A 57,142-nucleotide genomic window follows, 5' to 3' on the forward strand; every position below is an offset into this window, starting at 1 on the left:
TATCTAAGGATGCCGTGTCTCCGCAGATGGATGACAGCGCGCCTTATATAGGGGCAAATGACGCGTGGAAGCTCGGCTATACGGGTAAAGGCGTCAAGGTTGCCATTATTGACACCGGTGTCGAATATAAACACCCTGACTTAAAGAAAAATTTCGGACAATATAAAGGATACGATTTTGTGGATAACGACTACGATCCTGAAGAAACGCCGTCCGGTGATCCGAGAGGCGCATCGACTGACCACGGAACCCATGTCGCGGGCACGGTAGCGGCAAACGGAACGATTAAAGGCGTCGCGCCGGATGCTACACTCCTTGCCTACCGTGTGCTCGGTCCGGGCGGAAGCGGAACAACGGAGAACGTCATCGCCGGCATCGAACGCGCCGTACAGGACGGAGCGGATGTCATGAACCTTTCTCTCGGCAATTCTGTGAATAACCCAGACTGGGCGACAAGCACGGCGCTTGACTGGGCGATGTCAGAAGGCGTCACGGCCGTTACATCAAACGGAAACAGCGGGCCGAACAATTGGACCGTCGGCTCTCCGGGAACGTCCAGAGAAGCCATCTCCGTCGGAGCGACCCAGCTGCCGCTGAACGAGTACGCCGTCTCCTTCGGTTCCTATTCCTCAGCGAAAGTAATGGGCTACAACAAAGAAGATGACATAAAAGCACTGAATAAAAAAGAAACAGAGCTCATAGAGGCGGGTATCGGCGAGCAAAAGGATTTTGAAGGCAAAGATCTGAAAGGAAAAGTCGCTGTCGTCAAACGGGGCAGCATCGCCTTTGTCGATAAAGCCGACAACGCCAAAAAAGCGGGCGCGATCGGTATGGTTGTGTATAACAATGCCCCGGGAGAAATTGAAGCCAACGTACCGGGCATGTCAGTGCCGACGATTAAGCTTTCATCAGAAGACGGCGAAAAACTCGTCAGCCAATTAAAAGCGGGCGGCACAAAAGCGACATTCAATTTATCCGTGGCTAAATCGCTCACTGAACAAATGGCAGACTTTTCGTCACGCGGTCCGGTTATGGACACGTGGATGATTAAACCTGACGTCTCCGCTCCCGGCGTAAACATCGTCAGCACCATTCCGACCCATGATCCGGCCGACCCGTACGGCTACGGATCGAAGCAGGGAACGAGCATGGCTTCCCCGCATGTAGCCGGCGCAGCTGCCGTTATCAAGCAGGCCAAACCGAAATGGAGCCCGGAACAAATAAAAGCCGCTCTCATGAACACCGCGGAAACCTTAACGGACGCGGACGGTGACGTATACCCGCATAATGCGCAAGGCGCCGGAAGCATCAGAATCATGAAGGCGATCAAAGCAGACTCCCTTGTCGCCCCGGGAAGTTATTCTTACGGAACGTTTATGAAAGACAAAGGCAATGAAACGAAAAAAGAAACCTTTACGATTGAAAACCAATCGTCCATCAGAAAATCATATCAGCTCGAGTACTCTTTCAACGGCACGGGCATTACCGTTTCGGGCACAGACCGGGTCGTGATCCCCGCTCATCAAACCGGAAAGGTCAATGCGAAAGTAAAGGTCAATGCCAAAAAAGTAAAGGCAGGCACCTATGAGGGAACCGTCACAGTGCGTGAAGGCGGAAAAACAGTCGCAAAAGTGCCGACGCTGCTGATTGTAAAAGAGCCGGACTATCCGCGCGTGACGTCAATCGACGTGCACGACGGCACAACGCAGGGAACCTACCAAATTGAAACCTATCTTCCGGCGGGAGCTGAAGAGCTTGCCTTCCTTGTATATGACAGTAATCTTGACTTTGTCGGCCAAGCCGGCATTTATAAAAAGCAGGATAAAGGCTATCAATATTTCGACTGGAACGGCAAAGTCAATGGTGACACCGCACTGCCGGCAGGAGAATATTATATGCTGGCCTATGCCGCGAACAAAGGGAAATCAAGCCAGGTGCTGACTGAAAAACCTTTTATCATTGAATAACCGAACAACCCTGCTGGAGCATCAGCAGGGTTTCTTTCTGATCATTCGGCAAAAGCTTCTCGAAGCAGGCGGTATGACTGAAGTTTATCTTCAAAATGATGAGTAATGGTTACAGCCATCACTTCTTCTGTTCCGTATGCTTTACTGAGAGCCAGAATCTGTTCTTTCACTTGCAGCTTCGTTCCGATGATCATTCGATTCCGATTATCGGCAATTCGTCTTTGTTCATACGGTGTATACGTATTTCCGCGGACGGTTTCGTAAGACGGTACGCCGTGAAGCGGAATCCCCTGTTCACCCGCAAGCAGTGTATAATCCATGACAGCCGCGAGTTCCTCCGCTTTCTCCTCCGTATCCGCGCACAGCACAAACACCGCCACGGCCGTTTTTGGTTCTTTTCCTAATGCAGAAGGTTTAAATCTGCGCTTATATTGTGCCGTCGTGCTTTCTCCGCCTTCTCCATTAATAAAGTGGGCAAACATATAGCCTGCTCCCGTTTCTGCGCTCAGAAGCGCGCTTTCCCCCGATGAACCGAGAAGCCAGACTTCCGGCGCCGTCTTAATAAGGGGTGATGCGGTCAGATTCGGAAAACGGTGATTGTCATCGGCTGCATCATGCAAATACATCGCCAGCTCACGAATCTGCTGCGGATATTGATCAGCATTCCGCTTCCCGCCGTCATTCAGCGCCCATGATGCGATCGGCATTCCGCCCGGCGCCCGTCCCAATCCGAGATCGATTCTGCCCGGCGTCAAACCTTCAAGCACGCGGAAATTCTCCGCCACCTTATATGCGCTGTAATGCGGAAGCATGACACCGCCCGATCCTACACGAATCTCATTCGTTTTCGCCGCAATATGGCTGATCAGCACTTCAGGGCTTGAACCCGCCAACCGCTCTGAAAAATGATGCTCTGACACCCAAAACCTCTTATATCCGAGCTTTTCCGCCTCCTGCGCCAGTCTTACTGTATTCCGCAGAGCACTTTCCGCAGAACTCCCTTCTGATACAGGAGATTGATCTAATATGCTTAATGAAATCATCACTGTCACCTCCTCAACATCGTACCACTGCTAAGCCGTTTTTTCTTTCTGTATGCTTATAAGCATCCCTGATGATAAACATTTATATACCTTGTTCCATTTTGTCGAAATATGTTACACGTGAAACATAAAAAAACCTCTCCCGGTCAGGAGAGGTTTTTTCTTAATTCTTTTGAAAACCTTTATCTTTTACATATTGATTTAAATAGGTTCTCGGTTTTTGTTTCATGAACTGCAGGATTTGATCAGACCACGTTTCAACCCGCTTGCCGTTTGTCCGTTTATCATAATAATCGGAAATGGTTTCATCATATTCCTTCATATAACTGCGGAAGTGTTCTTCATTCGTATCGTATGTGTTTTCATGATATACGGCTTGTTTCGGCAGGCGCGGCTTTTGACCGGACGGATGAGCGGGATGACCGACTACCAAACCGAACAGCGGCAGCACATGGTCAGGCGTTCCAAGCACTTCCGTCACCTGATCAAGTTCATTTCGAATGCCTCCGATATAACAAATGCCGAGTCCCATTGATTCCGCGGCAACACTTACGTTTTGTGCGGCAAGTGCGGCATCAATAACGCTGACCATAAACATTTCCGTATTCTCAAGAAGCTCGGTAATGTTTTCGCCTTTTTCCTCAGCAAGTTTTTTATGGCGGTACAAATCAGCGCAAAACACAAACAAGTGCCCGTTATTTTCGACGTAAGGCTGGTTTCCGGCCAGTGCCGCCAGCTTCCGCTTTTTCTCCTTATCGGTTACGCCGATGATGGAGTAAGCCTGCACGTAACTGGACGTTGACGCCGCCTGGGCGCTTTTCACTAATGTATCTATCTCTTCTGCTGTCAGAAGCTCGTCAGTAAATGATCGGATCGACCGATGATTAAGTATAGTTTCGATGGTATTGTTCATATAAAAGCCTCCTTCTTTATATATCATATCCGAAAGGGAATCATGTCAAAAGCGAAATGCTCTAAACAAAAAAAGACAGCCCGAAAAACGAGCCGTCTCACATTAAGAATTGAACAAGTAGCTTTTATATTTCGTCAGCTGCACACTTGCGTTATATACGATCCCGAAGCTGATTAATGTAGAAAGCACCGAGCTCCCCCCATAACTGACAAACAGCAGCGGAATACCGGTAACCGGCATAATGCCGATATTCATCCCGATATTCTGGAAGGTGTGAATCACGATAAGTGCAGTAAATCCTACGCAAAAAAACGCGCCAAATCGGTTAAACGCATGCAAGCGGTCAATCAGCACCACAAGTCTGTAAATTAAAAAGAAAAACATGACAACCGCAATGGCGCAGCCTAAAAATCCAAAACTTTCACCCAAAATCGCAAAGATAAAGTCGGTCTGTCCCTCAGGTACGTACACCTTCAGATTATGAACGCCGTTTCCGGTAATGCCGCCCGATCCGATCGCCATAACGGCCTGATCCACCTGCCAGCTTTTATCGCTCTCTGCCTGAGTCGTTGCCGCACTGGAGTCAGACATCCACGATGTAATCCGGTTAATTTGATAATCCGCAATGCCGATTGAATTCGCCACATGGGGAAATTCAATCACGAGAACTAAGAAAAGGCCAAGCACAAGCGCGGCCGAACCGCCGATGATGGTGATCAGCTTCCAGTTTACACCCGACATAAACACCATCACCATAACGATAAACAGACAGATCGCACCCGTTCCGGCATCCTGCAAAACGATCAGCCCGAGCGGAATGACCGTCCATGCCGCAATTTTCAAGAGCAGATTCACATCTTCCCGAAGTGATCTTTGATCCTTCGGGCCCGCCTTCGATATAATGGACGCGACCATCATCATAATTCCTATTTTCGTAAACTCAGAGGGCTGGAGGGTAAAGTTTCTGATTTGAAACCAGCTCTTCGCTCCGTTTTTAATCGGCGCGATGGATTCCGGCGCCACACGCAAAAGGAGCAGCGACAGCACGCCGGCAATCAATACGTACAGACTCAGTTTTTCAAGCTGCTCTAAATCAAAGTACAGCAATAATCCGATGAATCCCGCACCTATAACATAGAAGACAATCTGTTTCATCCAGGCACTGCCTCCGTACTGCCCGAACTGTCCGGCCGCATAAATCGCCGCAACACTAATTATTAAAAACACACCAAATATAAAAATCAAATCCCCCTGATAATAGGGATTTTGCTGTTTCTTATATCGACTCATTCTATCCCGCCTTACATTTTCATCGGAAGTCACTATTGTTTATTATACATGAACACCGTTCAAGAAAACATGATGAGGTTGCTTCCTTTTTATTTTTTACGGTTTGGGGACTACACGACATATGACGTGTCAGAAAAGGAAATGTTTCGGTCATGATGAAACTTTTCCGATAAAAAACCCCTTCTCGTCAGAAAAGGGGTTTCAGCTTATGTTTAACGTCATAACCAAGCTGTTCGGGTCCTCTTTATAATGTGCAAACGGATCACAATATTGAAACCCTGCTTTTTCATACAGGCGTCTGGCGGGGAGAAAAGCCTCCATAGAACCGGTTTCCAAGCTGATCCGCTGATAGCCCCGCCGCATTGCTTCTTCAAGCATATGGCGGAGGATCCGGTTGGCTGCGCCTTTTCTGACATGATGCGGAGAGGTTTTCATTGATTTGATCTCACCGTGCCGGCTGTTTAGCTCCTTTAAGGCACCGCAGCCGAGCAGGATGCCGTTTTCCCTCGCACTCCAAAACGTAACGTCAGGCTGACGCAGCCGGTCCGCATTGAGCGCATGTATACTTTCCGGAGGAGAATGCATGGACATGCTCTTCAGATGATCCTGCAAAAGCGCAATGACATCCGGCGCTGTGACATCTTCTTTCCTTACGTCCACTTCAAACCACCCTTGCTGTGCATGTTTCTTTGACCATAGCAAAGGTTCACAGCCTGCGCCATTCCATTGTCCGGAAATGTGACAGGGTATTTGGCCTTTCCGGTTTCTTGTACCTATCCAAAAATGAGGCAATAGTTGCAATACATTTCTCGAAAAAGCGGTATCAAAAATTGGAAAACATGGTATAATAATTGTAACAAAATGTTCAAAAAACGACCACAAAACAGACACATTTTATTCTCTGTATTTCATTTTGGAAACGCTCCCATAAAATGAAAGGAGACATGTAAGATGGACATGTTTTTTGCTTATTTACTGGTCGCAAGCGCAACCCCCCTCTTTATCTGGCTGGATAACAAAAAAGTCGCTCTTTCGGCCATACCGCCAATTATTCTCATGTGGGTTTTCTTCTACTTTTACGCAACCAGCAGCCTATCCCCTCTCGGCCACACACTCATGATCATCCTGTTTGCCGCCAACGTCATCGTTGCCCATATCGCCGCCTTTATCATTTACGGCCTTCCGCGCCTGCGCCGGAGAAGAAGCCAATAAAGGCACAAAAAAACCCTCTTCGCATAGACGAAGAGGGTTTCTATTTATTCCTGATGTTCGGAATGTTGCTTCGCACCGCCAGGAGGGTTTCCATCCATATGGTCACCGTGATGGTAGTGCGCCGCAAAGATCCAGATGGAACCAAGGATGATAACAATCGCTCCGAAAAATCCGAAGAGCGTGTTTCCGACTTGAATTCCGCCGTTTTCGCTTTCTGTCATGTGCATGAACATGAGAAGCTGAAGACCGGCTTGGATAAATGCGAATCCGAAAATGATCCAGAGTTTTGCTGATGGGCTTAATTCCGTATATACCGCAACCCAAAGGGCCAGCAGGGTCAGAATAATAGACAACGCAAAACCTACGATATGCTTCCACGGAAAGTGGCTGTGTTCAGCAGATTTGTTTGCCATATTATAGTCCCCCCAATCCGATGAGATAGACGCCTGTAAAGATGAAGATCCAAACAACGTCTAAGAAGTGCCAGTATAAACTTGAGATAAAGATTTTTGAAGACGTCTGCGGCGTTAATCCGCGTTTCTTCAATTGCAGTAAGATGCCGGCAATCCAGAAGATACCGATCGTTACGTGTGTTCCGTGCGTTCCCAGAAGGACGAAGAATCCAGACCAGAAAGCACTTGTACCGAGAGATGCTCCTTCATGTACATAGTGGATGAACTCGTTAAGCTCACATCCGACGAAGCCCGCACCGAGAAGAAGCGTAATGATCGTCCAAATGACGACGCCTTTTAAACTTCCGCGACGCATTTCATGAACAGCGATCCCGCAGGTGAAACTGCTGATCAGAAGCAGGAATGTCATGATCATGACAAGCTTCACTTCAAATAATTCAGCCGGTAAGACTCCTCCTGCTGTTCTTCTTTGAAGAACGAAGAAGGTTGCAAATAGTGTTGAGAACAACACAATCTCTGCCCCTAAAAAGATCCAAAACCCGAGAATATTGAGTCTGCCGGTTTCAGATTGATATTCCATAGGCGCGTTAGAATTGCCGTGTTCTGCATGTTCCATAAATCACGCCTCCTTTATTCGGAAATCTTTCTTTCCGTCTCTTTTATTTCTTCAACAGGTATATAGTAGCCATTGTCATATTCAAATGAACGAAGCACCATGCAAAGCAGAATGCCGATCAAGCCGACAATGCCCATCCAGAACCATTCAAACACAAGTCCGAAGCCTGCAATACCGAACGCCACTGACATAATAAGCGGTCTTCCGGAGTTGTGCGGCATATGGATTTTCTTGAACTTGCTTTCCGGATGAATATCCGTTTTGTCTTCTTTCAATTGCAGGTACGCATCTTGAGATTTCACTTCAGGAAGCACCGCAAAGTTGTAATGCGGCGGAATCGCAGATGAAGTCGCCCACTCAAGCGTACGTCCCACGCCCCATGAATCTCCGCTGATCTCGCGAGTAGAGTAGCGGAAGCTGTAGTAGATGTTGTAGCAAAGGATTAAGAATCCGACACCCATCATGAAGGCTCCGACAGTTGAAATAAAGTTCAATGCAGTCCATCCGTCATTCGGTCCGTAAGTGTAAATACGGCGAGGCATACCTTGCAGCCCCAAGAAGTATTGAGGGAAGAAACATACATTAAATCCGATCATAAAGATCCAGAAGAACCATTTTCCGATTCTTTCGTTCAGCTTGTGGCCGAACATTTTCGGATACCAGAAAATAAATCCTGCGAAACATGCAAATACCGTACCCGCGATCAGCACATAGTGGAAGTGAGATACGAGGAAGTACGTATTATGGTATTGATAATCCGCTGCAGCCATCGCAAGCATAACCCCTGTTACCCCGCCGATAACGAAGTTCGGGATGAACGCAAGCGCCCACAGCATCGGTGTTGTAAAACTGATTCGGCCTTTATACATCGTAAAGAGCCAGTTAAAGATTTTAACCCCGGTCGGAACCGAAATCGCCATCGTTGTAATCGAGAAGAAAGAGTTAACAGACGCACTGTTCCCCATTGTGAAGAAGTGGTGAGTCCATACAAGGAAACTCAGGACGGAAATGGCGATAATTGAGCCGACCATCGCTTTGTAACCGAATAACTGCTTTCTTGCAAACGCTGAAATAATTTCAGAGAAAATACCGAATGCCGGTAAGATAACGATATATACTTCAGGGTGTCCCCAAATCCAGAACAAGTTAGCCCAAAGCATCGGCATACCGCCGGCTTCCAGCGTGAAAAAGTGAGCGCCGAACAAACGGTCAAATGATAACAGCGCCAATGCCACTGTCAAAACAGGGAAGGCGAATACGATAATAACCATTGTAATCAGCGTCGTCCATGTGAACATCGGCATACGCATCAGCGTCATGCCTTTCGTACGCATTTTCAGGATCGTCACCATAAAGTTGATACCCGTCATCAGCGTACCGATACCGGCAATCTGAAGACCGAGCAGGTAGAAGTTCTCACCAGGCCCGGGACTCATGTCGTTGCTTGCCAGCGGCATGTAACTCGTCCAGCCTGCGTTCGGAGAACCTCCGATAACGAAAGAAATATTGAAAAGCATCGCACCTACGAAGAACGTCCAGAAACTCAGGTTGTTCAAGTAAGGGAATGCTACGTCGCGCGCACCGATCTGCAAAGGTACGACAACGTTGATCAGACCGATTAAAAACGGCATCGCCATGAAGATAATCATGATCGTACCGTGAGTCGTAAAGATCTCATTATAGTGGTTTGAGTCTAAAAAACTGTTATTAGGAAGCGCTAACTGGGCGCGCATCATCAAGCCGTCGACCCCGCCGCGGAACAGCATGATAACAGCAGAGATAATGTACATGATTCCAAGTTTCTTATGGTCTACAGACGTCAGCCATTCAGACCAGAGCCATTTCCACTTTTTGAAGTATGTGAGTACAACGATGATAGCGATAGTGGAAAGCGCAATGGAAACTTGTGCGCCCAGAATTAATGGGTCACCTGTTACAAAAAATTCATCCCATCTCAATTTCATTCGGGCTTCCTCCTTTCTTGTTCAATTTCAATCTTGTTTATCGTCGGATACTTTAAATTCGTTTTTCTTTACATCTTCCCACGGGTCTGTTTTAGAGTGCGGTGATACGGCTTTGTAGCCAAGGCGTTTGCGCGCCTCCATCGCATATTCGGCATCTTGGCCGTGGTCAACGTATTTTAAGTGTGTAGAAGAGAACGTTAATTTTCCGACATTCTCCGGAAGCATCAGTTCGTCATACTTCTCTTTCGTCAGCTTTGGAGAATCGCTTTGGGCTTTTTTCACCCAGCTGTTAAAGTCTTTTTGCGTAACAGCTTTTACGTTGAATTTCTGGTCGGCAAAGTGTTCGCCGGTGAAGTTCGCGTTGCGGCCTTCATATGTTCCCACTTTGTCAGCCTGTAAGTATTGATCCATCAGCATTCCCGCCATCGCGTATTTTTGTCCCCCAAGCTGAGGAATCCATAGCGATGCCATTGAATCGGCTGAAGAAATTTTAAATAAAACCGGACGGTCTACAGGAATGTTCAGGTAGTTAACCGTCTCAATATCCTGCTCTGGGTAGCTGAATACCCATTTCCAGTCTACCGAAGTAGCATAAACAACAAGAGGCTCTTTATCCTTTGTCGCTTCAGGCGCTTTTTCTAACGAATATATCGTCTGTACGGTAGGCACAGAAAGTGCAATAACAATTAAAATTGGGATCACTGTCCAGACTACTTCTAAGAACGTGTTGCCGTGCATTTCGGGCTTGTAATTTCCGCTGTCTTTGCCTTTGCGGTCGCGGTATTTCACTAAAATGATTGTAAATAGTACGAATACGACGCCGACAATGAACAGCATAAATCCGATTGACAAGAGAATCAGATCTTTCTGCTGGTCTGCTACAGGTCCTTTCGGATCTAAAACGGAAATGTCGCTGCATCCGCCCAGTACGAAAACAACAGCCAACATCGCTAATAAAAGTAACGGTTTAAATGCTCTGAACAAGAAGATCACCATCCTTCCTATTGATGTAGTGAATCTGAAATGTACTTTCTCAAAATCTTTTCTCTATCTACCTTGTTATGCTATCAAAATCTGCCCTTATTAGCTTTATTTTTTTCTAAAGTTCATCTTTTTTTCGACCTAATGTCACAAAATCGTCAAAAAATGCATGAACTTTTTCCACTTGCGCAAATCAAACATAAAAAGTTTTAGATCATTTAGCATATATAGAGAAAAAAGATAGTGAGAACGAATAATACCAAATAAAGGTTTACCATAATAAAAATCGCTGGTCAACAAAAAGTTTCATTTTGTTAAACATTCTACAAAAGAAATATTTTTTCCTTTGCTCACACCTTTTCACACGGTTTCCATTTTAACGCAACGCATTGTGAAAAAAAAGACCGGAACGCGCCTTGATATGTTCATTATAAAAAACGCATTCATATGTTTAATATGGACAAAACGAAGGAAACATATAGGCATAAATAATAAAAAATAGGAAGTGATATTTATGGGTTTTATCGTATCTCTGATTGTCGCTATTATTATCGGCTGGATCGGAAGTTTATTTGTAAAAGGCAGTATGCCCGGGGGAATCATCGGGTCCATGATCGCCGGTCTGATCGGCGCATGGATCGGGCACGGACTGCTCGGCACATGGGGTCCTCACCTTGCCGGCTTTGCCATCATTCCGGCAATCATCGGAGCTGCGATCGTGGTATTCTTATTCAGCCTGATCGCCAGAAGCAGAGGATAAAAAAAAGCCTCGTCCCTTATGGGATGAGGCTTTTTTCCGGTAGAGCGCCCAAATGGCGGATAAACCGCCGGAAAGCCGCTCTGCCTTCTTCTGTCTGTTTAAAGACGCCGGCATGCTCCAGTATCCGCGCAAAGGCATGGCCGATTTCCTCTTTCAGAATCTGTTCCGCGTTTTCTTTCGTTATCTTCCGCTTATGCAGCACACTGAGCGCCCAATCTTTATGCTTTGCCGCAGAAGGGCCTGCCGTTAAGACCGCTTCCGGGTCCGGTGAGCACAGCGCTTCAGCCGTGTATTTCATTTCTTGTTCAAGGCGGCCCGGCAGAATCGCAAGCCCCATTACCTCAATCAGTCCGATATTTTCTTTTTTCAGGTGATGAACTTCCTGATGGGGATGAAAAATTCCCAGCGGATGCTCATCAGAGGTGCGGTTATTTCTGAGGACGAGATCTAATTCGAATAAACCGTTTCTCCGCCGGGCAATCGGCGTAATTGTATTGTGCGGTGTTTCTCCTGAAAAGGCGAGGAGATCAGCCGCCTCATCGGAATAACCGCGCCACGCCCGCAGGATGGCATCCGCCGCGCCGGAAAGCTCAGACGCGCTCTCGCTCTGCAGGCGGATGACCGACATCGGCCACTTCACAATTCCCAGCACCGTTTTCGGATAGTCAGGCAGCCTGTACCGGCTTTCTGTCTCCGCCCGCGCCATCGGGAATTCATAATGGCCTCCCTGAAAATGGTCGTGGCTTAAAATACTGCCGCCGACAATCGGCAGATCAGCATTGGAACCGAGAAAATAATGAGGATACTGGCTGACAAACGACAGCAGCCTGTCAAACGTTTTTTTGCTGATCTTCATCGGTTCGTGCCGGTCTTTCAAAACGATGCAATGCTCCCGGTAATACACATACGGAGAAAATTGCAGAAACCACTGCTCATCGCCGAGAATGACCGGAATGACACGAAGGTTTTGACGCGCCGGGTGATCCGGTCTCCCCTCGTACCCGACATTTTCTTTACAAAGAACACATCTCGGATAATCGGATTGAGGCTGCTCTTTGGCAGCGGCAATTGCTTTCGGATCTTTTTCCGGTTTTGAAAGGTTGATCGTGATGTCCAGCTTTCCGTAAGCCGTCTCAGCCGTCCACCCGACATTCCGCTGTATTCTGTCCGAACGGATATAATACACATCCTCTAAAAATTGGTAAAACGCCTTTGTCGCCTGCTCCGGCCCGTGCACCGCCTTTGTTTCTTCAAAACGACGGACAATCTCGGACGGCTGCGGGGCAAAACAGCCCATGATCTTCGCGCTCAGCAGGTCGCGATAGGTGTCTGTATCGGCTGCCATCCGGCCCGTTTCTGCCGCCCATTCATAAATCGGGGCCAATATGTCCGGCAATGATGCCGCCGATTCATTTTCTTTCTGTTCTGAAGCCTCCGGATGGGTAATATGCAAAGTTTCGTATAAACGGTTTCTTGTATATTCAATATCAAGAAATGAAATCAGCTCTTTTTGCAATCCGTACCGGATTAAACGTTCCACGTGCCGCTCAATTGCCATCGTCATCCCCCTTTAGTTCTCTCGCTCCGGCTCCGACACCCGCCGTGTAAAAGTCAGCTTTTCTCCCTGTCTTTTCCTCATAGCGGGCCCCTGCCGTTTCAATAAAATCCGAAACCGCATCGTCCTTGACGATACTGACTGTACAGCCGCCGAAACCGGCTCCCGTCATCCTTGATCCGATCACCCCGCCGTGGCGCCAGGCCGCTTCAGCCAGTGTATCCAGCTCATGACTCGTCACCTCGCAGTCATCGCGTAAAGAGAGATGCGAATCCCTCATTAATTCACCGATATGATGAAGCTGATTGTTACTGAACATGTCGGCGGCCTCTATTGTGCGGTGATTTTCATAGACGGCGTGTTTTGCCCGGCGTCTGTTCACTTCATTCTGAATCAGCTCCGCATGGGCGTCAAAAGCGGAAGGGGTCAGTTCTCCCAGTGATTGAACGGAAAGATGCTTCTGAAGATCACAAAGCGCTTCCCCGCACTCCTTGAGCCTCGTATTATAGCCTGAGTCTGCAAGCGTTCGTTTTTTATTGGTATTTGCAATAACGATCGACAGCCCCGACAGCCCGAGTTTTGTATATTCAAAACTGAGCGTCCCGCAATTCAGCAGAATCGCATGATGTTTCTTTCCCATTCCGATGGTGAATTGATCCATCATTCCGCAGCTGACGCCGATAAAGGAATTTTCCGCCGACTGAGCGAGCTTCACCAAGTCGAGCATATCCGCCTCAAGCTCATGGCATTCCTTGAGAATGACCGCCGTAACAAGTTCAATGGAAGCCGAAGATGACAGCCCCGCGCCGTTCGGGATGTTTCCCCAGAACACAATATCGAAGCCGTGCGGAAGGGAAAAACCGCTGCCGAGACATTCCGCCATGACCCCTTTCGGATAGTTGGCCCACCCGTCCTCTTTTTGATAGCGGATATCATCGAGACTGCATTCCTTTATGCCCGCTTCCTTAAAATGATGAGAGTACATTCTGACGAGCCTGTCCTCTCTCTCCCGGACGGCTGCATATGTACCGATCGTCAGCGCGCACGGAAAGACGTGGCCCCCGTTATAATCCGTATGCTCTCCGATGAGATTCACTCTGCCGGGCGCAAAGAAAATGCGCAGGTCCTCCGATTCCCCGAATACATCAGCAAACGCTTTCTTTATTTTGTGCTTCATACGCATCCCCTTTCACCATTACACTTTCCCCCGGGGCGCGGAAAGAAACCGTTATGACACGCCCTCTTCTTTCGCTTTTCTGAAGACAATCCACTTGCTGGCCGCATAGTTGACGACTACGATAATGACGTTATCGGCGATTTTCGCCAACGTTTCGTTCATATGAAATTGACTGACCAGAAGAATCATCATGGCGAGATCGATGGCGAGAGACAATACCCGCACGCTGAAAAAGGCCGTCAATTCTTTCATCAGACTCCGCATCCCCGCGGTCTTTTGCTGAAATACATACAGTTTATTCGTGACATATGCAAATAGAACGGACAGAACCCAAGCAGCGACAGTCGCCGCCTTATAATCCATCTCAAATGCCGACGTCAGAATGTAAAAACTGACGATATTCACGATGGTCGTGAATATCCCCATAATGATATACATCATAATTTCTCTGTAACGCATGGCAGTTCCTCGCTTTCTGAAAGACTTTTCTAAACCTTTTGTCAAATCAAGAAGAACGTTACCCTGATTTTCTGCCGCTGACAAAAACATAAAGCGCGTCAAACATGCTGCGGAAAGTAACCGGCCTTCCCAGCACATTGGATTGCTTAATCATCCCGTCGATGAGCGCGCACATCATTTTAGCGGTATGCTCGGTATCTATATGGTCTTCTATTAAATTTCTCGATTTGAGCCAATTTATGTACATAGTGCTTTCTTCTATCCATAACTTATAAAGACGGATATAAGCTTCATATTCACTGACGACTTTGTAAGTAGGCATATGAACGGCAAAAGACACAACATTCCAGGCAGGCTTGCTGTTTACAAACCGCATCAACAGGCTGGCCGCGCTTGCCGCAGCTTCACAAAGCGTCAACGGCCGCGCGGTTTGCTTTTCTAATTCGTCGAGATAGCCGGTGATGATCCTTTTTTTAATCTGACGCCTGTCTAATAAATGCTTCAGAAAATCTTCCTTGCTTTCAAAATGAACGTAAAACGCGCCTTTGCTGAAACCCGCCGCTTTACTGATGTCATCAATTGAGACTGAATCGTAAGCTCTTTCAATCAGGAGATGAAGGCCTGCGTCAATAAAACTTTCAAATGTTTCTTCTCTCTTAATTTGAAATTTGTTTTTTTCATTTTTTACCCCAGCTGTTTGATCATTCACTTTATCTTACACCGAATCATTCTTTTGCGGTATTTTTTATGCAAAAAGAATATGCTAGTCGACGCTTTGAGGGTAAATGTTAATAGGTCATATGATTTATTTTTATTTGCATACTATCCAGTCAGTATTTATTTGTTTATTATTATATGTAAGAATTCTTGAAGGATTTTGGTTATTTCAGTCATTTTCTTAGGGAATAGGTAGGTGAATTCATCTTCAATTTGGGATTACCGGCCAACTATGTGTGAAATTTGTTATACATTGGCTGCTGTAGCTGGGCAAATCAATTTTTCAATTGGAGGTTCTTATGAAAACTCATGTAATGAAAGATATAGATCAAGATTGGCAATTGTTAATTCAAGAGGCTAGAATCATGGGTTTGCACATTGACGATGTGAGGCGCTTCTTAAATACTGAAAAAGCGGTGAAGAAAAAAACACCAATGAAAAACACCATCCGCCAGCGGTAAGATTTACAGGCGGATCCTTTTACTATATGACCTGCCACAGTCCGCCCGCACCCGAGTTTTCAAAGGAACATCCGCAATAAGAGGGGAATCAGAGAACAAACCGTATACCGGACAACCATTCCCGTCCGTATTCCGCAATTGAACAGCCAAACATGGTGATATGAGATCCCCCCGCTGCATATCTTGTGTATATGCCCATTTATGAGGTGATACACAGATGGATACGAATCCCTATTATGATGAAAAACAACAGAACTACTACGAAGGCCTGAATCCTTATTTATTGAACAAAATAGACGAAAACTGGCGGACAGTGCTTGATGTCGGCTGCGGCACAGGCAATTTAGGAGCGGCGATCGAAGACCGCGGAATAACGGTTTACGGCATTGAAGCGTATCCCGAAGCCGCAAAAAAGGCGGAAAGCAAATTGAGCCACGTGCTTTGCGGCGACATTGAATCCGCCATTCTTCCGTACGAATCAGAGCAATTCGACTGCATGCTGTTCGGAGACGTTCTGGAGCATCTTGTCGACCCGTGGTCAGTGCTGAAAAAGCTTCGTCCTTATGTAAAAAAAGACGGCACGGTGCTTGCATGCATACCGAATGTCGGCCACATCTCAGTCGTGCTGGAGCTTTTAGCCGGCAAATGGACTTACAGTGACGCCGGATTAATGGATCAGACCCACCTGCGTTTTTTTACCCGGGAAGAGACTCTTTCATTATTTAAAGCCGCCGGCTATGAGGTGAAACGCATTGAGGCGATCCGCGTTGATCACCCTTCTTACCACAAAGCCATCGCATCATTGCACGAAGTATGCGTACAGCTTGGCATAAGGCATGACTTTATGACAGAAGCATCGGCGTATCAATATGTGATTGAGGCCGAGAGGAGCATGTAATGGATTCACATTCATTTCTGTTTGTCGTCTGTGTGAATGACGAGTCGCTGTACTCCCGGTGCAAAAGCCATATCATGCAGCTTACCGTCCCCCCTTCATACTCCGTTGATATCATGCCGATATACGATTCAGCAAGCATGGCCTCGTCCTACAACAAAGCGCTTAAACACCCCTCCAAATATAAAATTTATCTGCATCAGGATACTTTTATCATTCATCAGCATTTCCTTCATGACATGCTTCATATCTTTCAATCTCATCAGGAGCTCGGCCTTCTCGGTGTCGCCGGCTGCAAAACCCTGCCGCCGAACGGCATTTGGTGGGAAAGCGGAGAGCGGATGGGAAAAGTGATTGAATACCGGGGGAATGCTTATCACCCCTTGGACTTTGAGCACGGTGATGAAGACGGCCTGTTTACGCCCGCTGACGCCATTGACGGCTTGTTAATGGCGGCTCAATATGACGTGGAGTGGCGGGAGGATTTGTTCCGCGGCTTTCATTTTTACGACACATCACAGTCGCTTGAATTTCAAAAACACGGCTATCAAGTCGGCGTCGCCTGCCAAAAAGACCCTTGGTGCCTTCATTTTTGCGGCGACTCCTTTGACGCCGCGGCATATGAAGCGGACAGACAAACATTTGTCAAACACTATATGGCAAAGCCCTCTCGCTGATGCAAAGAGGGCTTTTTACTAACGTTTATTCAGTTCCCGCTCAATGATTTGTTCAAAGGTTTCCTTTCCCGCCGCGCCAGGGATTCTCTCATCGCCGATGATAAACGTCGGCACTGCCGTAATGCCGGCTTCCTCATAAGCATGGCGGAGCGCTTCCCGCTGTACGTCCTTGTACGCTCTTGTCTCAAGCGCCTCTTTGAAGGCAGCGCCGTCAAGTCCGGCTTCTTCCGCAAGCTTTGTCAGCACGCCAACGTCACCGATATTTTGTTCTTCCTGAAAGAACGCCTGAAAAACGCGTGTATGGTATTCGCTTCCTTTCCCATGTTCCTTTGCGAAATGAAAGCCTTCAAATGCCAAATCCGTGTAAGGATGCGGTGACACGCGGGGGAACGTGATTTCAACGCCTAACGACTGCGCCATCGGCTCAATGGAGTTTTTCCACATCTGCCGCTTGGCGGGATCATTCACCGGATCAAGTTTCGGCGAGGGGCTCGGACGCAATTCAAACGGCATCCATTCCACCTGTACGTCCTTGTCTTTGATAGCTTCTTCAAACGCCGCTTTTCCGACATAGCAAAACGGACATACATAATCAGAATATACTTTAATCTGCAGTGTCATTGTAAGTCTCCTTTCCTTATCATTTTAAGTTGTAACTTTTATAGTTACAAGTGTTTTTTTAAAAAATACCTTCCATATGGAAGGTGTCACGATTCCAGCAGCCTTTGGGCGATATATTCTCCTTTTTTACAGCCCCCGAGACAGGCGAATAAGGAAGAGCCGATCGTTTGTGTGTATTCATTCAGCGCATCCTTTGCCGCCAAAGCCTTCAGCATCGGGACAAATTGGCGGTCCGGGTCTTTTTGAAAGCAGATAAACAGCAGGCCTGCGTCAACATAGCCCGTCTTCGGATCAATTCCGTCCGTATAGGAAAATGCCCGGCGCAGGATCTGTCTGCCGGTTGATTTTGCCACGCTGACATGCGAGTCGGCGGGAATTTGATTCAGCTTCACGGGATCGGTTTCCTTTTTTTGTCCGAAAGGCGCGCCCGAGCTTTTCACCCGCCCGAACGTGTCCTCTTGTTCCTTCAAGGATGAACGGTCCCATATATCTAAAAACATCTTAATTTTCCTAAACGCCATGTACGTGCCTCCCGTCATCCAGTCCGGCTCTCCTGATTGAACCCAAACGATCGAATTCATCAGGTTTTCATCCTTCGTGCTTTGGTTGCCGGTGCCGTCTTTGAATCCGAAGAGGTTGCGCGGTGTTTCTCCGTTTTTCCCGCCGCTTAAGAAACCTTTATTGAGAAAGCGGACTTCGCACACCCCCGATGCCTGTTTCATCAGGTTGCGCACCGCGTGAAACGCCGTTTGTTCATTATCCGCGCAGACCTGTATGACGATATCACCGCCGCCTTGCTTCTTATCGAGCTTGTCGTTAGGCATCGGCGGAATATCGGCGAGGTGCTTCGGTTTTTTATCCTTCAGTCCGAAGCGGTCTTTCCCGTCTTTCTCGAAAAACCCGGGGCCGAAGCCGAAGGTAACGGTCAAATTCGCCGGTGCCAGATCCTGCGACTCCCCGGTATCCTGCGGAGGCATATATTTATTTTTCTGTTCGCCCGACGGGACGGCGCCTGAAGTCAGCAGCTGCGTCAGGCTTGTCCAATGTTTGAAAAGGGAGATGACATCGGCTTTGTCGCTTGACATGACATCAAGCGCCGCAAAATACACATACGTCTGATGCGCCGTTGTGATTCCTGCTTGGTGCTTTCCGTAAAAAGGAACGATTTGATCACGATCCCTTTTTTCATCATTCTTCTTTGAAGCGGTGGCCGCCGGTTTGAAGAGCGGCGCGAGTCCTCCGAGGCCGCTCGCTCCGACAGCGACGGCGGCGCCCGCGACGGCGCCCCACTTCAGGACATCCCGTCTGTGGATCTGTTTTTCCTTGTTATGTTCATCGCTCATGCTGTGTCTTAACTCCTTTTAAAGCACATCGGCAATCTTCGACATGGTTTCAGAAAGGGCCGTCAGCTTCGTGCTTATCTCTCTGATTTGATCTGTACTTAATGTATCACAGGACGTATACGATTGATCGCACGTTTTGTATTTCGACATCAAAACTTCAAATTCGCTGAATTCCGCATTAAGTTTTTCCGTGACCTCGAAATGATCTCTCACTGCGCGCTTTTCACTGTTTTATAGAGGGCTTTTGAGCCTTCGGCGCCGGCGGTGATTGGTTCAGGCGTCACTTTGAGAGAAGCGATAGAGCCGTCAAACGCTTCGGTCGATATTGCAAGCTTGATTGCTCTGTTCTTGACATACGGCTTATATTCTCCAAGTCCGTCACTGCCTTTTTACGCACACAGAAAAAGGGCCGCCCTATCGGGACAGCCCTGCTTTGGAGCGCTGAATTTCCTCTGAAAACTTGCGCGCCGCCGCTTTTGGATCTTCGGCTTGGCTGATGGCGCTGATCATGCTGACGCCGTCTGCACCCGCTTCAATGACGGGCGCCGCGTTGTCAGCCGTAATGCCGCCGATTCCTACAATCGGAATGGTGATGCCCTGACGCCGCACCTCTTCAATCAATGTAACGCCCTGCACAGCTTCAGCATCTTTTTTTGTTTCGGTCGGATAGACCGGGCCCATTCCGACGTAATCGGCTCCGGCTTCTTCCGCCCGCTTCACCTCGGAGACGTTATGTGCTGACACACCGAGAATCATATCGCCGATTGCCGCTCTCGTTTCTTCGGCGTCTGCGTCATCCTGTCCGATATGCACTCCGTCCGCCTCAAGGCGCAAGGCCAATTCGACATCATCATTAATGATGAAAGGAATCCCGGCCTGCCTGCAGACATCCTGCACCTGCTTTGCGAACAGGACACGTTCATCCCCTGTTAAAGAACCGCTCCCCTTTTCCCGAAATTGAAAAAGCGTAGCGCCGCCCTCAATGGCTTTTTTCACCACGGAAACGGGATCTGCGCTTGTATTGTTTGATCCCATAATAAAATAAACCGATAACATATCCTTCATCATTTCCCGAGAAATACGCGTCATTTTTCTGTCACCCTTTCAATTGCGGCAAGCTCGGCCGCTTCTTGTTCGGAGATGCTTGCCAGCTTGTTTAAAAGCTCAATCTGGAAGCTGCCCGGCCCCTTATGGGAGGTGTCCAAAGCGGCAAGCTGAGCGGCGCTTCCGTATACAGAAACGGCTGAAACGGCCGCTTGCAGAACGTCCTGCCCCGCTGCGCAGAAGGCTCCGATTACAGACGTCAGCAGGCATCCCGCCCCCGTCACCTTCGTCAGCAGTTTATCACCGTTATGTACGGCATATGTGCCGGTGCCGTCGGAGATGACGTCGGTTTTTCCGGTAATCGCAATGACCGTCTTCATCCCGCTTGCAGCCGTCTTAGCGAGCTGAACCACATCTCCTCCGGCTTCCCCCGCATCCACGCCTTTTATCTTCCAATCAGGGGCGCCGGCAATATTGGCGATTTCCGCGGCATTTCCGCGAATGACGGACAAGCGGACCTCCTGTATGATCTTGCGGGCTGATGCCGTCCGAAACGGCGTGGCGCCGGCGCCTACCGGATCAAAAATGACCGGAACACCGTTTTCGTTGGCCGATTTTCCGGCTGCGATCATAGCTTCAACCGACGCCGAACTGAGGGTGCCTATATTCAGGACGAGCGCTCCTGCGATTTTCGCCATGTCGGCGGCCTCCTCAATTGCATAAGCCATAACGGGCGATGCGCCGAGCGCGAGCAGTCCGTTAGCGGTGAAGTTCGTGACGACATTATTGGTGATACTGTGAACGAGCGGGTTTTGATCCCGCACTTTACTCAAGTGTTGAGCTGCGGTTTGTGCGTCCATGCTTAATCATCCTTTTTTCTCTTTTTCGGATTCCATAAATACGATTTCGTATGCTCCAGCCAGGCTCTGGCGGCAAAGGACATATAGCGGTCTTTCCGCCAAATGATGGCTAAATGCCACGGAATGACCGGATGAACGAGCGGAATGGTTCTGACTTTGTCAGGATCAAGACCGCGGCAGATTCTTTCCGGCAAGAGGCCGATACCGAGATTGGCGGATACCATTTCGCTGATAAAGTCCCACTGTGACGTTTCATAAATGACGTGAGGCCTGAATCCGGCTTTCACGCATTCCGTCATAATTCGATTATGAAGGACAAAATCCTCCCTGAAAAATATGAACGGCTCTTCTTTTAATTCGTGAAGACTGCATTCTTTCTCGTCAGCGAGCCGATGTGACGGATGGACGACGAGCATAAGGGTTTCCTTGACGATTGTGAACGTATGAAAAATCTCTTCATTCGCGGGAAGCACGACGACCCCGATATCAAGCGAGCCGTCCTCCACCCCTTGCTGCACTTTAATTGAGCCGTCCTCAACAAGCTGAAACGTCACATCGGGATATGTGACGCGGAAGTCACCGAGCACTCTCGGGAAAAAGCCGGACCCGATCATCGGCGGAAGACCGATGCGGACGTGCCCTTTCTTCACTTCCATAATATCGTTCAGCTCTGACGTCAGGTTTTGGAATGACTTTGTGATTTCCTGCGCCTGCACATACATGCTCTGCCCGGCGTCAGTCAGTTCAACTTGCCGGCCATTGCGGTAAAACAGCTTAATGCCGAGCTCCGTCTCCAGGTTTTTAATCATTTTTGAGATTGTCGGCTGTGAAACATACAGCGACTGTGAAGCCTTCGTAAAGCTTTTCAAACGGGCCACTTCCAAAAAATACGTTAAGTGCCGGATATCCATTACATTTCATCCTTTCTATAGACAAAAGGAATACACATTATTCTTTATATGTATTTTACCTATAGGAAAACCTTCTGTACAATATAAATATAAGGGAGGCATCATTATGAAAAAATTGCTGCTTACCGTTATTCAAATCGCTCTGCTGTTTATATTTGCGCGTCTGATCAATTGGGTCACGGCGGCTCTTCATATAAATATTCCCGGCAGTATAATCGGGATTGTGATTCTTTTCACATTATTGCATTTCAAGATTATCAAACTTGAATGGATTGAGCTTGGCGCAGCATGGCTCCTCGGTGAGCTGCTGCTGTTTTTCATCCCGTCTGCCGTCGGAGTGATTGAATACGGAGATATTATGTCTAAATTCGGCGTAAGCATTTTACTTGTCGTCGTCATCAGCACATTTGTCGTGATGGTTTCAACAGGTACGCTTACACAGCTGATAGCAAAAAGAAAGGAGAAAAAACAAACGTGTTCATCGGAATCATAAGTTTATTCTTAACTGTCTTAGTATATTTGGGCGCGAAAAAACTCTACACTCGTTTTCCGCGGGTGTATACGTCGCCGCTTCTGATTACGCCCGCTGTTTTGGTCGTACTGCTGCTTCTTGTCAATGTCCCGTATCAGACATACAATCTCGGCGGCGGACTGCTGACCGATATGCTTCAGCCGGCAACAGTGGCGTTCGCCATCCCGCTTTATAAATATTTCCCGATTTTAAAGAAATACGCCGTGGAAATTATTTTGAACGTAGCGGTCGGTTCATGTATCGCCATTCTGTCAACGGCCTTTATCGCCAAATGGTTCCATCTCGGCAGCAGCTTAGTCGACAGTCTCGTGCCGCGATCCGTGACGACGCCGATTGCCATGAACGTTTCAGAAATGATCGGCGGGATGCCGGCCGTTACAGCGGTTTTCGTCATTTTAACGGCTTTATTGGGAACGATCATCGGGCCGATGGTCATCCGCTATTTCCGCATTGATAACGAAATTGCCCGGGGCGTGCTGCTCGGAACCAGCGCGCACGGAGCGGGAACATCTAAAGCATTTGAGCTCAGCTCCGTATCAGGAACGATCTCAAGCGTGTCCATGATTCTCGCCGCGATTATGACACTGTGCGCGGCCCCGATTTTGCTTTCGTTTTTTTAACCCTCATTAACTTCACTATATTTAAATTAAAAACACCATTTCTCTTAAGAAATGGTGTTTTTAGTAAACTCAATTTTAATAGCTATTACATTGAAACAATTACACCTCCATCCTTCACTTCAAATATTTCATCACTAATTGATTCAAGAAAGTTTTTATCGTGACTTGAAATAAGAATTAACTTGTTTCTTTTTTTATAGTCGATCAAAAAAGTCTTTATTTTATGAAGTGTTTCTTCATCCAATGCATTAGTTGGCTCATCAAGGATTAGCAAATCCGGATTTTCCATAATAGCTTGTCCAATAGCTAGACGTTGCTTCATTCCTAGTGAGAACTTCTTATACTTTCTTGAATCATTTTTATCCAAACCAACTATGTCTAATGCTTTATTAATATCTGCGTCCGTCGCTTTCTTTTTTATTGATGCAAGCACTTTTAAATTCTGTTTGCCCGTTAAGTGAGGAATAAATTCCGGATTTTCAATAACTATCCCCATGCTCTCTGGAAACGATATATCCTTATGTAAAATGCTTTGGTTCACAGTTATAACACCCTTTTCAGGAACGAGTAGCCCAGAAATCACTCTGAAAAGCATCGATTTCCCCGAACCGTTCACACCTTTAAATCCGTAAACCTTTCCTGAAAATAACTGTAGCGAAACATCATTTACTACCTTATTGGAATTAAGTGTTTTAGTGACATGGTCTAACTTTATTGTTAAAGACATATTGTTCTCCCTTTAAAAAAAGTTTTTGTGTCTAATTTGCTTAATTGCAAGCATAATTAAACAAATTGTTATTATAGTAAAGAAAAACAAATAACCACTATGATTAACTTCATGCGGAGTTATAAGAGTATTGCTAATAAAAGAGTAGTAACCAGGTAAAAAAGGTACGTCAATCCATACAGGAAGTATCAATAGACCATACACTACAAAAAAAGCTTGTATAGGTTTTACTTTCAAAATATAAATGGTTTGAAACAAACCACAAATTAACAAAGTTAAAAAAACTGTAAAAAAAGTATAAGCTGTATAATGGTCATATCTAAAATTTCCATGTTTTAAAAAAACAGCTATATGTACTAATAAAATTAACAACAGACAATAACTAGTACACATTACTATAGTAAAAAAGAGTTTGCCAAATAACCATTGTTTCCTCGAGGATACTCTAGTAAGGACAATAGAAATTGTTTTACTCCGTTGTTGATATAAATAATTACCATTAATCAACAAGTAAAATCCACAGATAAAGAAATAAGGGAACGGCATGAAAAATAATTCATTTCCCATCAACGACTCCCAAACAGAATTAATATTAATTATATTGAGACTATGGACTATCATAAATAGCAAAAAAGCAATAACAAAAATCCAAATTATCCATTGCCATTTATTCTGTCTCCAGATATTTTTCACATCATATAAATACATTTTTTATTTATCTCCTCAGTATTTGAAAAGACTTTGATAGTTTCAAGCAAATCAAGGATGTAAAAACAATTATAAATAATAGATATAATTTATCGTAAAACGTGGATGATATGGCCTGAACAAATATGATTGAAAAATAATCATACATATCATTAAATAGGATTAGTAGTACAATAACCGAACCAATTAACATTCCGTATCTTGGAAACTTCAATTCGAATATCAATATAACTAACTGAATAATTAATAAAACCATTACCCACCCTAATAACAAACATACTAGTTGCAATCCAATAGTCCCATTTGTATAAATTATAGTTTTAAGAAATGTACCAGGTGATAAAAGTAACGCTGTAAGTAAAGTGCTTAATACTGCTAATACTAAAAACAAAATAGTCCTTAATAGGATAAGCTTAATAATAAAACTAAAAAAAATAGTTCTCTTATTAAACCGTGGTATAACATAATTTGAAAAATGCAAACTATTCAAAGACAATAAAAATACACATACTGTTATAAAGCTTGTAGGTCCACCTAATATGTTCAAGAAAATTTTCATAAAACTAATATCTATTGCTGAATTAATTGTATTATTATAAAATACGGCCGAATTTAACAACAGCAAAATTATAAATGTTAATAAAATTCTTTTGTAACTTATTTTCAGTAAATAATACAGAAAGTTATTGTTGAACATATCTTTTCAACCCAATATAAGTTCCTACTAATGAAATTGCTAAAACAAAAGATGGTATCGCAAACAGATATATAATCGAAATACCTGTAATAGTTTGAATGGGACTCATTAACAATATAGGCGATAACTGTGGGTAAAATATTTCGAAAACAGGTTCTAAAACCAAAATAATCAAAAACGGTGACACATATGCAAGATATTTATTCTTTAGGAAAGTAGACAAAAACACTCCTAAAATTGCAAAAGACCCTGCATAGTAAAACAAAATTAAAATATATATTGCCATGTAAATACTAGGATGATACTCTGCAATCTGATGAAACATTCCATAATTATCAACAAATTCAGTATACGGCAACTTGTTTCCGAACATTATTAACATCAATATGAATGATAACACAAAAGGGAGAACAAATAAGAAACCGCCGCTAATAAAGGCTGTTATCACTTTGGAACTAAAATATTTTAATAATGAACAACGTGATATAACAAATTGAAAATAACCATTTTGCTTTTCTTCTAATACATTTGTACTGTACGGTAAGCAAGAAATTAAAACAAATAAGAATATTAAGATACCGCTAATAACAGAGTCGTTCGTGCCTAACCAAAAATACAACGAAAAACTCAAATGATCTTTATCAAAATAAGGAAGAGAAAACTTTTGATAGATTGATATGAAAATATCAATAACGAAAAGGAGAATCATAATTAATAAAGAAAATTTATATTTTTTCGAGCTTAAAACTTCTATGAAATTATTTTTCAATAATTGATAAAACAAAAAAAACCCTCCCAATTCAAATAACTAGAAAGAAAAAATTCTTTCTAGTTATTATCAAATTCTATCTTCTACTATCTGGACTCCAAACTCCTTTTGCTGCAATAACTACTGCATTTGGAGGGCCTTGTACCTCTCCAGCAATTCTTACACCGAGTGCTTTACCATGATTCTTCTCAATTGCAACATTTGGTATATTCTTATGTTGACCACTACTAACAACTACGTAACGACCGCCTGATACATCCTTTTTATCTTTATTAACTATCCACAAATTTATTTTTCTGTCTCTACCTATCCATGAGTTTTTTTGATATACTGAGGAATCATTGTATTTAGTTCTAGACCCTGTATAGTTATTGGCACCAAATCCTTTTGGCATCTCGAGATAATAACCTGTATCTTTTGTGTCTCCTTTTGCCAAAGCATTAGTTGTAACTAAACCTGACAAAAGAACAATCGTTCCGAAAGAATATGTAAGTACTTTTTTGAATTTCACTATTGATCCTCCTTTTTTTGATATATAAGGATTGTATACAAAAAAAATGTATTTAATCAAGTTTTTTTCTATTTTTATCAGACTTATTTCTTTTTTCTATATAAAGAGGTGTTTACTCTAGGATCATCGGACCGGGTCATCCGCTATTTCCGCATTGATAACGAAATTGCCCGGGGCGTGCTGCTCGGAACTAGCGCGCACGGAGCGGGAACATCTAAAGCATTTGAGCTCAGCTCCGTATCAGGAACGATCTCAAGCGTGTCCATGATTCTCGCCGCAATTATGACGCTGTGCGCGGCCCCGATTTTGCTTTCGTTTATGTCATAAAAGACTGCTCCTTACAGAGCGGTCTTTTTTTATTTGCCACTCAGATGGATTTGTCTGTCCTTCATAAAAAGACGAAAACACGATATGATAAGATATGAAGTGAAAAGACTGAAGAACGGATGTGTCATATGAACGGCCAGCAGCGAAGCAGCATCAGAAAAGGACTTGAAGTCGATATCGTCCTGAAAGCCGATCAGCGTTCAGGAAAGCTGACAAGAGGAATCGTGAAAGATATTTTGACGAACTCAAGCTTCCACCCGCGCGGCATTAAGGTCCGCCTTGAAGACGGACGAATCGGCCGGGTGCAGCACATTATTGAATAGAAAAAAGCCGGAGCTTCACGCCCGGCTTTTTTTCTTTAATTTCAGCAATGAAATCCTCATATGTTCTCCCTTTATATACAAAAAATCTTTATCCAACTATTGACTCTTACGCTGCGTAATACTTTAGAGTAGCCATTAAGGAGGCGGCAAACGTGATGGGTATGAAAGTAAAAGAAGTAGCTGAACTGATTGGAGTAAGCATACAGACTCTCCATCATTACGATCAAATCGGATTATTGACTCCTCAGGAAACGACCGATTCCGGTTATCGGCTTTATTCTGAAGAGAATCTTGAACAGCTGCAACAGATATTATTTTTCAAGGAGCTCGATTTTTCCTTAAAAGAGATTAAAGAAATCATTAATAGTCCTTCATTTAACCGAAGGGAGGCATTACTATTACAAAAGAAAATGTTGATTGAGAAACGAAATAGAGTAGACAAGATGATTGAAACCATAGATAGATAAATCAATCAAACATATCAAGGGAGAAATCTCCATGACAAACAAAGAGAGGTTTGAAGGTATTCACTTTAAGCATAATCTTTATGAACAAGAAGCTCGCAAACGGTGGGGCGATCAACCCGTCGATGAGGTAAATATAAGATTGAAAAACATGACTGATGGTGAGCAAAAAGATTTATCTGATAAGTGGACTGCAATGTTCAATAAATTTGCACTCCTTATTAACCAATCTCCCAAGTCCCCAGACGTACAAACAGCTATCAAAGAGTGGTTTGATTTTCTCAATGAAAATTTTGGTGAATATTCTTTTGATGCCTTTTACGGATTAGGTCAACTCTATATTGAAGATAAACGCTTCACTAAGAACATCGATCAGTATGGTGAAGGGTTGGCGAAGCTCATGAGTGATGCCATTACAATTTATATAGATCATCAAAAAAAGGGTGGTACCCATTAAAATCATTATCGAGGATACAATTGGGCAATACGAAACGTTATTTTCAATGATTGAAAATAGAGAAGATTATTATCGGTATTCAATGATGAAACCTTTTGAAGATATGTGGAAAAAGATGAATGTTCCCTTAAAGGCAAAGCAACCTAACGGATATGATGTAATCATGGCTACAAATATGCTGGGCTATCTGAGCATATTTGATACGGAAACCGGAAGAAAAGCATTAGAGAATCTAAAAGAAATTCAAGCTCTTCAAATTGCATATGGCACTTTAACTCATTGTGTAGAATTTATCCAACAAAACCGCTTAAAAATAAATGCTGATGAAATAAGGTTTGGGATGTATCTGGCCAATCCAAAAAAGCTTGAGTTACATAGAGGGTATTGTGGATTCGGAGGAATTCCGGGATTTATTCAAGTTTCAATATTCCCCAATTCTTATAACATACCGAGACTGCCTGCTGTAATCGCACATGAATTTCATCATAATATTCGTTTTTCGTATTTCAATTGGGATTATGGGAACGTAACGGTTGGTGATTACTTAATGATAGAGGGGTTGGCAGAATCGTTTGCCAAAGAACTTTACGGAGAAGCTCTGTTAGGTCCCTGGGTTACTTCTTTTGAAAAAGAAGACTTAGAATACTCAAAAGAAATTATCAAAGACTCATTAAATGTGAAAGGGTTTGCTGAGGTCAGCAGTTACATGTTTGGTGACACCTTTGCAGCCGAACAAGGTTATCAGCCTGTCGGCTTATCACCGTTTGCAGGTTATGCGGTTGGCTACCAAGCGGTGCAATCCTTCATGAAAACCAACAATGTGGGCATTAGTGAGGCCACTTTACTTGGCACAGATGAGATACTAAGTAATAGCGGGTTGTTTCTTTAAACAGTAAGATATGAAGATTATTTTATCCCGTATTAAAGCGATGGAAGAGGGTTTTCTTTTCCCCTCTTTCCACGCTATAAATGATCATCCTATTTTTTCCGCAAGAAAACAACCTTCAAATAATTCCCTTCTTTAAACGCGGGAATCGTTTTGAAATCTTCCGGAAGCGTATATTCTTCCAAAATGTCGTAACGCTCATTTGTTTCTTTAAAGGCGGTCTCTATAAAGCCTTTAAATTTCTTCATATTGAAGGCGCTGCTGTTTGTCGAAGCGATGATGATGCCGTTTTTTGCAGTGATGGCGATCGTTTCCTTCAGCAGGTTTTTATAATCTTTCGCCGCGCTGAACGTCCGTTTTTTTGTGCGGGCGAAAGAAGGCGGATCAAGGATGATGAGGTCAAACTCCAGCCCTTTTTTCGCCGCATAGCCGAAGTATTTGAAAACATCCATGACCTTAATGTCATGCGCCTCATAATCAATTCCGTTGGCGCTGAACTGTTCAATCGTTTTTGCGAGACTGCGGTTGGCGACATCGACGCTGGTCGTTTTCTCAGCTCCGCCAAGCGCCGCCGCGATGGAAAATGCCCCCGTATAAGAGAACGTATTCAGCACCCGTCTGCCGTTTGCATACTTATCCCGAATCGCTTTGCGCACATGACGCTGGTCTAAGAAAATGCCCGTCATCGCCCCATCGTTTAAATCCACCGCGTACTGTATGCCGTTTTCTTGAACAATGACCGGAAAATCTCCTCTTTCGCCTTTGACAAAATCGTCGTCTTCCACGTATTGCCCGGCCGTATCGAATCGTTTCTTTTCATAGATCGCTTTATAAGAAAGCTCCAGTCCGTCAATCGCCTCAATCATGCTGTCCTTATAAGCGTAAATGCCTTTACTGTACCATTGAATCAGCAGATAACCGTCATAAAAGTCAATCGTGACGCCGCCGATGCCGTCGCCCTCACCGTTGAAAAGCCGGAACGCCGTCGTATCGGGCGCCTTAAACAGATGGGCTCTTGCTTCAGCCGCTTTTTTCAGCTTGTCCAGAAAGAAACGTCCGTCGATCCGTTCATCTCTCGCGCGGGACAGCACCCAGCCGACTCCTTTATTCTGCAAACCGTAATAGCCTTTTCCGATAAACTCACCCTTCTCGGATGTCACATCAAAAAGATCGCCCTCTGTTAAATGAGCCGAGCTTCCGGACAGAGCGTCTTTTTCAATCAGGGGGAATCCTTTTTTCAGCTTTCCGGCAAATGTATCTTTCACTGTAAGTAGCTTCATTGTGCATTCCTCTTTCGTTTTGCTTTCTCTTATCGTACCATAAAACATGATCAACACCGCATTGTCCCGAAAAATTCAAAACAGGGGGAAAACCATGACAGCCAAAAGAATCGACCATACAGGCATTATGGTCAAAGATATTGAAACATCCATCGCCTTTTACCAAGACGTTCTCGGTATGACGTTAAAGGATCGTATCACTCATACGAACGGCATTATTGAACTTGCCTTTCTCGGCTTTCAAGAAGGGCCGGAGACGGAAATTGAGCTGATCCAGGGCTACAGCAGCGAGCTTCCCGCAGAAGGAAAAGTTCACCATGTCGCTTTATTGACTGAAGATATCGCGGTGGAGTTCACGCATGCGAAGCGTCAGGGCGCCGTATTTATCGATGAGGAAATCACGACGCTTCCGAACGGATATCGCTACTTTTACATTGAAGGACCTGACGGCGAATGGATCGAATTTTTCCAGCGTTAAAAAAAACGGGCGAAGGCGCCCGTTTTTTTTTATGTTTCTTCAGTGACGTTTTGTTCCGCCGCCCGTTCCTCTCTCCATTTTTGAAGATCCCAAATTCGGAAAAACGGATAATAGATGATAAATGTAATCAGGAGATTGATCAGCTGCATGACCGAACCGGAGATTTTCCCGCCCGTCGCCAAATAACCGGAAATCAGCGGCGGCATCGTCCACGGCACGGCGATTCCCGCCGGTTTTGCCACCATCCCCGTGCTCATCCCGATGTACGTCGCCGTAATGGTCAAGAGCGGCGCAATGATAAAGGGCACGATTAACAGCGGATTCATGACGAGCGGCATCCCGAAAATAATCGGTTCGTTAATGTTAAAAATCGCGGGCCCGATGCCGAGACGGCCGAGCTGTTTCATCTGTTTGCTTCTGGAGCGCACAAGCATGGTCAGCACAAGGGCAAGCGTCGCTCCGCTTCCGCCGACATTAATCCATATTTGAAAGAACTGTGTCGTAAAAATGCTCGGCAGCGCTTCTCCCGCCTGAAAAGCCAAACGGTTGGCATCCATCGCCCCGTACCAGATCGGCGACATGACGCCGCCGATAATGGACGCGCCGTGTATGCCGCACGACCAAAGCAGCATTTGCACGAATTCGGCGATAAGACTTCCGCCGAGACTCCCGCCCAAAATAGACAGCGGGGTGCCCAGCAGATCGCCTACGACATTGTGGAGGCTTTTAAAAGGAGTTATTTCAATAAACAGACGGGCCAGCCATACAAGCGTAATAATAATGAAACCGGGGATGAGCGCAACGAACGATTTGCTGACCGCAGGCGGCACTCCGTCAGGCATCTTAATAACGATATTTCTTTGTATGATAAACCGGTACACTTCCGTTGACAGCATTGCAATGATCATCGCGACAAACAGACCTTTGCTTCCGAGCAGCGAAATCGGAATGCCGCCTCCCACCATAATCTCTGTTGCCGAGCCGTCAGGAATAAACGGAATCTGATACGGCGTCGCCAATAAAAAGGCGGCAAGGGCAATGGCTCCCGACGACAGGGCATCCACCTCATAGCTTTCCGCAAGCCGGTAAGCAATCCCAAAGGCGGCGACAAGCGCCATAATGTCAAAGGACGCATTCACGGGATACCCGAGCTTTTCAACCCAATTTTCACCGAAAAGACCAGCCATAAAATCGGCATAACCGGGAATCGGAAGACTCGTCAGAATCAGAAAAACCGATCCGATGATGATAAGCGGCATAGTCAAAATAATGCCGTCCCGCAAAGCTCTTAAGTGCCTTTGGCCGGCGACTTTTCCGGCGACAGGCATGATTTTTTCTTCCATGACCCGATTGAACGTACTCATTTATCAAAAACCCCCTTTTTGAGTTCATTGCGCAGATGTCTTAAAGCATTTTCTCCATCATATTTTGAAAACGCTTACATTTGCATACAGAAATTTTCCTTATCCCTCAGGAAAAAAAGAATTCCGCACTGCCGATATATAAAGAAAAAGGGGGAATTGCAATGTATCACATCCTGAAACCGATAATGGCCGCGGCCTTGTGCGTCAGCCTGTTCTCCGCCGCGGCGCCCGCGCACGCCGAGACGCACGACCGGGACGTTATCGTGGTGTACAAAAATCAAAACGGCAAGGAATCCGCCATAGACAGCGGAGCGGATGTGGAACAGACCTATCAGCATCTCCCGGCAGTCGCCGTGTCAGCCGATTCACAAACGGTGAAAGACCTGAAACAGGACCCTGACATCTTATATGTAGAAGACAATGTATCCTTTCAGGCAGCAGGCGGTTCTGATATCCGCCCGTTATCAGCGGCCCAAAGCAGCAGTTACGCGCTGCCGCAATGGGATATAGAACCGACTCAGGTCAAGCAGGCGTGGAAAGAAGGCTTGACGGGAAAAAAGGTGAAAGTGGCTGTCATTGACAGCGGCATTTACCCTCATGATGACCTTTCCATTGCCGGAGGCTATTCCGCAGTCAGCTATACTTCCTCATACAAAGATGACAACGGACACGGGACGCATGTCGCCGGAATCATTGCGGCCAAACATGACGGATACGGCGTTGACGGCATCGCGCCGGATGTCCGGTTATATGCGGTTAAGGCATTAGACAGAAAGGGTGCAGGCGATCTTAAAAGCCTTCTTAAAGCGATCGACTGGTCGATCGCCAACAAAATGGACATCATCAATATGAGCCTCGGAACTAACGCAGACAGCAAAATTCTTCACGACGCCGTAGACAAAGCATACAAAAAAGGAATCGTGATCGTAGCAGCCGCAGGAAACGACGGCAACAAAAAACCCGTCAATTATCCGGGTGCCTACAGCAGCGTAACGGCAGTCTCAGCGTCAACTGAAAAAAACGGGCTCGCGGCTTTTTCCACGACCGGAAAACAAATTGAATTTGCCGCACCCGGCACCAATATTACGAGCACGTATCTAAATCAAATGTACGCCACGGCTGACGGCACATCTCAAGCCGCGCCCCACGTCACCGGCATGTTCGCGCTGCTCAGGCAGAAATATCCCGAGGAAACAAATACACAGCTCCGGCAGCAGATGCAGCAAAACATCAAAGATCTGGGCGCTCCCGGACGTGACAGCCGATTCGGGTACGGCCTAGTACAATATCCCGTAAAGCAAAAGAGTTTCGCCGAACGGGCCGTAATAAAAGCGGAAAAGACGAAAAAACAGGCAGATATCAATCAAGCAAAAACGGCAGTCAGCAAGCTGTCCAAGTCAAAGGGAAAAACCGCTCTCGAGGCGCGGATCAATAAAGTCCAGACGGCAAGAAATGTGACGGACGCAAGAGACAAGGTCCGGACTGCCGAAAAACAAAAGAAAAAAACCGCCGTCAATGCCGCACAAAGCGCCATTCGCAAATTACCGGCCGGTTCAGAGAAAAAAGGGCTGCAAAAACGGCTGAACGCTGTCAACTCAAGCCTTTTGAAAACAGCTGAGGCCAGCGTCAAGCAGGCGGAAAAAAAGACCTCTGAGGCCAGCACCGCAAAAGCCCAAAAAGCCGTCAGCGAAATCCAGCTGGGAAAAGAAAAAACCGCTCTGGAAAAACGGCTTGACCGGATAAAAGATAAACTCAACCGGCAGCAGGCTAGAGACAAAGTAAAAGCGGCTGAAAAAACCAAGACGAAAAAAGCAAAATCAGCGGCGCAAACGGCAGTCAGCCGGTTGAAGCCGTCTGCCGAAAAGACCAGTCTGCAAAAACGCGTGCGTGCGATTCGGGTGAAATAATAAAAAAAACGCTTGAGAGCCGGATAGCGGCTTCACAAGCGTTTTCATCACACCTGCCTATTGGTTCATGGCCGGGCGGTCAATCGTGTTCCATTTCGTAAAGGACATATATCGGAAATAATGATCACGATACGGGTGCGAGGTGCCTGTATTCCAAGGCTTGTCGCTGCCGCAGAAATGGACGATGGCCGGTTCGGCACGTGTTTCTCTGTAACGTATACGGTCGATCAGTTCAGGAGGCGTTTTCTCATTCATGATAATATGCGTCTGCGCGTTCCACCGCGGATGCAGTTCATGCCATTGATCATATAAGATCGCGTTAAGCGCGTCCTGATCATGGAACACGAGAAAATCCTCCGAGCTGTTTTCGTTGATAAAATCAATCACCTTTTTGGAAATATTTTGTTTTCTCCAAGGTTCGAAATCTATAATCATAATGCCGGAATTAAAATACTTGGCAGTGTCGCTGATATTCATTTTTTTCAGTCTTTCATGCTGTCCGGCGTCTTCTACCGCCGCAACTATTGCCGGGGAAATATCCAAGTCCCATAAAACCGAAATATCTTCCATCACAATTGCATCGCAATCAATGTAAATCATCCGCTTTACGGACTCATCCTTAATTAAATCAGGGATGGAAATGCGGTAATAAGCCGCTTTTGTAATGTGGCTGCTTTCGACTGCATGCTTGTATTGATCAGCGTCTACTTCTAAAAATTCAAGCGGCGTCCCGAATGACATCGCGGTCTGTTCAAGCTTGTCCTTGTTTTCGGAAGTAATTCCGCCGTCGATCACATATAATTTCGCATCCCTTGTTTTATCCATATTCATCAATAAAGAAGCGAACATCCCACCCAAATGACGAGCATAATGATCATCGGCACATGATACGATATGCATTGTTTCATTCTTTCCCACTGATATTCATCTCCCTTTTTGTTGTACAAATGTCTTTCCCTTTTTTTAAAAAGTAAACCTCGATCTTACACATTTTTTCTGCGGGAATGTGCTGTTTGCGATTTGATATCTTTTGCATTCTCTGTTAAAATTCATTTCATAGCTAATGATTCTGACAATAATAAGGAGCAAGACGCCATTGACGAATCGCAACGATGCCGGATCAGACAATAAGAAGCCGAACAGGCCTTTTTCCGATCTATCCGGCCGAAACAAAGAGGCGGCCTATATTGCCGCTGCACTCTATCGGTCCGCCCAGCAGCTCCGTGTAAAAATGGAAAAAGAGGTGCTGTCGGCACACAAATTATCATGGACGGCGTTTTCCATCCTGTATGACCTTTGTGAATGGGAAACGCTTGATACAAGAAGGATAGCCGCTCTATCCGGAATTACCGCGGCGACGGCGAGCAATGTCCTGAACACTTTGGAGAAGAAGGGCTTATGCAGCAGACAAACGAACAAAAGAGACCGCAGGCTTGTATTCATCAGTATTACCGATGAGGGCAGAAAGGTTATTGAAGACCTTTACCCCGACTTTCATCAGGGGGAAATTGAACTGACGGCCTGTCTGGATAAACAGGAACAAAAAACGCTGTCCGCCCTGCTGCAAAAAATCGCTGACAATTTCATAACATAGCAGCTATGACGGGAATCAGTAACGGATTGTCTCCCTGTTTCAGAGAGCCGGCGGATGGTGCAAGCCGGCACAAAGACAAACGTGAATTACCTCCCTGAGCTTTCTTTGTGAACTTCAGTAGCAAAGAACGGGAAACCGTTATTCGAATGAGCGGAAGACGTCGTCTTCAATCAGGGTGGTACCGCGTGCATACAGCCACGTCCCTTTTGGGATGCGGCTTTTTTGTTTGGCTAAAAAAAGGAGGATGTAAAAGATGGAATCAATCACTTTAACGAATGATCAGGAAAAAGAAGTGCAAAGGCAGCTGGATTTGTACATGACCGGCGCCGCGGACGTCATACCGCCTGAAGAATTGAGAAATAAAATCGCCAAATCAGTGACATCCGGCAAGCCGCTGAACATTAAACTCGGCCTTGATCCGTCCGCACCCGACGTCCACTTGGGCCATACCGTCGTGTTAAACAAACTGCGCCAATTTCAAGAAAACGGCCATATCATACAGCTTGTTATCGGGGACTTTACCGGAAAAATCGGTGATCCGACGGGGAAGTCGCAAGCCAGAAAACAGCTGACTGATGAAGAAGTCCAGCACAATGCCAAAACCTACTTTGAACAGTTTGGCAAGGTGCTGGATCAAGACAAAGTTGAACTTCACTGCAACTCAAAATGGCTGAATATATTGAATCTGGAAGATGTGATTGAATTAGCGGGGAAAATTACTGTCGCCCGTCTGATGGAGCGCGACGACTTTGAGGAGCGCATCGCCATGCAAAAACCGATCTCACTTCACGAATTCTTTTACCCGCTGATGCAGGGTTACGATTCTGTCGTTCTCGAAAGCGATATCGAACTCGGCGGTACGGACCAGCATTTTAACGTGCTGATGGGCCGCCATTTCCAAGAACGCTACAAAAAAGAAAAGCAGGTCGTCATCCTCATGCCGCTTTTGGAGGGTCTTGACGGCGTTGAAAAAATGTCTAAATCAAAAAACAACTACATCGGTATTGACGAGCATCCGAACGACATGTACGGCAAAACGATGTCATTGCCGGACAGCCTGATGAAAACATATATTCATTTAGCGACAGACTTAGAGCCTGCGAAGAAAAAACAGATGGAGAAGGATTTGGAATCAGGAAAGCTTCATCCGAGAGATGCCAAAATGATCTTAGCGGGTACAATCGTCAGAATGTACCACGGCAGGAAAGCGGCGGATGCGGCAGAACAGCATTTCAAACGTGTCTTCCAGCAAAACAGCCTGCCTGAAGATATGAAAACCATCATATGGGACGGAGAAAAGACCGTGCCCCTTATTGAGCTGCTCGTCACGATTGGACTCTTTTCTTCAAAAAGCGAAGCACGCCGTATGATTCAAAACGGCGGAGTCAAAGTGAACGGGGAGAAAACGGATGCCCTTCATACCGTCATTACCGCAGAAGACGGCATGACGATTCAGGTGGGCAAGCGAAAATTTGTACAGCTGCGCGTAAACGGATAAATAAACAGCCGGACTGCACATAAAAGCGGTCCGGCTGTTTGTGATGCGTCAATCGTTTAATCGACTTCTTTCTTAATCCCAAGCATCTTTTCGTCTAAATAATGGGCGATGTCCGCCGCTTCCTTCAGCTCGTCGGTCAGATGCTTTGGGACTTCGTTATTTAATTTGTAATAAATTTTATGTTCAAGGCTCGCCCAAAAATCCATGGCGATGGTGCGGATTTGAATTTCCGCCTTCACATATTCCACACGATTCGTCAAATAAACGGGAATTTCAATAATCAAATGCAGACTGCGGTAGCCGTTCGGCTTCGGATGTTTGATATAATCCTTCACCTTTACGATCTTCAGATCCTTATGCTGCTTCAAAACCTCAGCGACATTATAAATATCGGAAATAAAGGAACAGATAATCCTGACACCCGCAATATCATGAATATGTTCTTTCATTTCCTGCGTCGTCACATCGCAGCCTTTGCGCATCAGTTTATTGACGATACTCTCGAAACTTTTTACGCGTGATTTTGTATGCTCGATCGGGTTATGCCCGTGAATCAAATTATATTCCTGGCTGATGATCGAAAACTTCGTATCCAGCTCATCTAAAGCGAATTTATAAACTAATAATTCATTTTTCCAATCTTCCATGACCGTTTTCAAATCATCCATATGGGCTGTTGACAAGTCCATTTTTTTCATCTCCTTGCTTTGCTGTCCGTATATAAGACGGGTCAGTCCTCAGTCAGGTTCTTTACAAAATCATGAAGATTATTTCATAAAAAAAAGCAAATGCCGGTTATGGCATTTGCCCTTTCATTTGATCAGCGGAAATAACTGATCAGGAGTCCGATTGAAAGCAGGAATCCGAAAAATGTATTGGTTTGCGCCGTTGATTTCATCGCAATAATCATGTTCATCGGCATTTCGTTTTTCACAAAGCCTTTCACGGCCTGAACAGGCTTCGGCACGCTCAGGAAGACCAGGAACAGCCACGGGCTTGTGTAACCCATGATGACAAGACCGACGATCCAGATGTAAGCGATGGCAAAAGATGCGGCCAGTATCATGACGGCCCCTCTATGCCCCATCAAAATGGCCAGCGTTTTACGTCCGCCCTTTTTATCTTCCTCAATATCACGGATATTGTTGGACAGGTTAATCGCTCCGACCAAGATGGCGATCGGGATGGAAATCAAAATGCTCTGTTCATTAATTCTGCCTGTCTGAATGAAGAAAGAAATAAGGACAAATACAGAGCCCATGCAAATGCCGGAGAACAGTTCCCCGAACGGTGTATACGCAATCGGCAGCGGGCCGCCCGTATACAGATAGCCGATCAGCATGCCGGCAAGGCCGATAACCGCAAGCCACCAGCTGCTGCTCATGCAGATATAAACACCGAGCACGAGGGCAATCGCATAAGAGCCGAGCGCCAGCTGCAGAATTGTTTTCGGCTTCATGCCGTGGCGGACGATCGCTCCGCCGATACCGACGGAATCCTCCGTATCTAAACCGCGTTTAAAATCGTAATATTCATTGAATAAGTTCGTGGCGATCTGGATCCAAAGGCAGGAAAACAGCATGGCCAAAAACAGCAGGAAATCAACCTTTACGTAAAACATCGCCAATACGGTGCCGAGAAGTACGGGCACAAACGATGCCGTCAATGTATGAGGGCGGGTTAGCTGCCACAAAATGCGGCCCATGCTTTCTTTCTCGGGCGTCTTTTGGCTGCCCCCCATATTGTTTTGATTCATTTTCCTCTTCCTTTCTATTAAAAGGCTTTCACAGTCAGCCGATAACAGTAGTGTTGAATTGGGGTTTTCACGTTTTCTGCTACCTTATCTATCATAATAATTTCTTCCTCATTTCACAAGATGCGGCGCTTTATCGGCTATCCTGCCGGAAACGGCTTTTCGCCCTTCTCCATTGGGGTTCGGCACAAGCCTGCTTAAGAAAAAGCCGCCAAAATTTTTTTACCTCGTTTATATTTACGATAAGTTAAAAATCCCGCCTGAACAGCGCTTTTTTAGTATGATCATTTTCCAATTTATACATGCGTGTTTTCCATCCTTTTGTTTCTCATTCATTTTTAAGGAAATTTTAAGCTTAGGATATTAGACATATTTTGAAACTTTTTGTTAATCTAATCGTCATATACTGGTGTAATTATTGAATACGCGGGGAAGGAATTTTGAATATGATGCAAAAATTAAAACGTGCTTATGAAAATACATTGATCAAATGGACGTTTCATACGGGCTTTTATTTTCTGATATTAGTATTGCTCTTTTGGATGTATGGATTTCATACAGCGAATACCGGCACTTATATTTACAACGATTTCTAATCGGGGAGGATAACTATGAAACTACTTGATGCTATAAAAACATACGCAGACGCCAAGCCGCAGGCCATAGCGTTTCGTTCCTTAGATCATTCCCTCACTTACGGGGAATTATGGGATTTGTCGGAGCGGGTTGCGTCCGGCATTCAAAAACATACGGCTGACGGTTCGAAAGCGCCTGTCCTGGTTTACGGACATATGGAGCCGAATATGATCGTTTCTTTCTTGGGAAGCGTCAAAGCGGGCCGCCCTTACATCCCTGTCGATGTTTCCATTCCGGCGGAGCGGATCGTCAAAATCATTGAAAGCTCAGGCGCAGAGCTGCTTATCAGCGTATCGGGCGATGCAGTCGATACGGGAAGCAATCTGATTAAAACCGTTACGCCCGAAGAGCTTGCAGCTGACGGAGATGCAGACCTCAGCCGTGAGAACTGGGTAAAAGAGCTGGATACGTTTTACATTATTTACACGTCCGGCAGCACGGGAAATCCGAAGGGCGTGCAGATATCGGCTGATAACCTGCAAAGCTTCACTGACTGGATCTGCAGGGATTTTCCTGTGGGCGGGGGTAAGACATTCTTAAACCAAGCTCCGTTTTCTTTTGATTTATCTGTCATGGACATTTTCCCGTCGCTTCAAACGGGAGGTACGCTGCACTGCGTAACGAAAGACAAAATCAATAAACCGAAAGTACTATTTGAAGAGCTGGAGAAATCCAAACTGAACGTCTGGACATCGACGCCGTCTTTCGTCCAAATGTGTCTGATGGACCCCGGCTTTACGCAGGAGCTCCTGCCTGAGGCAGAAGTATTTATGTTTTGCGGAGAAGCGCTTCCGGCTGCCGTGGCACAGGAACTGTTAAACCGTTTTCCGAAGGCCCGCGTATTCAATACATACGGCCCGACTGAAACAACGGTTGCCGTCACCTCCGTTGAAATTACGCAGCAGATTATCGATGAAAATGAATCTCTGCCCGTCGGTTTTGCAAAACCCGATATGAATATCTTCATCATGGATGAAAACGGGAATAAGCTTCCGGACGGAGAAAAAGGGGAAATCATCATCGCCGGCCCGAGCGTGAGCAAAGGCTATCTCGGTGAACCGTCTCTGACTGAAAAAGCGTTTTTCTCAATTGACGGCCAGTGGGCATATCACACGGGTGATGCCGGTTATGTTCAGGATGGTCAGATTTTCTGCCAAGGACGCCTTGATTTCCAGATTAAGCTTCACGGCTACCGCATGGAGCTGGAGGAAATCGAAGTACATGTAAGGCAGTCTCAATATGTGCGCACGGCGGTTGTCATCCCGTATCAGCCTAACGGACCAGTCGAATATTTAATTGCCGCCATCGTGCCTGAAAAACATGATTTTGAAAAAGAATTCCAGCTGACAAGCGCCATTAAGAAAGAACTGGCCGCTTCGCTTCCGGCCTACATGATTCCGAGAAAATTCATTTATCAGGATCACATTCAAATGACTGCGAACGGAAAAATCGACCGTAAACGCATTGGCGAAGAGGTTCTTGTATGACGCCTTACAGCTCGTTTTTCTTCTTTATCTTACTTGGAATCCTTCTTTTGCCGATGATTATTTTAGGGCTGAACGGCAAGAGATTCCAAGGATACAACATGTTTATATCCATCATCGTATTGGCTTTGATTTTCGCGCATGATCTGCACGGCGTGATCGCACTATGTATCTTTACGCTGTGGCAGGTGCTTTTAATCAGGGGTTATCTCGCTTACAGACTGAAAGCCAACAGCGGCTTTGTCTTCAGTATGGCCGTGATCGCGTCCATTTTACCCCTGTTTTTATCTAAATTATGGCCGTTTTTCTTCCCGCCGGTGCCTCATCACCCGGTTCATAACCTGATCAGTTTCTTAGGAATTTCTTATTTGACATTTAAAGGCGTCCAGCTGATCATGGAAACGAGAGACGGACTGATTAAAGAAAAAATGCCGCTTCACCGCCTTTTGTACTTTATTATGTTTTTCCCGACCATTTCTTCCGGCCCGATCGACAGATACCGCAGATTTGCCAAGGACGAACAGAAAGTATGGACAAAGGGAGAATACGCTGATTTACTGTATACCGGCATTCATAAAATTTTTATCGGTTTCTTGTACAAATTCATTATCGGATATGCGATTAACACGTATTTCATTATGAATCTGTCTCATATCACCCACAGCAAACTGTGGGGTAATGTGCTGTACATGTACGGATACAGCTTGTACCTGTTTTTTGATTTTGCGGGTTACACGATGTTTGCCGTCGGTGTAAGCTATATCATGGGTATCAAATCTCCGGAAAACTTTAATAAGCCGTTTATCAGCAAAAACATTAAAGACTTCTGGAACCGCTGGCACATGTCCTTATCCTTCTGGTTCAGAGACTACGTATTTATGCGCTTTGTTTTCTGGATGACAAAGAAAAAATGGATAAAGAACCGGATGGCCGTCTCGAACATCGGGTATTTCCTGCTGTTCATGCTGATGGGCGTCTGGCACGGACTCGCCCTGCAATATATTGTATACGGCCTGTACCACGCCGTATTAATGACCGGGTATAACTTTTTTGAGAAATGGAATAAGAAATACAAGTGGCTGCCCGCCAATCGTTTTACGGCCTTTTTAGCCATCGTCATCACATTCCATTTCGTATGTTTCGGATTTTATATTTTCTCAGGAAAACCATTTCATCACTAAAGGAGATTGAAAACACATGGAATTTAAACAGGAAGTATTAGACGTATTAGCTGAAGTTTGTCAGGAGGACGCTGTGAAAGAAAATCCTGATATTGAAATCTTTGAAGAAGGACTGCTTGATTCTTTCGGAACTGTAGAGCTGCTTGTCGCCATCGAAAACCGCTTCGGCATTACAGTGCCGATCACTGAATTTGACCGTGACGAGTGGAATACGCCAAACAACATTGTAAACAAACTGACTGAGTTGAAGTAAATGAAAAAGCGTTTCTTTGGACCAATTATTTTAGCGTTCGTCCTGTTTGTCGGAGCTATCGCAGTTCCGGCTTCATGGCTTACGCGCTTCATTCCTGAAAAACGTGTCGAAGAGTCGGCGGCAGCCTTAAATCCGAATATGTTCCAGGGACTCTATCTTCAAAACAAAATGTTCGAAGACTCGAAGTATCTGCCGATTTTCGGTTCTTCCGAGCTTTCAAGACTGGATGAGTTTCATCCGTCCAACTATTTCCAAGTGAACAACCAAGGCTTTACGCCTTATCTTGTCGGAAAAGGCGGGGACCAATCCTTGATACACGCCGTGAACTTTGCGGCTCATTATCAGCAGCTGAAGGGCAAAAAGCTGGTATTCATTGTTTCTCCGCAATGGTTTATCAAAAAAGGTTCTGATGAACAGCACTTTGCGCCGAATTTTTCATCACTTCAGGCATTGGATTTAGCATTTAATAACCAGATTGATCCCGCGGTCAAAAAGAACATGATGAAGCGCATGCTCCGTTTTAAAGTCGTTCAGCATGATGCCGTCCTTTCTGAATTGTACAAGGGAATGGTCAACGGACAATCATGGAAAGTGAAAGCGGTCATGCCGGCTGCCAAAGCTTATTATTCTCTGCTTGAGAAAAAAGATCTTTATTATTCAATGGGAGAAACCAAGGGCCCTGAACGGACGATCTCTGAAAACCTGAAAGGGAAATCGTGGTCAGAGTTAAAAACAGCTGCCGCTCAATTAGGAGAACGGAGCTCCAAGTCCAATCCTTTCTATATCGATGACGCTTCTTATAAAAAGATTAAGAAGAAAGTAAAGAGAGTGAAAGGGATCAACAAAGGAAGAACGTACGCCAAATCAGTCGAATATCACGACTTTGAGGATATGCTGGACATTCTGAAAGATGCCGGCGCTGAACCGATGTTCGTGGTTATTCCGGTCAACGGAAAATGGTATGACTACACCGGCTTCCCGAAAAAAGGCCGGACTGATTACTACAAAAAAGTCACTAAGCAAATTAAAGCGAAGGGCTTTCAGGTTGCCGACTTATCCGGGCACGAATATGATCCGTACTTTATGAAAGACACCATCCATATCGCCTGGAAGGGCTGGGTGTACGTCGATAAAGCAATGGAGCAGTTTTACAAAACCGGCAAGGTGACGGTTCACTGAGCACGGTGATGACAGAATACGTAAAAACGAACACGCAGGGGGCATTCTCTCCCCTGCTTTTTATGTGATTTGATTTTTTCACAAATTTGAGGAAAACTATTGCGAATATTTGTTGAAGGTATACAATAGAATATAAATTATTTTCAAATAAGTTTGACAATAACACCAATAGGGAGACAGAACATTATGAAACAAGACATTCGTGTTGAATTGACTTCAGCCAAAAAACCGAAACCGGACCCCCATAACCTTGCGTTCGGCAGAATTTTCACCGACCATATGTTTGTTATGGATTACGACGCCGGTCAAGGATGGTATGATCCGAGAATTATCCCTTATCAGTCCATCTCAATGGATCCTGCGGCCATGGTTTATCATTACGGCCAAACCGTTTTTGAAGGGCTTAAAGCGTATGTAACGAAGGATCAGGAAGTGCTTCTGTTCAGACCGGAGAAAAATATGGAGCGCCTGAACCAGTCAAATGACCGCCTTTGCATCCCGCTCATTGATGAAGAGCTTGTTCTTGAAGGCCTGAAACAGCTCGTAGCCATCGACCAAGACTGGATTCCGAAAGCGGAAGGCACTTCCCTTTATATCCGTCCGTTTATTATTGCGACTGAGCCTTTCCTCGGTGTAGCGGCATCCCATACGTACAAGCTGTTTATCATTCTTTCCCCGGTCGGCTCTTATTACAAAGAAGGCATTAAACCGGTGAAAATCGCCGTGGAAAACGAATTCGTGCGCGCCGTCAAAGGCGGCACCGGAAACGCGAAAACCGCCGGCAACTACGCATCAAGCCTGAAAGCGCAGCAGGTTGCGGAAGAGAAGGGATTTTCCCAGGTTTTATGGCTTGACGGCATTGAGAAAAAATACATCGAAGAAGTCGGCAGCATGAACATCTTCTTCAAAATCAGCGGCGAGATCGTGACACCGGAGCTGAACGGAAGCATTCTTGAAGGAATTACGAGAAATTCCGTCATCACCCTTCTCAAACATTGGGGACTGACTGTGTCTGAGCGGAAGATTTCGATCGATGAAATCATCCAGGCGCATCGTGACGGCCGATTGGAAGAAACATTCGGAACCGGTACGGCGGCGGTCATTTCTCCGGTCGGCGAACTGATCTGGAATGATGAAAGTCTTGTCATCGGCAGCGGTGAAACCGGAGAGATCTCGAAGAAATTGTACGATACCATTACAGGCATTCAAAAAGGCGCGGAAGCCGACGTGTTCGGCTGGACGACGAAAGTCGCCTCACTAAGCGAATCAAAATAAGCAAAAAACCCGGAAGCGAATCCGGGTTTTTTTACTGCTCTTATGCTTCAATCGACTTAAAGAAATGGGGCAGATGTTCTTTGTGGGCCTCAAGCATTTCATCCAGAATGGCCTTTGCCACGGAGTCTGACGGGACAAGAGGGTTGATCGTCATCGCAAGAAGAGCCGTTTGATAATCTCCCGTGACGGCTGCTTCAGCGGCGACGCGCTCAAATGATTTGATTTGCTGGACGAGTCCGCGGACAGACACCGGCAGATCACCGACGGCGATCGGTTTCGGACCGTCTTTCGTCATGACGCAGTTCACTTCGACCGCTGAGTCATTCGGAATGCTGGCGATCGCGCCGTTGTTTATTGTATTGACGGGCTGGATATCATGTTTGTCGTTATAGATGGAGCTGATCAGGTTGCAGGCCGCGTCACTGTAGTACGCTCCGCCCCGTTTTTCCAGCTGCGGCGGTTTGATGGCGAGATTCGGATCTTTGTACAGTTCGAACAGTTCTTTCTCAACCTTCTGCACGACCTCGGCGCGTGTGCCCTCCGTCTGTGACGCTTCTATTTCATGCTCGAGCATTTCTTTCGTTTTGAAATAATAGCGGTGGTAGCCGCAAGGAATCAGATCGAGCGCCTTCAGGAATTCAGGCTCCCATTCCGCTCCGGAAATATTTTTCATCGTCATGGCGTTTTCCGGGTCTCCCATGGCTTCAATGACTTGATCCTTCACGCTGACGCCGTCTAAGAAAACATCTAATCCGAAGACCATGTGATTCAGCCCGGCAAATTGCACTTCGATCCGGCTGACATCCACATCCAATGCTTTTGCGACGCCCATTTTAATGCCGATCGGCACATTGCAGAGGCCGACGACTTTTGTCAGATTCGAGTAGCGGAGCAAGGCCTCGGTAACCATGCCGGCAGGGTTTGTGAAATTCACAAGCCATGCATTCGGACAAAGCTCTTCGATGTCTTTCGCGATTTCCAGAATAACCGGGATGGTGCGCAGCCCTTTGAATAAACCGCCCGGACCGTTTGTCTCCTGGCCGATTACGCCGTATTTTAACGGAATCCGTTCGTCTTTGGCGCGGGCCTCAAGGAGACCGACGCGGAATTGAGTCGTTACGAAATCAGCATCCTTCAAAGCTTCTCTCCGGTCAAGCGTCAGGTGAATCTCTATCGGAACGCCCGCTTTTTCGACCATGCGTTTTGCAAGCGTGCCGACGATATTGAGTTTTTTCTCGCCTTCGGGAATGTCGACAAGCCATAATTCTCTGACAGGCAGTTCCTCATAGCGCTTAATGATGCCTTCCACAAGCTCCGGTGTATAGCTTGAACCTCCGCCGATCGTTACAATTTTAATTCCTTTTGTCATATTTTTGCTCCTCCTTGCAGACTCACTTTTTCGTAAATCTCGACTAACTCAGCGGCCAAGTCTTTCACGGTCATGGCATTCATTAAATGATCTTGCGCATGCACCATTAAAAGCGTCATGTCTGTTTTTTCTCCGCCGGCTTCATTTTGGATCAATTCTGTCTGGTAATGATGGGCTTCTGTCAGTTCCCTTGCGGCTTCCTGAAGCTTTTCCTCGGCCATGGCTCTGTCCCCCCGCTTTGCGGCGGCAATGGCTTCCATTGATGCGCTTCTGCCGTTGCCGCCATGCAGGATGATCTGAAAAATGGTCTGTTCCATTTTTTCATTCATGTGTTTCACTCCCTTTCTCTACAGCACGGCTTTTTCGTCTCCCTGTACGGCTGGCGCCTGCGATTGTTCAAGTTCGTTTTCTTCTTTCAGCTTTTGCGAATCCCACATTCTGAAGAACGGATAGTACACGATAAAGGCTGTGATGATATTAATCGCCTGCATGACAGCCCCTGATATTTTTCCGCCCGTGGCAAGATAGCCGGAGAAAATCGGCGGCATCGTCCATGGGACGGCAATGCCGGCAGGTTTGGCGACGAGGCCGGTGCTCATGCCGATATAGGTAAGGACCAGTGTGACAAGCGGTGTGATAATGAACGGAATGAGAAGCATCGGGTTCATGACGATCGGCATTCCGAAAATAATCGGCTCATTAATATTAAAGACGGCCGGCCCGATGGCGAGTTTCCCAAGCTGCTTCATCTGCTTGCTTCGCGAACGGAGAAACATGGTGACCACGAGCGCCAGTGTCGCGCCGCTTCCGCCGATGTTGATCCAGATTTCAAAAAACTGCTGGGTGAAAATATTCGGAAGCGCATCGCCCGCCTGAAACGCAATCCGGTTGGCATCCATCGCTCCGAACCAGATCGGCGCCATGACGCCGCCGACTATGTTCGCCCCGTGTAATCCGCACGCCCACAAGAGCATTTGAACCGCTTCGGCTATCAGGCTTCCGCCGAGACTTCCCCCAAGAATCGAGAGCGGCGTCCCCAGTACAACGCTTACAATGTTATGAAGGTTTTCAAACGGCGTCGCTTCGACAATTAAACGCGCACCCCAGATCAGAAAGATGACGGCAAAGCCGGGAATTAAGGCGACAAACGATTTGCTGACCGCCGGAGGCACGCCGTCCGGCATTTTGAAGACGAAATTCCGCTGGATGATCAAGCGGTAAATTTCTGTCGACAGCATGGCGATGATCATCGCGACAAACAGCCCTTTGCTTCCCATGAGAGAAAGCGGAATGCCGCCGCCCACCATGATTTCCTCTTTGGCGCCGGAAGGCAGAAACGGAACTTTGTACGGCGTTGCCAAGAGAAACGCCGCCAAAGATATCGCACCGGCCGATAATGCGTCCACCCCGTATTTTTCGGCCAGGCGGTAGGCGATTCCGAAAGCGGCGACAAGACCCATGATTTCAAAGGTCGCATCAACCGGATATTGCAGTTTTTGAGACCAGGCGCTTCCGAACGTCTTTGCCATGAAATCCGCATATCCCGGAATCGGCAGGTTGCCGATGATCAGAAAAAACGAACCGATGATGATAAGCGGCATGGTGAGGATGATCCCGTCACGCAATGCTTGCAGATGCCGCTGGGAGGCAATTTTTCCGGCAATGGGCATGACTTTCTCTTCTAAAAACTGGTTCACCTTATTCACACGGCCCGCCCCTTTCTACGATGCGTTTCCGAGCTGTTCCGCTGATTTCAGAACCTCCGCTCCGTTGCAAGTGCCGTAATGGACGGTATTGATGACTTCAACCGGCACTCCTTTTGATTCACCCAATTTTTTCAGCTGCGGAAGCAAATAACGGACTTGAGGCCCAAGCAGCAATACGTCCGCTTTATCAATATGCTGGTTGACTGAATCGCCTGACACCGCCCAGATTTTATATTCTTTTCCTTGTTCCTGCGCGCTTTTTTCCATCTTGGTGACGAGTAAGCTTGTTGACATCCCTGCTGCACAAACGAGTAATATATTCATGTAAAAGACCTCCTGAAAGTTTGATATTTTGTATGTCTCGATGTTAGTACCATCATATTATGAAATCGCTTTCATAACTACTCAGGCTTTTTCCGCTGCTAACGGAAAAAAGGTGTATCCCGGTCTTTCTCTGATCGTTTGTCTCTGAATACTCGTAAAACCTCCTGATAGGTTGTGCATTTTAAGAGACGGCTTACCGCGGCCGGATCATCTAACATGCCGCCGAGCCATTTGTACATATGCTGGAGGTCGGCTTTGCTTTCTTTCTCGACGCAGAGCAGGCAGACAAATTGGACACGCTTATCCGCCCAGTCAATCGGTTTCTTCAGCGTGCATACCGCCCAAAACGTCGTGTCTGTCTGCGGAACGAGCGGGTGCGGAATCGCCGTAAGATTGCCGAAACTCGTAGGAGAAATCGCTTCCCTTTCAAAAATAGAATCGGTCAGAGAATCAGAAGCGAGGCCGGCTTCTGCAACCTGCTGTCCGAGAAAACGGATGACGTCCTCCTTCGTCTCCAGATCCTGCTGCAAAAATACCAGCTCCGGTTTCAGAAAGTTCAATTGTTCCCGCTTTTCTTCCAGCATGGCGTCGATTTTTGTAAAATCCCCGCCGCCCAACAGCGTATGAACCTTCAATACGGGAACGGGCAGGTCTTTTTTGATCGGCACTGTGCTGACCACAAAATCAATCGACTCAAAGGAAAGCTGGTCAAGGCTGCAGTAATCAGCCGTTCCGACGATTTCAAGACGCTTTGCGAACCGGGAACGGAGCTTTTCTCTTAAAAGCTGCGCGCTGCCGGCGCCGGACGCACAAACAATCAGACAGCGTTTAGGCGGCCGTTCCGTCTTTCTCCTTTCAATGGCGGCTCCGAAATGAAGCGCCAAATATCCGATCTCATTTTCATGAATATCAATGCCGGTTTGCTCCTTGATCACGATTCCCGCAATCACTCCCGCTTCAAATGCGAGCGGATAATTTTCCTTTATGGCGGAGAGCATCGGGTTTCTCAGGTTCATTCCGTACCGGTTTCGGTTAATCGCCGGCTTGATGTGGAGCGCAAGACCCGCTTTCAGCTCATTGTCGTCCGTGATTCCGAGCTTCAGCTCCCGCTCAATGGCTTCGATCATGGCCTCCGTCAAACGGCTGGTTTCCCCGTCTATCAGCCTTGTAAGCTCTTTTCCTTCCAATTGTGACTGGGTCATGCGCTTTGTCCCGAGCAGGTGAATGGCGATATAGGCGGTTTCCTGTTCGGGAAAGGTGACCGAAAGCGCAGATTCAAGCTCTTTTACGATGGCTTCCGCTGACTGATATTCTGTTTCAAGCTTAATATCATGAAGATCTTCCGGGATGAGAGATACATAGTTTTCTGTCCGGATTCGTTTGCAGGCAATGGCGATATGGATGATGAGATTGTTCAGGCCGAAGAAAGAAAGCGGGATCTTATGGTTTCGAACCTGCTTCATAATGGCTGTGCGGATCACATGAATGTCGTCTTTCGGCAGAATACCGGCCTTTTCACTCAGGAGATCAGGCTCGGGCTCGCGGTCGTCCACTAAGTATTCCGCCATACAATAACGGAGGCGGAGCTCTTCGCCGCGCAGCTTAAAGCCGTAGTTCGGCCTTGTTTCCAAAATGATGTCATAGGGGCGGAGCCGTTTTTTGACTTCTTTTAAATCAGATTGAAGTGTGGATTTACTAATGAACAGTTCTTCCGCCAAGTCATCCAGCTTGAGGTAGCCGTCGGCCAGAAGCATTCTTTTCATCAGGTAATCTATCCGTTCATCGGGAAAAATCGGCACGGTGCTGTTCTGCTGGAAATTGTCCTGAAGCCAGTTTTTAAACGGCTGCTCATTCCGGATCAGCAGCTTATAGCCGCTCCCTCTGACAGATTGAATGGATGCGCCGTGTTTTTCTACAATGGTTTGCAGTTCCTTTATGTCATTGCGGACCGTCCGCGTCGTTACCTTTACATTTGCAGCGATGACTGAGCTTGTAACCGGTGTTTCAGCAGCTAAAAGCAAGCGCAGAAGTTCACGAAGCCGCCCATGAAGCATGAGAAAAACCTCCTATCAGATCAGATGCAGACGTGAAAAATGGGCAAAAAGAATGAGGAAGGGGTAAATGTATGTAAATTCTATACTGGGGAGGATTTCAAGTCAATGCGGCAATCCGATGCCAAGACCGTAAAAAAACAGCCGGATCAGCCGGCTGTTCGGGATGCGGACATGCGGTTCCGCTTAGATGCCTTCCGTTCTTTTATGATTTTTCTGATGATCGGATAGATGACGGGCGCCCATTTGATAATCGTTTTGAAAAATTTTTTCAATGTCTGAATCCCCTTTCTTTTACCTTGTCTTTCCCCTGTTATCAGCGTTTATAAACATGGTCAGCGTGAGACATACCGGTTCCCCGTCACCCAATAGCGCCACGGATAATCCCGGGCTTCTCCGCTGTTGTCAATCCCGATTCTCGGGCCTGTTGATATATGCTCAGGCGTAAAGCCCTCCGTAATATACAGCGGCGGTTCCGTGATCATGCCGCCGTAGTCGTTCATTGAAATGCCCATCGCCTTCGTCAGTTTTCCCGGGCCGTTTGTCCGCTCTCTCGGGGGTCTACCCGGTCTCCTGCTCTCCATCAGGAACTGTCCTTCATGAGGCTCCGCCGCCCTGATTAACACGGCCTGCGGAATGCCGATGTCCGCGGCGACGACGTTCATTAATGTATGAGTGTGCATGACGTATGTATAAATGCGGCCCGCCTCATGGAACATAATTTCCGTCCGTTTCGTGCGCCGGTTGCCGAAGCTGTGCGCCGCCCGGTCATCCGCTCCCATATAAGCTTCCGTTTCCACGATAAAACCTGAAGCCGTTCCCTCATCCGTCTCCTTCACCAGGAGACAGCCGAGCAATAAAGGGGCAAGCTCCACTGACGGTCTCTGGTAAAATTCAATCGGCAAAGGCTTTCCTTCTCCCGCCATTTGCCTCCCTCCTTTCTGAATATAGCGATTTCCTCTTTCACGTTTTTCACTTCTTTTTTACAATATAAACATGAAAGAAAAAAGGGCATCATTGTTGAACACTCTATTGCGTTTTGAAAATCGGCCCGGTATAATATGATGGTTCAAATGAAAATGATTCTCATATTCAATAAATACCGGACAATGATCATAAAAGTAGGTGAATTGATTTTTGAGCGATTCTGTCACGTCCGCAAGCCGTCTGATCAGCATCTTAAAAAACGGGGTTTTCTTCCTGATCGCGGTGATCGGGCTGCTTGTTTCTATTTTTTTCGCCGTCTCATTCGGCGCGAAAGACATTACTTTACATACGGTTTGGTCGGCTGTTGCTGATTACAATCCGAACATGACGGGCCAGCAGATCATTCATGAATTGCGTCTTCCGAGGGTGCTCGGCGCGGCCGTTACAGGAGCCGCTTTTGCCGCAGCCGGCGCCCTCATGCAGGGTGTCACGAGAAATCCGCTTGCCGATTCGGGTGTCTTAGGCGTAAACGCGGGCGCCATGTTTGTTGTTGCGCTCAGCTTTGCTTTTTTCCCTCATTTGTCATACGCCCTGCTGATGGTGATGTCATTTTTGGGAGCACTGGCAAGCACCGGCTTGATTTTCTTTATCAGTGCGGCGGGAAAAGGCAGCATGACACCTTTAAAGGTGACGCTTGCCGGGGCGGTCGTGGCCGCGCTTTTACATTCACTCAGTACCGGTGTAGCGATTTATTACGATTTAAGCCAGGATTTGGCCTTCTGGTACGCCGGCGGGGTGTCAGGGATCAAGTGGGCTCATTTACAAGTCCTTGTTCCCGTGATTGCGGTCTTCATCATTCTCGCGACATTCATGGGCCGGTCCGTCACCCTTCTCTCAATGGGAAATGACGTGGCGGCGAATTTAGGGGTGAACACGGCTCTGACGCGTGCCGCGGGATTAATGATCGCCGTCGTTCTTGCCGGTGTGTCTGTTTCCGCTGCCGGCGCGATCGGCTTTGTCGGACTGGTCATTCCTCATATCGCCCGCAAGATCGTCGGCGTTACGTACAGGCTGATTATTCCGATGTCCGCGTTGCTCGGCGCGATTCTTTTGATTTTGGCCGACCTGGCCTCACGCACGGTCAGTCCCCCGAGAGAATTGGCGATAGGCATCATGGTCGCACTTGTCGGTGTCCCTTTCTTTCTTTATATTGCCCGCAAGGAAGGGAGAGACTTATAAATGAAAGTGCAGAAAGAAACAAAAAAAGCGGCGGCGGCAGGTCTCGTTCTGCTGGTCATCGCCGTTTGCATTATTCTGATCGGGCTGCATACGGGCTCATTCCGGCTTTCTCCCCTCACCGTGGGAAAAACGCTGTTCGGATACGGCACGTTTCAAAGCACGACCGTTTTATTCGATTACCGGCTCCCCCGGATTTTGGTGACGATGCTGGCCGGTATCGGCTTAGGCGTGTCGGGCGCTGTTTTGCAGGGTGTATCCCGAAATCCGCTTGCCGATCCGGGCATTCTCGGACTGCATGCCGGCGCTTCCTTCGGTTTGATGATGTATATCACATTCTTTCATTCCCTGGAGGCGCAGGCGTCGATGTTCATCCCGCTGTTTACGTTTGCGGGCGGAACACTCGCCGCCCTGCTGATCGTAGTGCTTACGTACGACAGGCTGAACGGTTTTTTAACGATCCGCATGCTGTTGGTCGGGATCGCCGTTTCCGCGGGCTTCAGCGCCGTTACATTGTTTATGTCGCTGCGCCTGAATGAAGAAACTTATACATTCGCTTCCCGCTGGCTGGTGGGAAACGTCTGGGGCAGAGATTGGATTCACGTGTGGTCGCTATTGCCCTGGATCGGCATTCTCGCACCGCTTGCATGGCTGAACGCCCGGTCTTTGAATATTTTAATGCTCGGTGACCAGGCAGCCGCGGGGCTCGGCGCACACGTGCAGAGAAAAAGGATCATGCTGATCGCCATAGCGGTCGGCTTGTCCTGCGCGAGCGTCGCGATGGCCGGCGGAATCGGCTTTATCGGCTTTGCCGCCCCTCACTTGGCAAGACGGCTCGTCGGCACCATGCATCAGCATATTATTCCGATTGCGGGATTAATCGGCCTTGTCATTCTTGTCGCGGCAGACACCATCGGCCGGTCTTTGTTTCAGCCGAACGCCATTCCGGCCGGCGTGGTTGCGGCAGCCATCGGCGCGCCGTATTTTCTCTATCTCGTCATGAAAATCAAATCATAAAACAAGGAGTATTCCCATGAAAAAAATAATTGCGCTCATCAGTTTCATGTGTATTTTCTTACTGGCTGCCTGCCAATCCGATTCATCACAGCCGGAGTCAAAAAAGAAATCCGGCGATCATAAAATCGCTTCGATGTCCATTCACCTGACAAATGATCTGCTGGCTCTCGGCGTTACACCTGCCGGTTCCGTCGTGGGCGGAGAATTAAAAGATTTTCTCCCTCATGTGAAAAATCAGCTGAAAGACACGAAAAAACTCGGACCTGCATCAGACCCGGATATGGAAGCTTTACTTGAGCTGAATCCAGACAACATTTATCTTGATAAAGAATTTGCGGGAAAAGATGTGTCAAAATACAAGAAAATCGGAAACACACACGTTTTCGACCTTGATAAAGGCACATGGCGCGATCATTTAAAAGACATCGGAAAAATCGTCAACCGTGAAAAAGAAGCGAAAACATTTATTCAGGATTACGAAGATGAAACAAAACAAGTCAGATCCATGATGAATAAGGAATTAGGGAAAAACGCCAAAGTCATGGCGATCCGCGTGAACGCAAAAGAGCTTCGCGTCTTCAGCACACGCCGCCCGATGGGACCGATTCTGTTTGACGATCTGAAGCTGAAACCGGCTGACGGCATTAAAGAAATGAACACCTCCCGCCCTTATGAAGTCATTTCTCAAGAAGTGCTGCCTGATTACAACGCAGATGCGATTTTCGTCGTCGTTAACAGAGACGACAAGTCACAGCAAGCCTATAAAGAATTGCAAAAAAGCGCTGTATGGAAAGGGCTGAAGGCCGTGAAAGCAAACCACGTCTATAAAATTGCCGATCAGCCTTGGCTTGATTATTCAGCACTGGGAAATAAATTAGCAATGGATGAAGCGAAAAAACTGTTCCAAAAATAAACATGAGCCGGTTTTGCAAAAAGTGCAAGGCCGGCTTTTTTATATTGTCGTTTACTTATATAAACAACCGCTTATATAATAGTGTGAAAAAGGAGTGAGCGCATGGAACGGCGGCATCATGCTTTAAGTTCCGGAGGGATCAGCCAGTGCCTCAAGCTTCTAAGCGACCCGACGAGGCTTTTGATGCTGAAGCTTCTGGAGGATAAGGAATATTGTGTCTGCGAGCTGACGGTTATTTTTGATATAAGTCAGCCCGGCATCAGCCAGCACTTGCGGAAATTAAAGAACGCCGGCCTTGTGCGCGAAAGACGCGCGGGCCAGTGGCGGTACTATGCCATTCATCCGTCCGGTCCGGAATACGCGCTGGTTTGCTCGATTCTGCAGCAGATAGATGAAAAGGACGAAGTTTTACAGACATTGCGGCAAAAAGAAGTCACTGTTACATGCCGGTAAGGAGGATATATTCTTGGGAGTTGCGGTTTTATCAGCGCTGATTTTTGTGCTGACACTTGTGTTTGTCATATGGCAGCCGAAACATGTATCAATCGGCTGGTCTGCCTGCGGCGGAGCGGTTCTCGCTTTGATCGCCGGAGCAGTCAGCCTGCACGATATCGCGGAAGTGACGGGGATCGTCTGGAATGCGACACTCGCCTTTATCGCCATTATTATCATTTCATTAATTCTTGACAGTATCGGTTTTTTTGAGTGGGCCGCGCTGCATATGGCCATGGCGGCCAAAGGCAGCGGGCTGCGGATGTTTCTCTATGTGTCGGTCTTAGGGGCTGTTGTCTCCGCCCTGTTTGCCAATGACGGAGCGGCGCTCATTTTGACGCCGATCGTACTGGCGATGGTGCGGGCTTTGAATTTACCTGAAAAACTGGTTTTTCCGTTTATTATCGCCGGAGGATTCATCGCCGACACCACCTCGCTCCCGCTCGTTGTAAGCAATTTGGTCAATATCGTATCCGCCGATTACTTTCATATCGGATACATTGAATATGCATCACGCATGCTGGTGCCCAACCTCTTTTCTTTGGCGGCAAGCATTTTGGTGCTGTATCTCTATTTCAGAAAAAACATTCCGAAACGGTTTGACACCAGCCTTGTGAAACATCCTGCATCCGCCATTAAGGATGAGCGCCTTTTCCGGTTATCATGGGCTGTGCTGGCCGTTTTATTGATCGGGTATTTCGTCAGCGCGCTGCTGTCGATACCCGTTTCCTTCGTTGCCGGTTCCATCGCGGTCATTTTTCTCATTCTGGCGCAGCGAAGCCCCGCCGTCCCTGCGAAACAAGTCATCAAGGACGCCCCGTGGGCCATCGTGTTTTTTTCTGTCGGCATGTATGTTGTCGTGTACGGCTTGCGGAATGCCGGACTGACGGATCTTCTTTCTCAGCTTATTCAGAAAGCGGCGGATCACGGGTTGTTTGCGGGCACACTCGGAATGGGTTTTATCGCTGCGATCCTCTCCTCCGTTATGAATAACCTGCCGACGGTGATGATTGACGCCATAGCCATCAGCGGAACGGACACTCACGGGCTGATGAGAGAAGCATTGATTTACGCGAATGTTATCGGTTCTGACCTCGGGCCGAAAATCACGCCGATCGGGTCGCTGGCGACATTGTTATGGCTCCACGTGCTGAGCCGGAAAAACGTGAAAATTTCCTGGGGAATGTATTTCAAAACAGGTCTGATATTAACCATTCCGACGTTATTCATCACCCTGATCGGACTTTATTTATGGCTGTTATGGCTCGCTTGAGATGAAAAACCTTTTAAGTTGAATCTTAAAAGGTTTTTTTGTGTCAAAAATCCGAAAAGTTAAACTTTTATATTTTAAAAGTATAGACATTTAATTTCAAAAGATTATAATATTCATGAAAACGTTTTAACTTTATGAAAGAAGGGATTCCTCATGAAAAGAATTTTATTAGCCTGCAGCTCAGGCATGTCCACCAGCCTTCTTGTCACGAAAATGCAGAATTACGCCAGCTCCATCGGTGAGGAGGCCGAGATTTGGGCAGTCGGACAGGATAAAGCAAAAGAAGCGATGAAAGACGCAGATGTCGTACTGATCGGCCCGCAGATGAGTTTTTTAAAAGGCGAGCTTCAAAAAGAGGCGGACCCGCTTCACATCACCGTTGATGTGATTGATATGATGGCATACGGCATGGGAGACGGCAAAAAAGCATACGAACAGGCCGTTGCCTTGATAGTGAACAAATAAAGGAGGCGATAAGCATGGAAACGTACACGGATGAACAGATCAGTTTTCAGCTGATTCTTCACAGCGGCAATGCCCGCAGCTGTATTATTCAATCGATACGCGCTTATAAAGACGGCCGGCCAGATGAGTCAGACACCTTTCTGACAAAGGCTGAAGAAGAACTGGGAAAAGCGCACGACATCCATTTTCAGATGATTCAAAAAGAAGCCGGCGGCGCCAAAACGGATGTCTCCCTGCTTTTTATGCATGCTGAAGACCACTTAATGTCAGCGCTCTCAATGAAAGAGCTGGTTAAAGAAATGCTCGACTTATTTCAATCAAAGAATTTATAAAAAGCCGGGGGTGAAGACGTGTTTGAGAAAATCAGCCAATTCCTTGTTCCGATCGCGGGCAAATTAAACAATAACCGCTACTTGCAAGTCTTACGGGATGCTTTTATGCTGGCGTTTCCGCTGACCATTTTCGGTTCGGTGTTCGTCGTGCTGACGAACCTGCCGTTTTTAAACAAAATCATGAGCAGCTCCGCACTGTCTGTCTTTCAATCCGGATTTGGCGGCGCTTCGACGGCGACGATGGGGATTATGTCC

61 protein-coding genes, 3 pseudogenes and 1 other annotated feature (2 of these 65 cut by a window edge) are annotated in these 57,142 nt (G+C 46.4%); of the genes and pseudogenes, 30 read left to right on the top strand and 34 right to left on the bottom strand.

Going from position 1 to position 57,142, the window contains the following annotated elements; translation table 11 throughout:
- Positions 1-1,967: the 3' portion of a S8 family serine peptidase gene (locus NYE38_RS18740; RefSeq protein WP_025649409.1), read on the top strand. Its footprint begins 445 nt before the window's first position; the window shows 1,967 of its 2,412 coding nt (coding positions 446-2,412); its start codon lies off the left edge, out of view; its stop codon occupies positions 1,965-1,967.
- Between the two features lie 41 nt (positions 1,968-2,008).
- Here the strand turns inward: NYE38_RS18740 and NYE38_RS18745 are convergent, their stop codons facing one another.
- From NYE38_RS18745 to NYE38_RS18760, 4 genes are all read right to left on the bottom strand, one after another.
- Positions 2,009-3,010 carry an LLM class flavin-dependent oxidoreductase gene (locus tag NYE38_RS18745; protein ID WP_017418656.1) on the bottom strand — a complete coding sequence of 334 codons (1,002 nt, stop codon included), beginning with the start codon at positions 3,008-3,010 and terminating at the stop codon, positions 2,009-2,011.
- 163 nt (positions 3,011-3,173) lie between these two features.
- Positions 3,174-3,923, bottom strand: a complete 750-nt coding sequence (gene nfsA / locus NYE38_RS18750) for an oxygen-insensitive NADPH nitroreductase (RefSeq protein ID WP_017418655.1) — start codon at positions 3,921-3,923, stop codon at positions 3,174-3,176.
- A gap of 102 nt (positions 3,924-4,025) precedes the next feature.
- On the bottom strand, positions 4,026-5,213 hold the full coding sequence (locus NYE38_RS18755; RefSeq protein WP_017418654.1) for an FtsW/RodA/SpoVE family cell cycle protein: 1,188 nt from the start codon (positions 5,211-5,213) through the stop codon (positions 4,026-4,028).
- Between the two features lie 201 nt (positions 5,214-5,414).
- Complete coding sequence (locus NYE38_RS18760; RefSeq protein WP_017418653.1) at positions 5,415-5,873, bottom strand: GNAT family N-acetyltransferase; 459 nt, start codon at positions 5,871-5,873, stop codon at positions 5,415-5,417.
- A 291-nt stretch (positions 5,874-6,164) separates the two neighbouring features.
- On the opposite strand from NYE38_RS18760, the gene ywcE reads away from it, so the two are divergent.
- Positions 6,165-6,425, top strand: coding sequence for a spore morphogenesis/germination protein YwcE (gene ywcE / locus NYE38_RS18765; RefSeq protein ID WP_007614574.1), 261 nt, complete (start codon positions 6,165-6,167; stop codon positions 6,423-6,425).
- 44 nt (positions 6,426-6,469) lie between these two features.
- Here the strand turns inward: ywcE and qoxD are convergent, their stop codons facing one another.
- The 4 genes from qoxD to qoxA are packed head-to-tail and all read right to left on the bottom strand — an operon-like array spanning position 6,470 to position 10,411.
- On the bottom strand, positions 6,470-6,838 hold the full coding sequence (gene qoxD / locus NYE38_RS18770) for a cytochrome aa3 quinol oxidase subunit IV (RefSeq protein ID WP_014419185.1): 369 nt from the start codon (positions 6,836-6,838) through the stop codon (positions 6,470-6,472).
- 1 nt (position 6,839) lies between these two features.
- Positions 6,840-7,454, bottom strand: a complete 615-nt coding sequence (gene qoxC, locus NYE38_RS18775) for a cytochrome aa3 quinol oxidase subunit III (protein ID WP_003150930.1) — start codon at positions 7,452-7,454, stop codon at positions 6,840-6,842.
- Positions 7,455-7,468: 14 nt separating this feature from the next.
- The gene (qoxB, locus tag NYE38_RS18780) at positions 7,469-9,418 is read right to left on the bottom strand and encodes a cytochrome aa3 quinol oxidase subunit I (RefSeq protein ID WP_014419186.1); all 1,950 of its coding nucleotides are present in this window, start codon (positions 9,416-9,418) and stop codon (positions 7,469-7,471) included.
- Positions 9,419-9,445: 27 nt separating this feature from the next.
- Positions 9,446-10,411, bottom strand: coding sequence for a cytochrome aa3 quinol oxidase subunit II (gene qoxA / locus NYE38_RS18785; protein ID WP_014306059.1), 966 nt, complete (start codon positions 10,409-10,411; stop codon positions 9,446-9,448).
- Between the two features lie 502 nt (positions 10,412-10,913).
- Here qoxA and NYE38_RS18790 point away from each other — a divergent pair.
- Positions 10,914-11,159 carry a GlsB/YeaQ/YmgE family stress response membrane protein gene (locus tag NYE38_RS18790; protein WP_003150926.1) on the top strand — a complete coding sequence of 82 codons (246 nt, stop codon included), beginning with the start codon at positions 10,914-10,916 and terminating at the stop codon, positions 11,157-11,159.
- Positions 11,160-11,175: 16 nt separating this feature from the next.
- Here the strand turns inward: NYE38_RS18790 and galT are convergent, their stop codons facing one another.
- From galT to NYE38_RS18810, 4 genes are all read right to left on the bottom strand, one after another.
- Entirely contained in the window at positions 11,176-12,717 is a 1,542-nt protein-coding gene (gene galT / locus NYE38_RS18795) for a UDP-glucose--hexose-1-phosphate uridylyltransferase (RefSeq protein WP_065180322.1), read from the bottom strand.
- The gene (locus NYE38_RS18800; protein ID WP_025649413.1) at positions 12,707-13,891 is read right to left on the bottom strand and encodes a galactokinase; all 1,185 of its coding nucleotides are present in this window, start codon (positions 13,889-13,891) and stop codon (positions 12,707-12,709) included. The genes galT and NYE38_RS18800 overlap by 11 nt, the downstream gene beginning before the upstream one ends.
- A 51-nt stretch (positions 13,892-13,942) precedes the next feature.
- A complete protein-coding gene (locus NYE38_RS18805; protein ID WP_025649414.1) occupies positions 13,943-14,329 on the bottom strand; it encodes a GtrA family protein in 387 nt (128 codons plus the stop codon).
- Positions 14,330-14,408: 79 nt separating this feature from the next.
- Positions 14,409-15,059: a TetR/AcrR family transcriptional regulator gene (locus tag NYE38_RS18810; RefSeq protein WP_017418647.1), complete on the bottom strand. Its 651-nt coding sequence runs from the start codon at positions 15,057-15,059 to the stop codon at positions 14,409-14,411.
- Positions 15,060-15,366: 307 nt separating this feature from the next.
- Between NYE38_RS18810 and NYE38_RS18815 the strand changes: the two genes are divergently transcribed.
- The 3 genes from NYE38_RS18815 (at position 15,367) to NYE38_RS18825 (ending at position 17,100) form a co-directional block, all read left to right on the top strand.
- Positions 15,367-15,528, top strand: coding sequence for an anti-repressor SinI family protein (locus NYE38_RS18815; RefSeq protein WP_003150917.1), 162 nt, complete (start codon positions 15,367-15,369; stop codon positions 15,526-15,528).
- 217 nt (positions 15,529-15,745) lie between these two features.
- Positions 15,746-16,426 carry a class I SAM-dependent methyltransferase gene (locus NYE38_RS18820; RefSeq protein WP_014306063.1) on the top strand — a complete coding sequence of 227 codons (681 nt, stop codon included), beginning with the start codon at positions 15,746-15,748 and terminating at the stop codon, positions 16,424-16,426.
- Positions 16,426-17,100 (top strand): glycosyltransferase family protein, encoded by a 675-nt coding sequence (locus NYE38_RS18825; protein ID WP_017418646.1) that lies wholly within the window; start codon positions 16,426-16,428, stop codon positions 17,098-17,100. The genes NYE38_RS18820 and NYE38_RS18825 overlap by 1 nt, the downstream gene beginning before the upstream one ends.
- An 18-nt stretch (positions 17,101-17,118) precedes the next feature.
- On the opposite strand, the gene NYE38_RS18830 is transcribed toward NYE38_RS18825, so the two are convergent.
- From NYE38_RS18830 to NYE38_RS18855, 6 genes and pseudogenes are all read right to left on the bottom strand, one after another.
- On the bottom strand, positions 17,119-17,721 hold the full coding sequence (locus NYE38_RS18830; RefSeq protein WP_003150913.1) for a DsbA family oxidoreductase: 603 nt from the start codon (positions 17,719-17,721) through the stop codon (positions 17,119-17,121).
- A gap of 86 nt (positions 17,722-17,807) precedes the next feature.
- The gene (gene efeB / locus NYE38_RS18835) at positions 17,808-19,064 is read right to left on the bottom strand and encodes an iron uptake transporter deferrochelatase/peroxidase subunit (RefSeq protein ID WP_017418645.1); all 1,257 of its coding nucleotides are present in this window, start codon (positions 19,062-19,064) and stop codon (positions 17,808-17,810) included.
- An 18-nt stretch (positions 19,065-19,082) separates the two neighbouring features.
- A pseudogene (locus NYE38_RS18840) lies at positions 19,083-19,372 on the bottom strand (Efem/EfeO family lipoprotein); the annotation flags it as partial.
- A 106-nt stretch (positions 19,373-19,478) separates the two neighbouring features.
- On the bottom strand, positions 19,479-20,153 hold the full coding sequence (thiE, locus tag NYE38_RS18845) for a thiamine phosphate synthase (RefSeq protein WP_017418644.1): 675 nt from the start codon (positions 20,151-20,153) through the stop codon (positions 19,479-19,481).
- Positions 20,150-20,968, bottom strand: a complete 819-nt coding sequence (thiM, locus tag NYE38_RS18850) for a hydroxyethylthiazole kinase (RefSeq protein WP_017418643.1) — start codon at positions 20,966-20,968, stop codon at positions 20,150-20,152. The genes thiE and thiM overlap by 4 nt, the downstream gene beginning before the upstream one ends.
- A 2-nt stretch (positions 20,969-20,970) precedes the next feature.
- A complete protein-coding gene (locus NYE38_RS18855) occupies positions 20,971-21,879 on the bottom strand; it encodes a LysR family transcriptional regulator (RefSeq protein WP_003150908.1) in 909 nt (302 codons plus the stop codon).
- Positions 21,880-21,985: 106 nt separating this feature from the next.
- On the opposite strand from NYE38_RS18855, the gene NYE38_RS18860 reads away from it, so the two are divergent.
- Both NYE38_RS18860 and NYE38_RS18865 read left to right on the top strand, forming a co-directional pair.
- Positions 21,986-22,372, top strand: a complete 387-nt coding sequence (locus tag NYE38_RS18860) for a CidA/LrgA family holin-like protein (RefSeq protein WP_007407725.1) — start codon at positions 21,986-21,988, stop codon at positions 22,370-22,372.
- Positions 22,354-23,031, top strand: coding sequence for a CidB/LrgB family autolysis modulator (locus tag NYE38_RS18865; protein WP_017418642.1), 678 nt, complete (start codon positions 22,354-22,356; stop codon positions 23,029-23,031). Before NYE38_RS18860 ends, NYE38_RS18865 begins: the two co-directional genes overlap by 19 nt.
- 85 nt (positions 23,032-23,116) lie before the next feature.
- On the opposite strand, the gene NYE38_RS18870 is transcribed toward NYE38_RS18865, so the two are convergent.
- The 4 genes from NYE38_RS18870 to NYE38_RS18885 form a co-directional block, all read right to left on the bottom strand.
- Complete coding sequence (locus tag NYE38_RS18870; RefSeq protein ID WP_017418641.1) at positions 23,117-23,758, bottom strand: ATP-binding cassette domain-containing protein; 642 nt, start codon at positions 23,756-23,758, stop codon at positions 23,117-23,119.
- 12 nt (positions 23,759-23,770) lie between these two features.
- A complete protein-coding gene (locus NYE38_RS18875) occupies positions 23,771-24,325 on the bottom strand; it encodes an ABC transporter permease (RefSeq protein ID WP_223254685.1) in 555 nt (184 codons plus the stop codon).
- A gap of 824 nt (positions 24,326-25,149) precedes the next feature.
- Positions 25,150-25,947, bottom strand: coding sequence for an ABC transporter permease (locus NYE38_RS18880; RefSeq protein ID WP_017418638.1), 798 nt, complete (start codon positions 25,945-25,947; stop codon positions 25,150-25,152).
- 61 nt (positions 25,948-26,008) lie between these two features.
- On the bottom strand, positions 26,009-26,443 hold the full coding sequence (locus NYE38_RS18885) for a hypothetical protein (RefSeq protein ID WP_025650423.1): 435 nt from the start codon (positions 26,441-26,443) through the stop codon (positions 26,009-26,011).
- Positions 26,444-26,578: 135 nt separating this feature from the next.
- On the opposite strand from NYE38_RS18885, the pseudogene NYE38_RS18890 reads away from it, so the two are divergent.
- From NYE38_RS18890 to NYE38_RS18905, 4 genes and pseudogenes are all read left to right on the top strand, one after another.
- Positions 26,579-26,770, top strand: a pseudogene (locus NYE38_RS18890) (LrgB family protein); the annotation flags it as partial.
- Positions 26,771-26,898: 128 nt separating this feature from the next.
- Positions 26,899-27,093 (top strand): YwbE family protein, encoded by a 195-nt coding sequence (locus NYE38_RS18895; protein WP_003150901.1) that lies wholly within the window; start codon positions 26,899-26,901, stop codon positions 27,091-27,093.
- A 155-nt stretch (positions 27,094-27,248) separates the two neighbouring features.
- Positions 27,249-28,014 (top strand): annotated as a pseudogene (locus tag NYE38_RS18900) (MerR family transcriptional regulator).
- Positions 28,001-28,903 carry a DUF2268 domain-containing protein gene (locus NYE38_RS18905; protein WP_128974144.1) on the top strand — a complete coding sequence of 301 codons (903 nt, stop codon included), beginning with the start codon at positions 28,001-28,003 and terminating at the stop codon, positions 28,901-28,903. The pseudogene NYE38_RS18900 and the gene NYE38_RS18905 overlap by 14 nt, the downstream one beginning before the upstream one ends.
- Before the next feature lie 89 nt (positions 28,904-28,992).
- Here NYE38_RS18905 and NYE38_RS18910 read toward each other — a convergent pair whose 3' ends face one another.
- A complete protein-coding gene (locus NYE38_RS18910; RefSeq protein ID WP_061581635.1) occupies positions 28,993-30,180 on the bottom strand; it encodes a class I SAM-dependent rRNA methyltransferase in 1,188 nt (395 codons plus the stop codon).
- A gap of 94 nt (positions 30,181-30,274) precedes the next feature.
- On the opposite strand from NYE38_RS18910, the gene NYE38_RS18915 reads away from it, so the two are divergent.
- Entirely contained in the window at positions 30,275-30,658 is a 384-nt protein-coding gene (locus NYE38_RS18915; RefSeq protein ID WP_017418633.1) for a VOC family protein, read from the top strand.
- 29 nt (positions 30,659-30,687) lie between these two features.
- On the opposite strand, the gene celB (NYE38_RS18920) is transcribed toward NYE38_RS18915, so the two are convergent.
- On the bottom strand, positions 30,688-32,022 hold the full coding sequence (celB, locus tag NYE38_RS18920; protein ID WP_007407728.1) for a PTS cellobiose transporter subunit IIC: 1,335 nt from the start codon (positions 32,020-32,022) through the stop codon (positions 30,688-30,690).
- Positions 32,023-32,183: 161 nt separating this feature from the next.
- On the opposite strand from celB (NYE38_RS18920), the gene NYE38_RS18925 reads away from it, so the two are divergent.
- Positions 32,184-33,929: a S8 family serine peptidase gene (locus NYE38_RS18925; RefSeq protein ID WP_340801716.1), complete on the top strand. Its 1,746-nt coding sequence runs from the start codon at positions 32,184-32,186 to the stop codon at positions 33,927-33,929.
- Between the two features lie 57 nt (positions 33,930-33,986).
- Here NYE38_RS18925 and NYE38_RS18930 read toward each other — a convergent pair whose 3' ends face one another.
- Positions 33,987-34,847, bottom strand: a complete 861-nt coding sequence (locus tag NYE38_RS18930) for a glycosyltransferase family 8 protein (RefSeq protein WP_063636531.1) — start codon at positions 34,845-34,847, stop codon at positions 33,987-33,989.
- 178 nt (positions 34,848-35,025) lie between these two features.
- Between NYE38_RS18930 and NYE38_RS18935 the strand changes: the two genes are divergently transcribed.
- Entirely contained in the window at positions 35,026-35,523 is a 498-nt protein-coding gene (locus NYE38_RS18935; RefSeq protein WP_017418631.1) for a MarR family transcriptional regulator, read from the top strand.
- Positions 35,520-35,731, top strand: a binding site (T-box leader). It overlaps the preceding gene by 4 nt.
- A 45-nt stretch (positions 35,732-35,776) precedes the next feature.
- The gene (gene tyrS / locus NYE38_RS18940) at positions 35,777-37,021 is read left to right on the top strand and encodes a tyrosine--tRNA ligase (RefSeq protein WP_017418630.1); all 1,245 of its coding nucleotides are present in this window, start codon (positions 35,777-35,779) and stop codon (positions 37,019-37,021) included.
- A gap of 56 nt (positions 37,022-37,077) precedes the next feature.
- On the opposite strand, the gene NYE38_RS18945 is transcribed toward tyrS, so the two are convergent.
- Positions 37,078-37,710, bottom strand: a complete 633-nt coding sequence (locus NYE38_RS18945) for a GTP pyrophosphokinase family protein (RefSeq protein WP_007407732.1) — start codon at positions 37,708-37,710, stop codon at positions 37,078-37,080.
- A 131-nt stretch (positions 37,711-37,841) separates the two neighbouring features.
- Positions 37,842-38,777 (bottom strand): 1,4-dihydroxy-2-naphthoate polyprenyltransferase, encoded by a 936-nt coding sequence (locus tag NYE38_RS18950; protein WP_007614633.1) that lies wholly within the window; start codon positions 38,775-38,777, stop codon positions 37,842-37,844.
- A 443-nt stretch (positions 38,778-39,220) separates the two neighbouring features.
- Here NYE38_RS18950 and NYE38_RS18955 point away from each other — a divergent pair, with 443 nt between their 5' ends.
- The 6 genes from NYE38_RS18955 (at position 39,221) to NYE38_RS18980 (ending at position 44,782) form a co-directional block, all read left to right on the top strand.
- Positions 39,221-39,370: a teichoic acid D-Ala incorporation-associated protein DltX gene (locus tag NYE38_RS18955; RefSeq protein ID WP_003150882.1), complete on the top strand. Its 150-nt coding sequence runs from the start codon at positions 39,221-39,223 to the stop codon at positions 39,368-39,370.
- Between the two features lie 15 nt (positions 39,371-39,385).
- Positions 39,386-40,897 (top strand): D-alanine--poly(phosphoribitol) ligase subunit DltA, encoded by a 1,512-nt coding sequence (gene dltA, locus NYE38_RS18960; RefSeq protein ID WP_070082563.1) that lies wholly within the window; start codon positions 39,386-39,388, stop codon positions 40,895-40,897.
- Positions 40,894-42,075, top strand: a complete 1,182-nt coding sequence (gene dltB, locus NYE38_RS18965; protein ID WP_340801711.1) for a D-alanyl-lipoteichoic acid biosynthesis protein DltB — start codon at positions 40,894-40,896, stop codon at positions 42,073-42,075. Before dltA ends, dltB begins: the two co-directional genes overlap by 4 nt.
- A 16-nt stretch (positions 42,076-42,091) precedes the next feature.
- Positions 42,092-42,328, top strand: coding sequence for a D-alanine--poly(phosphoribitol) ligase subunit 2 (gene dltC, locus NYE38_RS18970; protein ID WP_003150875.1), 237 nt, complete (start codon positions 42,092-42,094; stop codon positions 42,326-42,328).
- Positions 42,329-43,507, top strand: coding sequence for a D-alanyl-lipoteichoic acid biosynthesis protein DltD (gene dltD, locus NYE38_RS18975; protein ID WP_007407736.1), 1,179 nt, complete (start codon positions 42,329-42,331; stop codon positions 43,505-43,507). It begins immediately after the preceding gene.
- A gap of 183 nt (positions 43,508-43,690) precedes the next feature.
- Entirely contained in the window at positions 43,691-44,782 is a 1,092-nt protein-coding gene (locus NYE38_RS18980) for a branched-chain amino acid aminotransferase (protein WP_025853645.1), read from the top strand.
- A gap of 40 nt (positions 44,783-44,822) precedes the next feature.
- Here NYE38_RS18980 and licH read toward each other — a convergent pair whose 3' ends face one another.
- From licH to NYE38_RS19015, 7 genes are all read right to left on the bottom strand, one after another.
- Positions 44,823-46,151, bottom strand: a complete 1,329-nt coding sequence (gene licH, locus NYE38_RS18985) for a 6-phospho-beta-glucosidase LicH (protein WP_003150870.1) — start codon at positions 46,149-46,151, stop codon at positions 44,823-44,825.
- Positions 46,148-46,480 carry a PTS lichenan transporter subunit IIA gene (licA, locus tag NYE38_RS18990; RefSeq protein ID WP_003150867.1) on the bottom strand — a complete coding sequence of 111 codons (333 nt, stop codon included), beginning with the start codon at positions 46,478-46,480 and terminating at the stop codon, positions 46,148-46,150. Before licA ends, licH begins: the two co-directional genes overlap by 4 nt.
- 18 nt (positions 46,481-46,498) lie before the next feature.
- Complete coding sequence (celB, locus tag NYE38_RS18995) at positions 46,499-47,857, bottom strand: PTS cellobiose transporter subunit IIC (RefSeq protein WP_017418626.1); 1,359 nt, start codon at positions 47,855-47,857, stop codon at positions 46,499-46,501.
- 15 nt (positions 47,858-47,872) lie between these two features.
- Complete coding sequence (gene licB, locus NYE38_RS19000; RefSeq protein ID WP_003150863.1) at positions 47,873-48,181, bottom strand: PTS lichenan transporter subunit IIB; 309 nt, start codon at positions 48,179-48,181, stop codon at positions 47,873-47,875.
- 98 nt (positions 48,182-48,279) lie between these two features.
- Positions 48,280-50,235 carry a transcriptional regulator LicR gene (gene licR / locus NYE38_RS19005; RefSeq protein WP_007407741.1) on the bottom strand — a complete coding sequence of 652 codons (1,956 nt, stop codon included), beginning with the start codon at positions 50,233-50,235 and terminating at the stop codon, positions 48,280-48,282.
- Between the two features lie 146 nt (positions 50,236-50,381).
- Positions 50,382-50,507, bottom strand: a complete 126-nt coding sequence (locus tag NYE38_RS19010; protein WP_003150859.1) for a hypothetical protein — start codon at positions 50,505-50,507, stop codon at positions 50,382-50,384.
- A 60-nt stretch (positions 50,508-50,567) separates the two neighbouring features.
- On the bottom strand, positions 50,568-51,158 hold the full coding sequence (locus tag NYE38_RS19015; protein ID WP_151140116.1) for a DNA-3-methyladenine glycosylase: 591 nt from the start codon (positions 51,156-51,158) through the stop codon (positions 50,568-50,570).
- A 241-nt stretch (positions 51,159-51,399) separates the two neighbouring features.
- Between NYE38_RS19015 and NYE38_RS19020 the strand changes: the two genes are divergently transcribed.
- The 8 genes from NYE38_RS19020 to celB (NYE38_RS19055) all read left to right on the top strand — a co-directional run.
- On the top strand, positions 51,400-52,398 hold the full coding sequence (locus NYE38_RS19020) for an iron ABC transporter permease (protein ID WP_224443738.1): 999 nt from the start codon (positions 51,400-51,402) through the stop codon (positions 52,396-52,398).
- Positions 52,399-53,412, top strand: a complete 1,014-nt coding sequence (locus NYE38_RS19025) for an iron ABC transporter permease (protein WP_025853649.1) — start codon at positions 52,399-52,401, stop codon at positions 53,410-53,412.
- A 16-nt stretch (positions 53,413-53,428) separates the two neighbouring features.
- Positions 53,429-54,325, top strand: a complete 897-nt coding sequence (locus NYE38_RS19030; protein ID WP_014306080.1) for an ABC transporter substrate-binding protein — start codon at positions 53,429-53,431, stop codon at positions 54,323-54,325.
- A 102-nt stretch (positions 54,326-54,427) separates the two neighbouring features.
- Positions 54,428-54,778 carry a metalloregulator ArsR/SmtB family transcription factor gene (locus NYE38_RS19035; protein ID WP_072176907.1) on the top strand — a complete coding sequence of 117 codons (351 nt, stop codon included), beginning with the start codon at positions 54,428-54,430 and terminating at the stop codon, positions 54,776-54,778.
- 13 nt (positions 54,779-54,791) lie between these two features.
- A complete protein-coding gene (locus tag NYE38_RS19040) occupies positions 54,792-56,090 on the top strand; it encodes an arsenic transporter (RefSeq protein WP_263612318.1) in 1,299 nt (432 codons plus the stop codon).
- A gap of 153 nt (positions 56,091-56,243) precedes the next feature.
- On the top strand, positions 56,244-56,555 hold the full coding sequence (locus tag NYE38_RS19045) for a PTS sugar transporter subunit IIB (RefSeq protein WP_123117516.1): 312 nt from the start codon (positions 56,244-56,246) through the stop codon (positions 56,553-56,555).
- A 14-nt stretch (positions 56,556-56,569) separates the two neighbouring features.
- Positions 56,570-56,887 carry a PTS lactose/cellobiose transporter subunit IIA gene (locus NYE38_RS19050; protein WP_003150849.1) on the top strand — a complete coding sequence of 106 codons (318 nt, stop codon included), beginning with the start codon at positions 56,570-56,572 and terminating at the stop codon, positions 56,885-56,887.
- Positions 56,888-56,905: 18 nt separating this feature from the next.
- Positions 56,906-57,142: the start of a PTS cellobiose transporter subunit IIC gene (gene celB / locus NYE38_RS19055; protein ID WP_257989034.1), read on the top strand. Its footprint extends 1,083 nt past the window's final position; 237 of the gene's 1,320 nt are visible here — the first part of the coding sequence; the start codon lies at positions 56,906-56,908; its stop codon lies beyond the right edge, outside the window.

The sequence above is a fragment of the Bacillus sp. EU63 genome (genome assembly GCF_038592915.1).
Lineage (GTDB): Bacteria > Bacillota > Bacilli > Bacillales > Bacillaceae > Bacillus > Bacillus velezensis.

Bases quoted from the DNA above. Each gene is read 5' to 3' on its own strand.
- NYE38_RS18745 (WP_017418656.1), bottom strand. From the start codon at position 3,010: ATGATTTCATTAAGCATATTAGATCAATCTCCTGTATCAGAAGGGAGT.
- nfsA (WP_017418655.1), bottom strand. From the start codon at position 3,923: ATGAACAATACCATCGAAACTATACTTAATCATCGGTCGATCCGATCA.
- NYE38_RS18755 (WP_017418654.1), bottom strand. From the start codon at position 5,213: ATGAGTCGATATAAGAAACAGCAAAATCCCTATTATCAGGGGGATTTG.
- ywcE (WP_007614574.1), top strand. From the start codon at position 6,165: ATGGACATGTTTTTTGCTTATTTACTGGTCGCAAGCGCAACCCCCCTC.
- qoxD (WP_014419185.1), bottom strand. From the start codon at position 6,838: ATGGCAAACAAATCTGCTGAACACAGCCACTTTCCGTGGAAGCATATC.
- qoxC (WP_003150930.1), bottom strand. From the start codon at position 7,454: ATGGAACATGCAGAACACGGCAATTCTAACGCGCCTATGGAATATCAA.
- qoxB (WP_014419186.1), bottom strand. From the start codon at position 9,418: ATGAAATTGAGATGGGATGAATTTTTTGTAACAGGTGACCCATTAATT.
- NYE38_RS18790 (WP_003150926.1), top strand. From the start codon at position 10,914: ATGGGTTTTATCGTATCTCTGATTGTCGCTATTATTATCGGCTGGATC.
- galT (WP_065180322.1), bottom strand. From the start codon at position 12,717: ATGGCAATTGAGCGGCACGTGGAACGTTTAATCCGGTACGGATTGCAA.
- NYE38_RS18800 (WP_025649413.1), bottom strand. From the start codon at position 13,891: ATGAAGCACAAAATAAAGAAAGCGTTTGCTGATGTATTCGGGGAATCG.
- NYE38_RS18805 (WP_025649414.1), bottom strand. From the start codon at position 14,329: ATGTATATCATTATGGGGATATTCACGACCATCGTGAATATCGTCAGT.
- NYE38_RS18815 (WP_003150917.1), top strand. From the start codon at position 15,367: ATGAAAACTCATGTAATGAAAGATATAGATCAAGATTGGCAATTGTTA.
- NYE38_RS18820 (WP_014306063.1), top strand. From the start codon at position 15,746: ATGGATACGAATCCCTATTATGATGAAAAACAACAGAACTACTACGAA.
- NYE38_RS18825 (WP_017418646.1), top strand. From the start codon at position 16,426: ATGGATTCACATTCATTTCTGTTTGTCGTCTGTGTGAATGACGAGTCG.
- NYE38_RS18830 (WP_003150913.1), bottom strand. From the start codon at position 17,721: ATGACACTGCAGATTAAAGTATATTCTGATTATGTATGTCCGTTTTGC.
- efeB (WP_017418645.1), bottom strand. From the start codon at position 19,064: ATGAGCGATGAACATAACAAGGAAAAACAGATCCACAGACGGGATGTC.
- thiE (WP_017418644.1), bottom strand. From the start codon at position 20,153: ATGACGCGTATTTCTCGGGAAATGATGAAGGATATGTTATCGGTTTAT.
- thiM (WP_017418643.1), bottom strand. From the start codon at position 20,968: ATGGACGCACAAACCGCAGCTCAACACTTGAGTAAAGTGCGGGATCAA.
- NYE38_RS18855 (WP_003150908.1), bottom strand. From the start codon at position 21,879: ATGGATATCCGGCACTTAACGTATTTTTTGGAAGTGGCCCGTTTGAAA.
- NYE38_RS18860 (WP_007407725.1), top strand. From the start codon at position 21,986: ATGAAAAAATTGCTGCTTACCGTTATTCAAATCGCTCTGCTGTTTATA.
- NYE38_RS18870 (WP_017418641.1), bottom strand. From the start codon at position 23,758: ATGTCTTTAACAATAAAGTTAGACCATGTCACTAAAACACTTAATTCC.
- NYE38_RS18875 (WP_223254685.1), bottom strand. From the start codon at position 24,325: ATGGGAAATGAATTATTTTTCATGCCGTTCCCTTATTTCTTTATCTGT.
- NYE38_RS18895 (WP_003150901.1), top strand. From the start codon at position 26,899: ATGAACGGCCAGCAGCGAAGCAGCATCAGAAAAGGACTTGAAGTCGAT.
- NYE38_RS18910 (WP_061581635.1), bottom strand. From the start codon at position 30,180: ATGAAGCTACTTACAGTGAAAGATACATTTGCCGGAAAGCTGAAAAAA.
- NYE38_RS18915 (WP_017418633.1), top strand. From the start codon at position 30,275: ATGACAGCCAAAAGAATCGACCATACAGGCATTATGGTCAAAGATATT.
- celB (WP_007407728.1), bottom strand. From the start codon at position 32,022: ATGAGTACGTTCAATCGGGTCATGGAAGAAAAAATCATGCCTGTCGCC.
- NYE38_RS18925 (WP_340801716.1), top strand. From the start codon at position 32,184: ATGTATCACATCCTGAAACCGATAATGGCCGCGGCCTTGTGCGTCAGC.
- tyrS (WP_017418630.1), top strand. From the start codon at position 35,777: ATGGAATCAATCACTTTAACGAATGATCAGGAAAAAGAAGTGCAAAGG.
- NYE38_RS18945 (WP_007407732.1), bottom strand. From the start codon at position 37,710: ATGGACTTGTCAACAGCCCATATGGATGATTTGAAAACGGTCATGGAA.
- NYE38_RS18950 (WP_007614633.1), bottom strand. From the start codon at position 38,777: ATGAATCAAAACAATATGGGGGGCAGCCAAAAGACGCCCGAGAAAGAA.
- NYE38_RS18955 (WP_003150882.1), top strand. From the start codon at position 39,221: ATGATGCAAAAATTAAAACGTGCTTATGAAAATACATTGATCAAATGG.
- dltA (WP_070082563.1), top strand. From the start codon at position 39,386: ATGAAACTACTTGATGCTATAAAAACATACGCAGACGCCAAGCCGCAG.
- dltB (WP_340801711.1), top strand. From the start codon at position 40,894: ATGACGCCTTACAGCTCGTTTTTCTTCTTTATCTTACTTGGAATCCTT.
- dltC (WP_003150875.1), top strand. From the start codon at position 42,092: ATGGAATTTAAACAGGAAGTATTAGACGTATTAGCTGAAGTTTGTCAG.
- dltD (WP_007407736.1), top strand. From the start codon at position 42,329: ATGAAAAAGCGTTTCTTTGGACCAATTATTTTAGCGTTCGTCCTGTTT.
- licH (WP_003150870.1), bottom strand. From the start codon at position 46,151: ATGACAAAAGGAATTAAAATTGTAACGATCGGCGGAGGTTCAAGCTAT.
- licA (WP_003150867.1), bottom strand. From the start codon at position 46,480: ATGAATGAAAAAATGGAACAGACCATTTTTCAGATCATCCTGCATGGC.
- licB (WP_003150863.1), bottom strand. From the start codon at position 48,181: ATGAATATATTACTCGTTTGTGCAGCAGGGATGTCAACAAGCTTACTC.
- licR (WP_007407741.1), bottom strand. From the start codon at position 50,235: ATGCTTCATGGGCGGCTTCGTGAACTTCTGCGCTTGCTTTTAGCTGCT.
- NYE38_RS19015 (WP_151140116.1), bottom strand. From the start codon at position 51,158: ATGGCGGGAGAAGGAAAGCCTTTGCCGATTGAATTTTACCAGAGACCG.
- NYE38_RS19025 (WP_025853649.1), top strand. From the start codon at position 52,399: ATGAAAGTGCAGAAAGAAACAAAAAAAGCGGCGGCGGCAGGTCTCGTT.
- NYE38_RS19030 (WP_014306080.1), top strand. From the start codon at position 53,429: ATGAAAAAAATAATTGCGCTCATCAGTTTCATGTGTATTTTCTTACTG.
- NYE38_RS19035 (WP_072176907.1), top strand. From the start codon at position 54,428: ATGGAACGGCGGCATCATGCTTTAAGTTCCGGAGGGATCAGCCAGTGC.
- NYE38_RS19045 (WP_123117516.1), top strand. From the start codon at position 56,244: ATGAAAAGAATTTTATTAGCCTGCAGCTCAGGCATGTCCACCAGCCTT.
- NYE38_RS19050 (WP_003150849.1), top strand. From the start codon at position 56,570: ATGGAAACGTACACGGATGAACAGATCAGTTTTCAGCTGATTCTTCAC.